We start from the raw sequence: 57,671 nt of genomic DNA on the forward strand, positions 1-57,671 counted from the left end.
TGATCTAAATCAATGAAGATAGCTTCGCCAGGTTTAACATCACGGATGATGCTAAAGCCACAACCTGTCAATGCGACTGACTCAGAGGCAACCATATATTCTGTGCCACCGTTGGCAGCTAAACGTTCACCAAAAATAAGTGGACGAATACCATTAGGGTCACGAAATGCTAATAAGCCATGACCCGTAATCATTGCTACTACGCCATAAGCACCTTCACAGCGAGCATAAACTGCTTTTACCGCTTCAAAAATATCATCAGGCGTTGGATGAGTTTTGCCTAAGTTTTGCATCTCGTGGGCAAGCACGTTTAACAATACTTCAGAATCAGAATCGGTATTTAAATGACGACGATCATCTTGATATAACGATTTAGCCAAGCTCTCTGCATTGGTCAAGTTACCATTGTGTGCCAAGGTAATCCCATAAGGAGAGTTTACGTAGAATGGCTGTGCCTCCGCACTGCTTGACGTGCCCGCAGTAGGATAGCGAACATGACCAATACCGAACTTACCAACCAGTCTGACCATATGGCGGTTCATAAAAACATCACGAACCATACCGTTTTCTTTACGCAAGTATAGGCGCCCATCCTGCAAAGTCACAATACCGGCGGCATCTTGACCACGATGTTGCAACATAGTTAAGGCATCATAAAGAATTTGGTTGACTGGCTCATGAGCTGCAACCCCAACGACTCCACACATAGTTATGTCCTATTTAAAACCATACATTAGTAACGCAATAACGGCAAACTTAGTGGCAGTGATATGTGCCAGTTAACCGATGACCTGATGATATTTATATACTGATAATTACTTCATTGACAGTAGAGTGCTACTATCTTTAAGATTCAATTGATATAAGAATAAAGATACCGTTTAATTTAAGAATATAGCTATTATAATGATGACACATAAGTGGCAATATTTAGATTATGCATTATCAACAATAGAAATTTATATTTTAAATATTGTGGATGCTAAATGATATTGAATGATAATTTATCAAGGTGTGTTATTAACGCTTATCTATCGAAGCTAACTAATTTTATCATAGCTAGGACTGATTTATCTGTTCCCAAGCACCGCCTAACACATCTGATGCTAGCGTTTTAGCCATCGGTGCGTAAGGAAGCAACTCAGGTGCTAATACAGAAGTTTGCCACTGCGGAAGCTGTACCAATAATGGTGCGCTGACACTAAGAACCACTAAAACCACAAGGACGTTTTTGGCAGCACCTAGTACACCGCCCGCCATTTTATCTACCACGCCCAAGCGTAAAGTTTTAAGCACCCCTGAAAATACAAACGCTACCAAATGCATAACAGCTAATACAACGATTACTACCAACAAAAAAGCCATTGCCATTTGTAGCACAGGATTTTGTACCACTCCTGATAACTGCGGGGCAATCGAACCTGCTAGTCGAGTAGCAACAATCAAGGCAATGAACCAACCTACTAAACCCACTGCCGTTTTAATCAGACCTACTTGAAAGCCGCGCCATAAGCCAATAAGAACAACAATGGCAATTACGATATCTAAACCACTCATATTTACCACCTTATTATCCTATCGAAACTACTTCAATTAACTCTCTTGCGCATCATAATAGCCGCCAATCGCTTGAATACAAGACTGTACTAAGCCTGGGCCACGATAAATAAGACCCGTATAAAGCTGTACCATATCGGCACCTGCTTTAATCTTTTTGACAGCTTTTTCACCACTATCAATACCACCAACACCTATGATAGCAACTTTACCATCCAACTGATCTGAGAACTGTTGCAAAATCTGAGTACTAATATGACTGACTGGACGACCAGATAAACCTCCTGCTTGGTCACCATCAATCAGATCCTCAACACCGACTCGGCTTAAGGTCGTATTGGTCGCAATCAAACCATCAATTTCAAAGTCTAATAGTTGCTGCGAGATATAATCAACTTGTAGCGGGTCTAAATCAGGGGCAACCTTTAGTACTAGAGGCACATAAAAACCATACTCCGTCGCCAGCTGGCTATGGCGGTTTTTGATTACATCTAACAGCTGAGTTAATGCCTCACCACTTTGCAAATCACGCAAATTCTTAGTATTCGGCGATGAGATATTAATCGTAATATAGGAAGCATGCGGATAGACACGCTCTAAACAATACACATAATCATCAGCAGCGTGTTCAACAGGCGTGCTGGCGTTTTTACCAATATTAATACCGATATTGCCTTTATACTTACAGCGTTTGACATTATCAATTAGATAATCAACACCCTGATTATTAAAGCCCATCCGGTTAATAATCGCATCTGCCTGTTTTATTCTAAATAACCGCGGCTTGTCATTGCCGACTTGTGGTTTGGGCGTCACCGTGCCCACTTCAATAAAGCCAAAGCCTAACTCAGCAAGCGCGTCAATATAATCACCATTTTTATCCAATCCTGCCGCTAACCCAACAGGGTTAGAGAACTGTAAACCCATGCACTCGGTTGGTTGCATGGATTGACCATATACCAAGCCCAAAGCACGTGCTTTATGAGCTTTAGCTAATAGAGACAAGGTCATATCATGAGCGTGTTCGGGGTCCATCTTAAACAAAAACGGGCGAAGTAAGGCGTAGGACATAATGACAATAAACCCTGCTTGGATGAAAATGATGAATGGAATAACATGAATGAAGCATTGAGCGTCATAAAACGCTGCGATTATATCAGCTTAACAGGAGTAAAACCAAAGTTTCATACCTAGTATTCTTAACAAAAACTTAATATTAGACTTAATTTGACAAGCATCAATGACAGCATTAATAATTAACAAACTTATGGTACAGGACGCTTGTCAGTAAGCGCAATCCAGCCTCTCACAATACGGTATAAATGCCAGATGAAAGTGAAGGTCATAAGTAACACACCAAACCCAGCTAATAAAAACGAACCAATAGCTATATTGCCGCTATCGGCTAACATGCTGACGCCAAAGCCACCTAATGCAAAGGTGATGATAATAGTACCAATAACAAAAAAGACAATACTGTACCAAAAAGTCTTAATCTGCCAGTCAAAATGTGTCGCTAGCCATGTGCCATCAGCATCACGGCGTTTGCCGTAATTCATTATAATCGGCACAACCCACAATAATCCTGCGGTAAAGTAACTGACCACGTAAAGCAAATAAGTTATATGGTTATAAGTAATTAATGAGCGCTGCTTTTCTTCAGTCAACAGCTGGCCTCGCCCATGCATAAGGCTGTGCGTCGCCTGTGACTCAATAAAAGATTCAGTCGTTTGCGTCCGAGTACCTGAATGCTCATCGAGATTATGATTAGGAGACTGGTTCATAATAAATATCCATAACTGACAGTAGCCATTAACTACTCAATTGTGGCAAATGCGACCGTTTTCAAGATGCAAGTCGTTAATGCCTGAGCTATGCTCATGAATGGTCTGATCTACGATGAGCGTTTGATATTGATGAATCTACAAGTAGTTTTTAACAAGAGCTTTCCAAAGTAGTTTTCAGAGTGGCTTTTAAAAGTATTAAGAAGTGACAGTCGCTTGCACTTGCATCTGCTTGGTAGCCAAATCCTGCTGCATCGATAGCTGAGTGAACTGCCACCCTTGCTGTTCAAGCTTACCAAGGGCGGCACTTACAATCGCTTGGCTAGGATGACTAAAGCTCAATTGCACTCCTTCGCCATTAGCAACCACTTGCGCATTATCGATACCAGAATTATTTAACGTAGCATTCACACGACTAGCTGGCGGCATTGCATCAGCGCCATCTTGACTATTGGCAGCATTTAATGCATTTGGATCAATGTTACCTGCCTGCGAACGTAGCCAAAAATAATCAGCGACTTGCTCTTGGTAATCAGCTTTACTGTCTTTAGCAGCTTGATGGACACTATAGCCACCGTAACCACCAATGAATAATAGTAGAAATAATAGCAAAACAGCTAATGCTAACTGATCACGAGGAGATAATGCCTGCCAGCGCGACCACAGGGCATTTTGGTAGTTACCGACGCGTTCTGATAACGCATTGGTGACTGGCTGATTATGGGTAGCACGGCTAGGTTTAGCACGGCGCTGTAATAGTTTCATTACCTGACCTTGATGGATGGTATAAAATTTGTCTATGAATTCGTAGTTAATAAATGAATAGTAACTGACTATTAAACACAATGGGTAGCAACCAAATTGGCGCATGACTATAACTGTCAAAAACTATGATCGTCAAACCCTCATAAATTTATCAGACTACAAAAATCTAAGATTGAGCTGAGCTGTCTGTGGCAGCAGGATCATTTTCGATATTAACAGTAATCTGGCCACTAAACTGCCCCTGCTCATTACTATTGACCCGCTCTAAACTAGCAGCGATACCTTGGCCAGTCAATGTGCTAGCAAACTGATCGAGACTACCACGATCTGGCGCTATCAATGTAAAGCTCAGCGCGGTTGGTTCCATAACCAACGCCTGTGCATGTAACGAGGATTGCTTAATAAGCGGTGATATCCGTGCCAATACTGCTAAATGTGAAGCTGATTCTTGGCTGTCGCTACGTAGTTTTGGCTGCATCTGCACTTGCAGCTTAGTACGACTGGTATTGAGCACTTCATCAGGGAACCAAGATTGATACTGAGCTGCGATTGCTGTCTGCGTGGCATCGGTTGCAATATTATAGCGATAGATTTGCAAGCCATCGGTCGCCATTTGCAAGACCAATGCTGACAGTGCGACCATCATAGCTACCCGCAAATAAGGTGATAGCTGGGTATCTGATGACTTAACAAAGAAATTAAGCGCGTGGCGCTCTGGAGTTTCAATTGGCATGGGAACAGTGGATAGCGGTGTCAATAATATCTGCTGTTCAGTCAATAAAGCAGCTGTTTCTGTCGCGATATTAGAGTCTAGTGTCGATTCTGTTGCTGGCTCTAAAACAGTCTTCTGCAAATCAACATGATTGTCCACCATATTATTAAATGCATCAGCTGGAGAGCTGACAGTTGTCTTAACAGTTGACTGTATCGAGCGTAGTAAACAGACTTCACTTAAATGCGGTAAGCGCTCAAACATTAACGGTAAATAACTGACCGCTAACCCTTGGCGCTGCGATTGTCGCAATAGAGCGGTATATTGATCTTGATATAAGACTACTTGCTGGCCTGCCCCTTCTTCAGGAATAGGCAACAGCAAAAAATCTGGTAGTAACGCATTGATACTTAAGCCAACCAAAGCGGCGCTCTGTTTCCATGCTTCTATATCACTCTCAGCCAATGCGTACAGATGGTATGCATGGGTATCGCTAATCTGGCGAACGGCTAACTGCTCAACTGGTGCTAGTGATGTCTCTTCAAATAAATACTGTTTGCCTGTGCTACCGAGCTGCTTAAGCTGGGCTGCATTAAGCTTGGTATCGACTTGTAATAAATGACTGGAAGGAAAATACAGACACAGTGATGTATGGCTACTTCTACTATTGCCGTAGATATCATACAGTTGCTGCCAGCCGCTAACAGATTGCCACTCTTTTGCATCAGCATGCCAAACTGCTAACGGACTATGTTGCGCTCTTATCCAAACATGTAACACCAAGCGTGTCCTTACTTATGAGACTAATTATTAAAATAAAACCAACCATTAATTAATACGGCTGCTGCGGCACAAAACGGTCTATTTCTGTTGCCATACCGGTCATGACAAATTCCATCTCAAAAACGCGCGCTTCAGCCAAAGCAAATGACTCAGGACTATCGCCAGTCAGTAAACTGGCAAGATAGGCGATGATAGACATATGGCAAACCACGACCAAAGATTCTGCTTCAATCTTTGCAATATCTGCTAACGCTACATGGGCATCATCAGATGGGGTAATATTATCTTGTATCGTAACTGGCACTGTAGGAGCGCGCGATTGCAACTCAGCTAACGTTTGCTGCGCTCGTTTATAAGGGCTCACTACAAAGTGGTCTGGCGCATAACGCCCAATAATATAATCAGCTGTTTGTGAAGCTTGCTGTTGTCCATAGTCGGTCAGTTGACGTGCACTGTCTGGACGAGTCTCATCTTCTGCTTGCCCATGACGCATCAATATAATTTTCATAATATTCCTTTAGCAAAGCTTCTTATGTGCTGTTTTATCGAACTCACTTTTTGTCTTTATTAACATCATCTTTGTTAGCAGTATCTTTTTTAGCAACTTTATTTTTAGCTGAATCATCATCAGTATTAGTAACGTTTTCAGAATCGTTTTCAGAGTCTTGTTCTTGGTCTTGGTCATCTGAATTCTTAGCAGCCGCTTGCATCTGGGCAGTAAGCGCAGCATTACTATAATCATGTGGCATTACAAATTCGACATCGCTACGGAACCCTGCTTCCATCAAATGCAATGCAACACCTAATGCCGCTTTATCTTCATATATGACAGCATAGAGTGCATGGGTAATCGGCATATATATGCCTTCTTTAGTCGCTTTTTCATGCACTTGCTGAATGGTATTGACCCCTTCAGCAGTTTGTCCAAGTTTCTTTACTGCCGCATCAATGCTCATTCCGCGTCCGAGCATATTACCGATTTGATAGTTACGGCTCAGCTCTGAGCTACAGGTGGCATATAAATCACCAACCCCTGATAAGCCTAAGAAAGTTAATGGATTAGCACCAGTCTCAACTCCGAAGCGACTCATTTCTGCTAACGCGCGCGTCAACAGCATAGCTTTAGTGTTCTCGCCTACATCGTATGCAGCAGCCATACCCATGGCGATCGCATAAATATTTTTGAGCGCACCGCCAAGCTCTACCCCATGAATGTCATCGCTGGCGAATACTCGAAAGAATGCACTATGCAACGCTGCTTGTACCGCATGACGCAGTGGCTCTGAATGACTAGCAATTACCGTAGCCGACGGCATATTTTTCATAATCTCAATAGCAAGGTTTGGCCCTGACATAACCCCAAAGTTTACTTCTGGCAACTCATCTTTGATGATGTCGCTCATCAGAGCAAAGGTATCTTTTTCCATACCTTTAGTTAGAGATACAATCGATTGCCCCGTAATAAATGGGGCGATATTTTTAAGAGTTTCACGGAAAGCTAAGCTCGGTACGGCAAGAAAGATAATATCTTTATCTTTAACCGTTGACTCTAAATCATGGCTATACTTAAGGCGATCATCCAACTTGTAACCTGGCAGATATTTTTTATTCATCTGCGATTTAGCCATGGCTTTAACCGTACGCTTATCGCGAACCCAAAGCGTCGCATCACAACCATTACGCGCCGCTAAGTTTGCCATTGCCGTACCAAAACTACCACCACCTAAGAATGCTAAGCGCAATTGAGCTGGATTATCACGTACCTGCTCCATATTCTTAGCGACATCTGCTTCAACGGAACTAGGGTTAAGCTTTCTACGTCCAAGCCCTGATTTGGTAGCACGCTCGATAATGCTTGCCAGCAGCCCACTAGATTTTTCAGCATTGATTTGGTCTGAATCTGTATCAGTGGCCTTTTTATTAGGAACTACTTTATCAATAGCCTCTTTCTTAGGCTTTTTATTAGAAGTATTGTTTTCAGTAGAGCTTGTCATATCTAGTTATCCGTGTTGACTGCTTATTTCATTTAGGCAGATTACACTGTCTGCTTAAAAAGGTATAGCGTTATGTGAGGCTTTGAGTTTGACACTTATGATTCGAAGCGTACTAATGGCTCGATATCAATAGATTTACGTGTAGGTTCATCCTTAGGACTGGTGCCAGTATAAACAAAAGCCGTCACATAATCATCTGGACCTACATCGAAATATGCTTTTACCGCTGGTTCGTTACATAGTAATCCAGTGCGCCACACCGTACTGAAACCTTGCGCTTTTAAAGCTAAAATTAGATTTTGCACAGCGGCGCCCGCACTTAACATTTGCTCAAAAGGAGGAACTTTTTTATGCGCCTGCATGTGGGTGACGACAGTAATGATAAGCGGTGCACGTAACGGCATCGTATGGGTCTTTTTTATGGTTTTTTCAGACAACTCTTCACCATCTTGCAGCGCTTTTGCTTGTGCAGCCTCAACAAGCGCACGACCTAACTCATGACGAGCATCACCTTCAGTCACTATAAAGCGCCATGGACGCAGCTTTTTGTGATCAGGAGCTGTTGCAGCGCACTCAATGGCAGCTTCGATCTGAGAACAAGTCGGCGCTGGAGCATCCAGATTACCCATACTGCGTCTTGAGTTAATCCAGCCTATCATCTCTTCGCTCGTGAGCGGGACGCTATCAGTCGCTATATTCTCAACAAGTATTTTTTTATCGTTTTTATCGTTTTTATCTTTATTGTCGTCAGGTTCCATTATTTATCCTTGCTTATTATTGTGAAATGCCAGCGCTATTTTATCGATTAAAGCTATTTTTTTATGAATGTAATATTGTTATAGAAATCATTTAAAATACTCACTCATAAATGCTATGAGTTGAGATTAAGACCAACAGTAAACAAAGACAGCCACCTTTAACGGCTGTCTTTCAAAGAATAGTAATTACGCAGCGTCAACATCTTCAACGCGATGCTCCATTCTTAGGTAATCTTCTGATTGCATTTCAAGCAAGCGTGAACGCGTACGTTCAATCTCAAACGCCAGCTTCTCCCCTTGATATAACTCAAGAATTGACTGCTCCGCGCGTACCAACAGCTTGACGCGGCGATCATAAAACTCATCTACAAGATAAATAAAACGGCGAGTAGGATCACGTAAGTCATCGTCTAATGCTGGTACTGCATTGACCAATACCGTATTAAATTGCTTAGCGATTTCAATAAAGTCCGAAGCGGAACGCGGCTCCATACATAGATGACGAAAGTCGCAGAACAAGATATCTTCGGTGCGGGCATTGATTTTGATTTCACGACCATTAATGATGATAGGCTCGTTACTGATTTTTTGATTATTAGATAAGCTGGCAAAACGGTTGGCTAACCAATGGTGATTGGCTTTGGTCATAGGCGACTCGTACAACTCCGCTTGCTGCAATACGCGCAAACGATAATCAATGCCAGAGTCAATATTCATTACAGTGGTATGACGCTCAACTTCAGCGATAGCGGGCATAAAACGATCACGATGCAAACCGTCTTTGTACAGTCCTGATGGTTCAATGTTTGAAGTCGCCACTAAAGTAACGCCGCGATTAAACAACATGGTAAACAAATCGCCTAAAATCATAGCATCAGAGACATTGGAGACAAAAAACTCATCGAAACAGATAATCACTGCTTCTGCATAAATAATATCAGCAACTTTTTCGAGTGGATCACTCTCGCCTTGTATCGCATTTAACTCGCGATGCACGCGCTGCATAAAGTGATGAAAATGCTGACGCATCTTGCGATCAATGGTCAATGAATCATAAAACATGTCCATCATCCAAGTTTTACCACGACCAACCCCGCCCCACATATACAGACCTTTTGGTGCGGCAGGCTTGGATTTTAGAAAGCTGAAAAAGCCTTTTTTCTGTTCTGCACTACTATTGAGCTGATGATAAAGCTCATCAAGGTAGCTCATGGCCTGATATTGCTGCTCATCTCGAGTAAACTCATCAGTATTGATAGCTTGCTCATAGCGTTGCAATGGGGATAATCTCATAATGCGACTCATCGTTAGACAAAATAATTAATTGTGTTTGGACTACTCTATACAGTTGACACAGCTTAATTTAAACCATATTTACTGACTAAAACTGTGCTGTTCAAGCAGCTTCTTCAATTCGGATAAGCGTCCATGGAAAAAATGTCCTGCGCCGTCCACGACACTGACAGCAAGCCCTAAGCGGTCAGCAAAAGCCTGCATATTCTCAGGGTCAATAACCTCATCAGCATTACCGTAAATCTCAAAAGTTTTATCAACTGGTAAGCTCAAATCGCTACTGTCGTTCTTTTCTACTGATGGCGCAATAAGGGCAACTTTTGAAATCTCAAAATCACTCAACCCCCAAATATGCGAGGCATCAAGCACCTGCTCAGCAACGCGCGCTGTGACATAACCGCCAAAAGAAAAACCACCAAGCCACAGTTTGCGGGCATTGGTTTGTTCTGCAATCCATTGTAGCACGGTCATTGCGTCCACTACTTCACCTTCAGCATAATCATGTTCACCAGTTGACTGCCCCACACCGCGGAAGTTAAAACGCACCACATGCATGCCATTATCGCGTGCAAAACGGTACATAGTCGTGACTACTTTATTATTCATCGTGCCGTCGAACAGCGGATTGGGATGACAAAGTAGTGCCACCGTATCAGTATTCGCATCATTCGGATTATCTTGTTGCCATAGTGCGTCAACTTCGAGCACGCCAGCAGGAGCAGGAATCAATTGCATAGACTTACTTACTAATTAAGAATGGATACGTTAATTATCCTAGATATGATTTATATTTCAAGTGATTTGCTGTGTACTGGTGGTGTTTGTCTTGTTTTTGCTCTATCACAATTAGCAATAATCTAAAATTATTAGCAATCTTATCGCGTTTTCAATTAATTCAACGGCAAAATGCAATATCACTGCAATATCGAACACAATAACCGCCTAGACACTTAAGAGTCGAATAGGTTAGATTTACGCTGTCTATGAATAAACTGATTAGATGACGAGATAGTTGCCTAACTCATATTTGATTTTTATACTTAAGTTTTAATGTTTGATTTTCATGTTTAATTTACAGGAACTAGGAATAACTTATGAATACTTTTAATAAAACCGCAACCTTAACGGCTACTTTAGCCGCAGCTCTCGCATTGAGCGCTTGTCAAAGTACGCCTTCATCTCCTGTTATCCAGCGTGCCAACTCTATTTATGAGACAACTGGCATTGCAGATACCAAAGTAAAAGCTCAAAAAAATGCGATAGACAGTGCGCAAAAAACTTGCCGAAGCAAACAAGTTATTATCGTCGACGACAAAGTCACCTATAACGGTATTTTAGATGAGCGTACTGGCCGTATGGTTGGACAAGCTGGTGCGGTTATCGGCTCAATCTTTGGTACTGGCTCACCGGACTTGTCACGTAGCGATGACTATGAGTATAAAATCAACTTTCGTTGTCAATAAGCCCATGTGATAAAACGATTGCTATTTAGCATTTAGCCAATAAGTCTGCGAGAATAATAATATATGAATCGCAGGCTTGTTGGCTTCTCTTTTTGTGCGTGCGCTTTTGGGGTAAACTACCCTCTCTAATGCCCATTACTACTTAATCATCTTTCGTCTCATATTATTGGTCTCATATCATGCGCAAACCCAATCTCTCAAACGTCAAACAAACTAAGGTCTTAGCGCCTGCAAAAGATTTAGCGACTCTAGAGGCCGAACTTGCTGAGCAGGAGAATAGTCTAGAACTAGAAGACACTGTCTTGCGTTTAAGTGACTACTTATCAGCGGTTGAGATGGTTATCAAGCAAACTTTTGATCACCGTGTATGGGTAAAAGCAGAAATTCGCAACCTGTCTAGCAAAGGTGGACATTATTACTTTGAATTGGCAGAAAAAGATGACGATGGTAAGGTCATTGCTAGCTGCCGTGGCAACCTCTGGCGCTTTAAAGCCGCGCGCGTCTTAGCGAAGTTTGAGCGCGCAACCGGTATGCCTCTTGACCGTGATCTAACGGTACTCCTCAAAGTATCGGCAGGTTTTCATGCGCAATACGGCTTTTCGCTCACCATTGAAGATATTGACCCCAGCTATACGCTGGGAGACTTGGCGCGTCAATATGCGGAGATGGTCGACCGTTTGACGGGTGAAGGACTATTACACCTGAACCAGCAGTTGCCTACCCCATTTGATATTGAGCATGTGCTGGTCATCGCCCCTGAAAAAGCTGCCGGATTGGGCGACTTCCAAGCCGATGCAGATCGCTTAGCCATTACAGGTGCTTGTCATTTTCATTATTATAATGCTACCTTTCAAGGCAATCATGCCCCGAGCGAAATCCGTCAAGCGATCGTCAGCGCCCAACAGCAATTCCAAGATACTTATGAGCGTTTGCCAGATTTGTTAGTGATTATTCGCGGTGGCGGTGCGGTAGGTGATTTGGCTTATCTCAATGATTATGAATTAGCTGCTTTAGTTGCCGAGCAGCCCGTTCCTGTGTGGGTTGGCATTGGTCATGAGCGGGATAAAGTAATTCTAGATGAGGTGGCGCATACTAGCTTTGATACGCCATCTAAAGTGATTGCAGCTATCATGGCGCATTTAGCCCAGCTAATCACTCAGACGCTGCAATACCAAGCACAAATCAAACAAGCTGCTCAACGGCAGTTGAATATGGCTGAGCAAAAAACATCACGCCAGTTAAGCCAAGTACAATCACAAACGATTGGCCAGCTAACCGCACTGCAAAAAGACAGTGATTATGCGTGGCGTAGCATTCAGCAAAGCGCACAGCGCCAAGTTAAGCAAGCAGTAAGACTAACAAGCGGTCTGCGCGCGCAGACCCAATCCTCTGCTTATCAGCAATTAGCAATCGCTTCTACTTATAGCCAAGACTATCAAAAAACTGTGATGCAAGGTGCTCAGCAACACGTCATACAAGCACAGCGTGACAGCGAACATCTACGTGACATTGTACTCTTGCATCGCCCTTCTCGTGTGCTCAAGCAAGGCTATACCATGCTTACTGATGCAAAAGACAAGCAAATACTGACCAGCAGTACGCAGCTTTATCCTGAGCAGACCATTCATATCGTCTTAAAAGACGGTAAAGCAAAAGCGCAGATTATTGATATTAAAGCTAATAACAAGATGACAGAATCTGCTGAGACGCCCATCGAATCATAAAATAGTTTTTAATAATTATTTACTTACTCAAACCATGTTATCTACTTAGACCATTACAAGAAATCAGGAATAACTTATGACAACCCCTACTCGCCGACGCAAAAAATCCGCCCCAAAAACCTTTAAGGCGGCTTACGATATTCTAAAAACTAATGCTGCTGAACTACAGCAGCAAGATGAGCCGGATATCGATAATTTGATGACCACGGTTGAAGAGTCGATTGCTGCTTATCGCGTTTGCGAAACCCGTATCAATGCCGTACAACAAGCACTAGATGCAGCTTTTGCAGAAGAAGTAAAATCTGAGGAAATAGATAGCTAAATTATATCTACTCTGGCTCATCAACCTCAAAGACTTGGCGCAGATAGGCAAGATAGGTATCATTATTGATCATGGTCTTGCCTGGGCTGTCAGACAATTTAGCGACTGGCTGCCCATTGCACTCAACCAGTTTGAGGACGATATTTATCGGTGTGATGCCCATATCATTGGTGAGATTGGTACCAATGCCAAAGCTGGTCTTGATTTGACCCTTAAAGTATTGATGCAACTCCCAAGCATTTTCAAGATTCAAACCGTCACTAAAGGTCAAAATCTTAGTCTTAGGATCTATCTTTAACTTTTTATAATGAGCAATTGCCTTATCACCCCAGATATATGGGTCGCCGCTATCATGACGCAAACCATCAAATAGCTTGGCAAAATACAAGTCAAAGTCACGTAAGAACGCGTCCATTCCGACAACATCTGTCAGCGCAATGCCTAAATCGCCACGATACTCATGCACCCACGCTTCAAGGGCGGCTTTTTGTGAATCACGCAAACGCACATCCAATGCCTGAAACGCCTGCATAAACTCATGCGCCATGGTACCGATGGGTGTCATTCCTAGCTTTTTTGCCAAATAAACATTTGATGTACCGCTAACGATATTTGGTTCAGCTTTGTGCAAGGTCTCAACCACATGAGCTTGCCAAACTTTACTAAAGCGTCTACGAGTACCAAAATCAGCGACGATAAATGGTGGTGTATCATGACTATACTTTGCTTGTTCCTCTGCATATTGATGCAACAACGCAACTTTTGCGTCCAGTCTACGCTGTCCTTCTTCAATGACACTAGGATCTGATAAGGCATTGAAATATAGCTCATTCACTATCGCCAAGACAAAAACCTCGAAGAACATCGCCTGAATCATAGGCCCTTCGATATCGATGCATAAACGGCCTTTGCCATCGGTACTGACAGTAATAAAACGACGCTTCAGCTTAAACAATTCCAAATAATCAACGAAGTCTGAACGAATAAAGCGCAAACCACGCAAATATTCCAATTCATCTTCTAAAAATCGTAACTCACACAAGCTATCTAGTTGATGCTCTAACGACTCTTTGATGTCGGCTAACGGATAAGCCGTGTATTTATTATTGCGGCAGCGAAAGCGATAAACGCCATGCGTCTGCGGAAACTGATGCAACATGGCTTGTAACATCGTAAATTTATACAAATCGTTATCGAGTAACGAGGTAATAATAGGTGCATAGGTAACGGTCATGCTATGGCCTTAAAAACGCAAAAATAAGAAATAAACGTCACCAATATGTAAAGCGACATAATATAAGGGCGATAAGCTTACAACGCCTACTAAGCGTGAGTTATCAGTAAAAAGTTAAGTATAACGAAGTTTGTTGTTTTTTTCAGAATTCGCTCTTGATTGCAGCAAAATTACTACGCTTGCCTATGGCGGGCTTGTCCTCAATCTGCACCTTAAGCTAGACCTCTTGCAAAAGTAGCACTTCATTGAGCTTTATGAACGAAGCTTCAAGGCTTAGCACTAATTTATGCAAGAGGTCTAATACATTAATATTTATAAACCAAACGGGAAGGTATCGAATATTCCTTCCCCTATCTCTTTCGTCAAAGCTTCAACCGCACGCGTTTTATCAAACCAGATATACTCATCAAACTGAGAGGGCAAAGAGGCATAAAAATAATGACTCTGTCGCTCAGTTTCAGGTCTATAAATGACGCCTATCGCTCGTTCTAATCGCTCTGGGAGTAATTCTTTACGGATGTCTTCATTAAGTGGATAACGCAATGGTAAAAGAAAATTATCAGTAGATACCTCATGAAAAACACGTTCATAACTGTCAATATGTGAGGGCTGTACTTGTTTTATCTCCATTGGCCCTCCCCATTCAGAAGCAGCGGCAACAGTACCGTAATCGGTGCCAAAACCTATATTGTAAGCTTTGTCACCATATTTTTGACGTGCCAATTGACCTATATTTAATTCTCCACGTGCGCTCATTTGAGTTGCCCGAGCATCACCAATATGCGAATTATGCGCCCAAACGACAGCCTTTGATTTGGAGCCTCTAAACTCAAGCACCGCCTGTAGTGTTTCAAACATATGTTGATCACGCTGGTTCCATGAGTTGCTCTCAGCATAATATAGAGTACGGTAATAACGTTCGGCATTGACTATCAGCTTGGCATTTTGTTCAGCGTCAAAAAATTGTTCTCTATTGGCTATAGAATATTCTAAATATTTCTTGAGTAAACCCTGTAGATTTCTGAGCACTTCTATCTCACAGCCCTCATGTTGCTTGTTTGCAATAGCCTGACTGTACAAAGCAGGGTCATCTGCCCAAGGCATCAGACAGCCATAACGCTCGCGGGCAATTTTTGCAGTCTTAGGATCTACTTGCTGTAAATAGTCCAATACCGCTTCAATAGAACTGTATAAGCTGTATAAATCCAGACCATAAAATCCTACTTTTTCTTCTGAAGATTCTGTTTTATCATTGTATGCATGAAGCCAATGGGTAAATTCAAGCATGGATTGATTGGCCCACATCCAAGTAGGAAATCTGGAAAAAGGCTTATTTTGAAGCAAAGCATCCTGTTCTCTGCCATGAATATAACGATGGATATGCGCGGCATCTGGCCAGTCAGCTTCAGCAGTGATAATAGTAAAACCTTTCTTTTCTATGAGTTCTTTAGTTATACGTGCCCGCATTTCATAAAATTCAGCCGTTCCATGTGATGCCTCGCCAAGCAACACAACACGGCTGTCTCCAATACGCTCCATGAGATTATCTAGATTGACGTCATCAATATTTGCAAAATGTTCACTTGATTGATCAATTAATTCAGGCAAAGTCCTATAATTTTTCATTACTTTACTCTCCCCAACCTGCTGCACCAATCAGAGGTACAAAACGAACGCCTCCCAAATCTTCTGTCTTATATTCATCTTTACTGATACGCCGAATACGTACAAGTTTTTGTGACTTCAAGGACTTACCAACGGGAATGACCATGCGTCCGCCAATGACTAATTGTTCTTTAAGTGTTTGCGGTACTTCAGGCCCTCCTGCTGCCACTATGATGGCATCAAAAGGTGATTTTTCAGGCCATCCAAGGGTACCATCGCCATGCTTGACCTGAACATTGATATAGCCCGTTTCTTTAAGTTTTACCTGAGCAGTATCTGCCAAAGCTTTGTGGCGCTCAATCGTATAGACAGTCTTACAGATCTCCCCAAGCACGGCTGCGGCATATCCCGACCCTGTACCGACTTCAAGTACGCGGTCATCTGACTTCAACTCAAGTGCCGCAGTCATCAATGCAACAATATAAGGCTGTGAAATGGTCTGATTTTCCTCAATAGGTAAAGGTGAATCTCTGTAAGCAGATTCGATGAGATTTGTAGGCGTAAACGCTTCACGCGGTACAGCGTTTAGCGCATTAAGTACCGTTTGATCATGAAGACCGCGTGCCACGAGTTGGTCATTTACCATTCGCTGTCTTAATTTTTTAAAATTACTCATTATGGTCTCCTTAATTTTCATTTTAGAAGATTCAGTATCACATACAGACACTCCTAAATAAAAAAGGTATAACAATGTGTAACTGAGAAAAAATTATTCGCTGGCTGTACGTCGTCCCAAAGCCTTTAAGTCGTACCAAAGATTGTCAGTTGTACCAAAGATTACATAAAAGAGCTTCTTGTGATTCAAAATTTTTAACGGTTATAAATATTTAACTCACTCTAGGCTTTAGCACTCATAAATTGCGCCACATAATCATCAGCCGGATTATGGCGTAACTCATTAGGTGTACCCGTTTGCACTAAACGCCCACCATTCAAGATACTGATACGCTGACCGACTTTTACCGCTTCATCGATATCATGGGTGATAAAGACAATAGTCTTATTCAGCCGTTCTTGTAGCTCAAGCAATTGATCTTGCAGCTGGGCACGAATGAGCGGATCAAGCGCGGAGAACGCCTCATCCATCAGCAAGATTGGATTGTCCGTTGCTAGCGCGCGTGCCAGCCCGACACGCTGCTGCATGCCACCTGACAGCTCATCAGGATAGCTGTGCTCTAAGTTTGGCAATCCAACTTCGTTAAGCCAATGTCTTGCAACTTCATGGCGTTCGCTCACACTCATCTTACGCACACGCAGACCATAAGCGACGTTTTGCATGACGGTCATATGTGGCACTAGGCCAAAATGCTGAAACACCATGCTGACCGTTTGCTGGCGATAGTGCTGCAACTCTTTGTCATCAAGCTCCAAAACATTAATCGCAGAAGGTGACTTTTCGTTTCCCACTGGATCTTTATTGATATCGGTAGTCGTTGTAGTTGACTGAATGTCAGTGTTAGGTTTTTTCATATTGGCAGGATTTTTTGTATTAGTAGGACTTTTTGCATTGATAGAGGTATCCACCCATATTTTGCCGCTGGTTGGATCGATTAAGCGGTTAATATGACGTATCAATGTTGATTTTCCAGAGCCTGACAACCCCATAATACAATGTAGTTCACCCGCTTTAATATTTAGATTAATATCATATAGCCCAACCGAATAGCCAGTTTGCTCTTTTACCTTAATGCTGTCCATACCCTCAGCCAATAATGCCAACGCCGACTGTGCTTGCGAGCTATTGGCATTATAAATCTTACTGATGTTTTCTAATTGGATATGATTCATCATTGTTCTCGCTGTTTATATTTTTTTATTTTCGTTATTGTGGTTTTCGCTGTTTGTTACGCTCACTTTTAACTGGTCATGCTCACTCTTAACATTAAGCAAACGACTAACCAATCGGGCGTTTACCTGCGTCAATGGTTTTTTGACGCGCACGCTTGCCCTGACCAAATGCTTGCGTGATACGGTCAATAATAATAGCGACAATGACGATAGCAGTACCTGCTTGTAAACCCTGACCGATATTGAGCGTTTGGATAGATTGCAATACATCTTCACCAAGACCAGGTGCACCAATCATGGAGGCAAGTACTACCATAGCAAGCGACATCATTACTGCTTGATTAATCCCTGCCATGATACTAGGCAGTGCTTGCGGTAACTTAATCCAGATGAGTAGCTGCAGATGCGTACTACCGAACGAGCGTCCCGCCTCGACCATTTCATGGTTGACTTGAGTGATACCCAAAGTCGTCAGACGAATCAGTGGCGGCAGTGCATAAATGACCGTAGCGAATAGCGCTGGCACTTTACCAATACCAAACAGCATAAGCACCGGAATGAGATAAACAAAGCTTGGCATGGTCTGCATAACATCTAGTACCGGAGTTACAACTTTTCGCAGAATTTTACTGCCTGACATCGCAATGCCAATTGGAATACCAACCACTACCGTAACTAACACCGATACGATGAGCAGCGCAAAGGTATCAATCAACGCGCCCCATAGTCCAAACGCGCCAATGAGAAATAACCCTGCTCCGCATGCTAGCGCAAACCATATCTTGCGCACACCAAACCATGCCAATACCGTCACAAGCGCAATAATCAGCCAAGGTGGCATAATGGTTAATAGACGCTCAATGGGTAACAGTAAATAGGTTAATGCCATCCTGCTAATGGTACGAAACACATCACCGTAATTTTGGACAACGTTTGCTAATGTGTTATTAAGCGGAGTCTCAAGTGACCATGAAGGGAAGCTTGATGATAAGCCAAATCGATTATCACCGGCTGCACTTTTATTAACAATACCAGTATTAGCAACAGCAGTACCTGTTAGGCTAATACCTAACTTAGCAGCAAGACTTGTGGCCGCTTCCTCAGACAACCACTGTTGCCAAACGTTGGGGTTATCACGCAAAAACGCTAATGCTTGCTCATCCCCACTACGTTTGCTTTCGCTCATCTCCAAAATAGCACCATTGAGCTCATCAGAGGTGAACTGTATGTTTTTGAAGACATCGGCCAGCTCAGGATTAGACTCAATAAATGGTGTAGATACGGCGATACCCAAAGGTGATACAGGGAATCCAGAGACACAGTCGGCTGTGCCATCAGCTCGTAGCAAATCTTGCCAACAGACGTCATTATGGGCAGGGAATTCTAATGATGCAAAGTCATACTTTGCCATCAAGCCCGTAGGCTGCCAGTAGTAGAATAATAGCGGTTTATGCTGTTCAAAAGCGGAGGCAATCTCGGCATCGAGAGCAGCACCCGTTCCAGGATGGGCGTTGTTAAAAACACTATCCAAACCAGTATTCTTAAGCAAACGAGTGTTAAAAATCTCACACGTCCAACCAGACGGACAATTCATAAAGCGTGACTTACCGGGTTCTTCGGGGTCTTTAAATAGCTCAGCATACTTAGGCAAATCTTGATAACTGCGTAGACCTGGGTTTTCTTCTAGTACATATTTAGGAACATACCAACCTTGAGTTGCGCCGCCCTTGAGCGTATCGCCAATGACCGCCACTTTATTTTGTTCAATGGCTTGTTCCATGATTGGTGAGCGTCCAACCCATTGCTCCCCAATTACTTGGATGTCGTTTTGAGACAATGCAGTTTCAAGCGCAGGACCAGCACCCGGCACCTCTTCGATCGTACAATCATAGCCATCTTCAGCGATGTACTTGAGCACTCCAGAGATGAATTGACCGCTCTCCCATGTCAGTGCGCCAAATTTGATTGGTGATTCGCAAGCTGCTGACGCCGACACCGGCAATAACAACGCGCTCATACACAGTAAACTTAACGCAATCCATTGGCGCATGTTATGTCCTATTTGTCGTTATTTTAGCTGGTCATTATTATTGAAGTTTGTTTCTAATCAGAAATATAAATTTACCACAACTACCGTCTAGTAATATTACGAAGTGTAGCGATTTATAGTATTGATGACAAATGCTTATTTATCAATCACTAACGCTAATCCTTAGACCGTTGTGCATATGGAGTCTCAAATACTACTAAGATGAATAACATCGCAAAATCGATACAGCAATCCACGATAAAACAAATACAGTGCTGCTTAAATGAATTTTGCGCAGTCTCTGTCTGGCATAGCGCACAGCAAGCAAGGTAAATTTATACCAATAGCACGTTCTAATGGCTATAGCTTTTTCTTGAATACTGACTGTATTTCAAACAAAAAAATAGCGCCTATGTTAATAGACGCTATGATACTTTGAATGGCAAAACTCAAATATTGGTTACTTTAACAGCAGAGCCATACCCTTTCTAAACAGCTCGCCATAAGGCGGTAACAGCAAGTTCATACCATTAATTTTAGATTGTACGAAGACAGGCTTCATATGACTTAAGCGCTCAAACCCTGCTTTGCCATGATACGCGCCGACACCTGAATGTCCTACTCCGCCAAACGGCAAATCATGCTGGGTCACATGCAAGATGACCTCATTAATACAGACTCCGCCCGACACCGTATGCGTACGCACCTTGTCGATATCGCGATCATTGTTACCAAACACATATAGCGCCAATGGACGTGGACGCGCATTGATAAAATGAATCGCATCATCAAGCGTCTCATAATGCATCAGTGGCAAAATCGGTGCGAAAATCTCATTTTGCATTACTTCACTATCCGCCTCAGGATCAGCAACGACAACTGGTGGCATTAAGCGCGTCTCAGAGCTTGCCTCAACATCAGTAAGCGGCTGCACACTATCAGCTGGCAACTTTTGCAGATAACCTGCTACACGCTTAAACTGCTCATCATTGATAATGTGGCTATAGTCTTGGTTATTGTCGATATTGGGATAGTGTTTTTGCATCCACTCTTTTGCTAGGCTAATAAAGCGTTCGTGATGTTGACGTTGAATCAATACATAATCAGGCGCGATACAAGTCTGACCCGCATTAAGGGTTTTACCCATCATTACCCGATTAACCGCATTTTCAAGATTCACATCATCAAGCACGATGACCGGTGATTTACCACCAAGCTCAAGAGTCACTGGCGTTAAATTCGGTGCCGCAGCCGCCATGACTTTTTTGCCCACTGCAGTAGAGCCAGTATAGAGTAGATGATCAAAAGGTAACTTACTAAAAGCCTCGGCAATATCGACTTCTCCCAGTACCACACAGACCATATCTGGTGAAAAATAATGCGCGACTGCTTTAGCAAAAGCTTCGGCAAATTTGGGCGCGGCCTCACTCATCTTAACCATTACCCGATTACCAGCGGTGAGCGCATCAATCATCGGTCCTATTGCCAAAAATAGCGGATAATTCCATGGCACCATAATGCCAACCACTCCTAATGGCTGCGGCTGAATCTCATTGTGCGCGGGCATATATAATGCTGAAATAGAAACGCGGCGGGTTTTCATCCATGCCTTGCCATGTTTTTTGGCATGACTGATACCAGTAAAGCTAGGGAATAGCTCCGCAAACTGAGTTTCTGACTCGCTACGATAGCCAAAATCTGCACTGATAGCCTTGGCCAAGTTTTTTTGATTATCGCTAAGTAGAGCTTCTAGATTGTCTAACTGAGCCTCACGAGTTGCCCAATCAGTAATAGGATGGGTGCGACTTAGGGTTTGCAGGTGTGAAAATTTCGCCTGTAATTGTTCTATAGTAGTAATAGTGCTCAGCGAGGTATCAGAGCTGCTTGTCATTTGAGTATTTATAGCTTGGTCGTTTATAGTTTGGTCATGATCTGTCATGTGTCGTCCTTGTCGTACACGCTAAAGTGAAAGCACCCTAGCCAGTTGCTATTTAATGTAGCGCATTGATCAATGAATGAAAAGGTCGATTCACATACTGGTAGGTTTGCATAAATTATTTTTTGAAGCAGCATCTGTACTATCTAAGAAGGAAGCATTCGCCTATTTAAGGTTGGGTGATAATAGCAAAAACTGCTAAACTCGTTATTATCATTAATTATTTAATATTATTACCTATTTAGTATCATTATCTATCTTACCTAAAGCAAATTGCTCATACAACAATAAGATGCTGACCGTTATGCAAAAACCCATACCAGAAACGATGCAAATAACATCATCAGAAACGTCGCAACAAACCTCACAACAAATAAGCGATATGCTCGTCAGAAAATCGTTGTCATCTGCTGACTACAATCCTACTCATGACGCGATGCTAGAGCGCACACTGGAACGTATCGCCTTAAAGAAAGAACAAAGCTTGCGTACGCCTGACGAGTTATGGGTAATTGATCATAACGATGTCTATACCCTTGGGCAGGCAGGTAAAGAAGAACATATTTTGCAGCATACAGACACACCCATCATTAAGACCGATCGCGGTGGACAGGTGACGTGGCATGGACATGGACAACTGGTCGTCTACTGGCTATTTGACCTACATAGTCTCGGCTGGAGCGTCCGCAATCTCGTGTCACATGCCGAGCAAGCGATAGAAGATGTAGTCAACGACTGTTTAAAAAGTCTGGCATCATCTGACATTAATAATGACAATATTAATGGCAATATCAGCGCTCATTCGCGTCGCGATGCGCCAGGTGTCTATTTATATGCCAACATGTCTCATACGCAAAATGGCGATGCTGACGTTGATATTGATAGAAATGGTGACAACCAGTCTGTCTCGCCAGCAGAAGACGCCATTATGTTAGGTAAAATCGCTTCACTAGGTTTTAAGATTAAGCATGGCTTTAGCTATCATGGCATTGCGTTAAATCTAAATTGTGATTTATCAGCATTTAATGCGATTAACCCTTGCGGTTATGCTGGCATGCAGATGTTGCGATTGGCTGACTTTGTGGCGATGAGTGAGAAACAGAATAAGCAAACAAACGAAGCATTAAGTTATGAGCAAATTACCCAAAAGCTCATCGATAACATTGCCAAACGTCATGCAGGCCTGATTGAATTACGTCCAATCGCCTCCTATAAATAGCAGCTGGACTTAACGTCTTGAGTTAATCGTCTCGTGTCAATTTGCGTTATTGAGTCTTATTTTGCATAATATCGTGCCTTCTTGGACTTAAGCTTAATGAGAAAATTTAAGCCAAACTTGTTATACTCGCAGGCGGCACAGATTAGGCATAGCGATAAACATACTACGCCAATATATGACCCTTTAATTATTTTCCGCTAACCAAGCATTTATAACAAAAGCAAATAGGAGCATTCTATGGCAGACTTCAATAAAATCTTAGACGCAGGCGACGTTGATGGCGGCATTATTAATGTCGTAATCGAAATCCCAACTGGTAGCAGTCACAAAATCGAATGGAATCGCGAGTTAGCCGTATTTGAGCTTGACCGTATTGACCCACAGATTTTCGCCAAACCTTGCAACTATGGTTTTATCCCACAAACGCTTGATGAAGATGGTGATGAGCTTGATGCGCTAATTCTTACTGAGCAGCCTTTAACGACTGGTATTTTCTTAAAAGCCAAAGTTATCGGTGTGATGAAGTTCGTTGATGATGGTGAAGTTGATGACAAAATCGTCGTTGTACCAGCTGATGATCGCAACAATGGTAATGCCTATAACAGCTTAGCAGACCTACCTGAGCAAATCATCAAACAGTTAGAGTTCCATTTTAGTCACTATAAAGACCTTAAAAAACCAGGTACTACTGTGGTTGAATCATGGGGTGATGTCGCAGAAGCGAAAGAAGTGATTAAAGAGTCTATCCAACGCTGGAAAGATATGTAAATTATCGCTTTAGGTGATAAGTAAGCATTATTTAAAATACCGCAATCATCGTTATGACGGCGGTATTTTTTTGTGTAAATTTAGGTCGTATTGAAAAACTATCAAGTTATAAAGGTTTTACCTTATAGTCAGGTCAATATAAAAGAGATTCAGTGAGACTGGGACAAATTTTGCGCAGCCTTTGTCAGCGTAGACACAGCACGCAAGAAAAATTTTTCCCAGTCTCGCGTCATAAGCTAGTGTATCCATTTAATCTAGTATCAACTGTACCATCCAACAATAATTTTATAGAGATAACATTGCTATAATGGTCATCATTCTTTACCAGCGCTTTAACGTCATTAAATAGCAAGGACTACCATGTTTAACTCCGACCCAAACTTAAAACCTATCAGTGCAAAGCTGCCAAAAGCTATCATTATGATGGTCGAAAAAGGCAATTTAGTCATGGCGATTAAGTCTTTAGCGGAAGATGAGAATATCAGTATGGACGAAGCAAAGTTGCGTATCGATGCTTATGAGACCGAGCTTAAGAACAAACAACAGCAAAACCTTACCACTATTGCCAATAAACAAGGCATTCCAAACGAAGCTCTCAGCTTTGATAGAGAGCCAGAAGTAGAAACCATGCCTGAATCATTAATCAAGCATCGCGTCAAAACAACGAAATCTGAACAAGGATTTAAAAGCTTACAAAAAGGCGTTGATAGTAAATTAAATGATATAGGCTATAAAAAACCGCTCCTCCCTTATTGGGCTAAGCGGCTGATAGTCATTGCGGCCATTATGGCAGGATTGTTTTGGATACTATGGCGCGTATTTGGCTAACACTTCAAACTATTAACATAACAATTTAAGTTAAGCGAATATCTGGATTGTAGAGTATTACTTATATTCAAACCAATTAACCCTAATTCAAACCAATTAACCCCGCTTAATGATGAGGATGAATATTTTGATAGAAATGTTAGCCCATTACATTGATGTGATTGCCAAGATAGTCGAAGTCATTGGTGTACTTATTATGTTCTTTGGACTATTTTTTGCTTTTTATCGAGGCATTCGTTTAACTGGCGGTTTCAATCATGATACCTACGTCGAGATTAGGCAGACCGTTGGCAAGTCTATTTTGCTAGGTTTAGAAGTACTCATCGCTGCCGACATTATGGCAACTGTCGTTACAGAACCTACGTTACGCAGCGTTCTAGTATTAGGCTTTATCGTACTTATTCGAACTTTTTTGAGCTTGTCACTACAAGTCGAGCTAGAAGGACGCTTTCCTTGGCAAAAAGAAAAATCACCACAGGGGTCACAGCGTGTGAATCAAAAACTTCACAATGAAACCTTTGATAACTCAAATCCAGATTTAGACCCTTGACCTCAAACTCAAAAGACGCATTGTAGATAATGACATTTATTTAAGTCATTCGTGCGCTTGCAAAAAAGCCTCGACCACGCGAAACTGTCCAGCGGTGCTCTCCTCACCATACATCGCTTGGCGAAAAGCATTAGAATTAGGAATGCCCGTAGTGTACCAAGCAATATGTTTGCGGGCGATACGGCAACCAGAGTATTCACCGTAAAAGCCATATAGCTCTTGCAGATGTGCCAGTACAATCTCTTTGATTTCGCTAACACTTGGCGCAGATAGACTCTCACCAGTACGCAAAAAATGCTCGATATCTCGAAATATCCATGGTTGTCCTTGAGCAGCACGGCCAATCATCACCGCATCGCAGCCTGTTAACTCGTAAACACGCTGAGCCTTTTGTGCGCTATCAATATCACCATTGGCGATAACAGGAATACTGATGCTTTCTTTGACCTCACGTATTAGCTCATAACGCGCTTCACCTGTATACATATCCTCACGAGTGCGCCCATGAATAGCAATGGCAGCAATGCCTGCTTGCTCTGCTCGCTTCGCCACGCGCAAAATATTCTCGCGTCCATTTTCAAAACCCAAGCGCGTTTTTAATGTCACAGGTGCATTTACGCTATTTACCGCAGCATCTAACAAACGCGCGACCAAATCTTCGTCTTGCAACAATGCAGAACCCGCTAGCTTGCGACAGACTTTTTTGGCGGGACAGCCCATATTGATATCGATAATCTGCGCACCATTATCAATCTGATAACGTGCCGCCTCAGCAAGCTTATCCGGCTCAGCCCCAGCTATTTGGGCAGAAATTGGCGCGATTTCGTTATCAAAATTGGCACGATAGAGAGATTTTTTGCGAGCATAAAGCGCCGTATCAGCGATTATCATCTCGCTGACTGCGTGACCGGCACCAAATGATTTGCATAATCTGCGAAAGGGATTGTCTGTCACACCTGCCATCGGCGCCACCATCAGGCGATTTTCAATCGTCAGACCACCGATAGTTAACGGTTGTAACAACGGATGATCATTGGCGATTTGTGCTGACGACTCAGAAGAAACTGGATTATTTATAGGCATAAAAAACGGCTTGATTCATGGTGAAAACAAGCCGTTATTCTAAGGGTTCTTGACTTTATTGCAAGCCATTCAGATGAATAACTTGCAACAATAAATACTCAGTTTTAATAATTAAACCAACTATTTATCAAACGCACTACTTATCAAACACACTACCCTGCTCTAAAGTGATATCTTCATCATGCTCTTGCATGCGCCACGGTAAACTATCTGGCGAGACATTTAAGAAGTGTAGGTATTTTTCAAACTGATCAATAATATCATTGATCACCGATTCTGATTGATAACCATATAAATCATAGGTTTGACCGCCACGGCGCAGATATACCTCAGCACGATGATGGTGCTCTTGCGGTAATTCATTGGCCATATCCTCAGTATAATAGTCAGGAATCTCATGCTCTGACAAACGAACTTCGTACCAGAATTCAACGTTATCACCACGTCTTAACTCCAATACAGCACGATCATTAACCTCATCATAGTTAACATCAGGTAACCAACCTGTTTCGGCAAACTTCTCTGCAACTTCACGCATTGACGATAGAACCGTGCCTTTTATATAACCAAGCACTTTATCACGCGTTGGCTGATTGGTTATATAATCAATACGGTCACGCCATGCGTCGAGTTTGAGTAGATGTGGCGGAAGATGATTGTCATTGGCTAGACTCTGATTGCGATGTCCTTCAATACGTAGCGCACGCCACATACCAAATGTCGAAATCAATATAATGACTGCAAAGGGTAAGGCGCTGACGATAGCGGCTGTTTGCAAAGCGCTTAGACCACCAGCGATGAGTAGAGCTGCGGCGACTGCCCCTTCAGTTATCACCCAAAACGAGCGCTGCCACCATGGCGTATCACTACGCCCACCCGCAGCAAGCGAGTCAATAACCAATGACCCTGAATCCGATGAAGTCACAAAAAAGGTAATAATTAATATTACTGTCAATGATGACACTATCTGGGTGAATGGCAAATTCTCTAACAATTTAAATAACGCTATCGCTTGGTTATTCTGCACTTCACTAATCAAGGCGTCGTAACCATCAACCATAATCATATGTAGCGCGGTATCGCCAAATACCGAGAACCAAAAGAAAGTAAATAGCGTTGGCACCAACATTACGCCTAATACAAACTCACGAATGGTGCGACCACGACTAATCTTAGCAATAAATAAACCGACAAAAGGCGCCCATGCAATCGTCCATGCAAAGATAAATAGTGTCCAGCTACCAATCCAATCACTCGATTGATAAGCTTGCAAGCTAAAGGTACGCTCAACGATATTACCCAAATAGCTGCCTGTATTTTCCATAAAAGCATTTAGAAGAAAAACAGTAGGGCCAACGATAAATACAAATAGCATCAGTGCCGTTGCTAGCAACATGTTTAAGATAGACAACCGCTTTACGCCTTTATCCATACCTGCTAACACAGATACCAAGGCAGCAGCTGTCACTAAGGCAATGATAATAACCTGCACAGTCGTATTAACTGGAACCATATTTGGTAGCAAATAATTTAGCCCAGCATTAATTTGCGCCACCGATAGACCTAGACTGGTGGCGATACCGAACATGGTACCCACAATTGCAAACACATCAACAGTATGCCCAATAGGGCCATAGATCTTGTCACCAATTAATGGATATAAGGTTGAGCGCACTGACAATGGCAAGCCATGACGAAAGGAAAAATACGCCAGTGATAAACCTACCACGCCATAAATAGCCCAAATATGAAAACCCCAGTGAAAATAAGCAATTTGCATGGCTTCTTTGGCCGCAGCTATGGTTTGAGGCTCTGACAATGGCGGCGTTGCAAAATGTAGCACAGGTTCGGCGACACCATAGAATAGCAAGGCAATACCGTAGCCTGCCGAAAACAACATGGCAAACCATTCAAGAAACTTATACTCAGCCTCTGCATGGTCAGGACCCAGCTTAATACTGCCATAAGATGAAAATGCTAAGGCAACAATAAACACTAAGAATATAGCGACTGCTAACATATAAAACCAACCGAAAGTATCGGTGGTAAAAGCCAGTACTGTACTAAATAACTCGCCAGCAGCTACTGGATTAATCGCTGTGCCAATCACCAGCAACAGCATGATGGCAGCTGCTGGTAAAAATACTGGCAGCAAAATGGTAGAGCGAGGTAATTTACTCATAAAAAATAATGTCCTCAAATTAATGCAGCGTTATTGAATAAAAAGGTCATTCGTAGAAGCAATGTAGAACCGATGCGCCCAACAAAATATAGTTTGTACCATACTCTTTGTCTGAACCCCAGATGTAGCACTGACTTGTAACACTACTTTAACGATTGTTACATGACTATTACCAAGCAATAAAAAAGGCAGCTTGCTAGCTGCCTAGTTATACTTATTGAGAAAATCTTAATATATAACGATCAAACTGGCTTTACCAGATTAAAAAACAGTGTTTTTATTTTATGAATCGGAAATTATCGCTGCAAGTTGTTTGGCAGTTTCAGCAAGTTTTTCACTATCTGCCTGCTTAACTGCATGGCGACCTAGCTCATGGATGCTTGATGGAATCAGATGTACATGGTAATGAAATACCGTCTGCCCAGCTTGCGATCCATTCAATTGCATTTGAATAATACCTTCACGCTCAAATACCTGACGTTGCGCTTGCATGACCTTTTTAGACGTCATCAAAACAGCTACGGCATATTCTGGTTCAAGATCCACTAAATCAACGGCTTTTTGCTTAGGTATTACCAGTACATGACCCTCTGCTTGCGGCATAATATCCATAAAGGCGAGGGTTTTATCATCTTCATAAACCTTGTGATATGGAATATCACCGTTTAGCATTTTGGCAAAAATATTGTTTTCATCGTATTTGGTTTTCTGATTAGCTTGTGTCATTATTTTTTCCTTAAATATTTATTAATGGTTAATGCATCATCGTATCTGGTTACATATTACCTGCCATATATAGTGGACGAAATATAGTCTGAGTACAAGACACATCTAAAACTGTTAACGTGCAGGCAAGTCGCTACTTGATAGCTATCTTCTAACAATATTAGCAATCTAAACACTCTATTTTATTGGCGTGCAAGCCCTATTCAATGCTATATTAAGTCCTCACTTTGTTAATGTTAGGTTTATGAATTTGACTACCTTACCTACTCAGTCATCATCTAATTCTGATTCTGATACACCATTATCTGCAGTGTCAGATCATGTAGAATCACTGGAAAATAGCGCCAGTCCAAAAACTATCGCCCCAAACACCATTATCCTAGCTGAAGCACTAACCGATACGACTATCAGTTGGCAAATTCACAACTGCAAAATCAGTGAAAAAACGGTTACACAAGATGTTCCAATGCAGTTCTTGTATCATTACGATAGTTTAGATGATAATGTCAAACAGACCCATCCGTTGACACCTGCTCTGCTTGCACAATTTAATACGCCTATGACTGCCGATGCTGCTGCCAAGCTTATTGGGATTGCAGATGGTTTATTAGCAAGCCCTTGGCACGTCAAGGTAATCGGCTCGCTGGTTGTCTTTAGTGAAGCCCTGCAATTAGCCGTACGCCTACATTGGACGAATACAGGCAAAGCGACGCAGCAGGTATACACCAAGGACGCGGATGATGCTATGACAGCTGCTTTTAAAGATTGGCAATTTTTTGGCCGTGTAGATGTTCTTTATAAAAATGCTAAGCAAACCCTAGTCAGTATTGATGAGCAGAGTACAAGCGATGAGCCGCTACTCACTATTGATGCTAGTACTGATTATCAACAGCTATTAGCCCCTCACGCTTTAGCAATTATTACCAAATTAGAAGCCGACAAAACAGAATTACCTTGGTTTGAAACGGCAATTTTAGAACGGGTTGGGTAGCACCTTACCTTCAGGCTCCTTATTATGATATTACAATCGAAGTATCATTATCGACGAATTGTTTTTAGTTACTCATATCTAATGGTATGGTAACGGCCTAGTATTATTCACTAGTACTCAGAGGCTATAAAAAGCAGACTTTAAAAAAGCATACTATCAACATCAAAGCTGAGGCTAAATTTTTCAATAAACCTCGCCTATTTGTAAGGAATATCAAATGGATTATCGCTCAAAAACCTCTACCGGTGGTCGTAATATGGCAGGTGCACGCGCACTATGGCGTGCAACTGGCATGACTGATGGCGACTTTGGCAAGCCTATTATTGCCATTGCCAACTCATTCACCCAGTTTGTACCCGGTCACGTGCATTTAAAAGACCTTGGACAACTGGTCGCACGCGAGATTGAAAAAGCTGGCGGTGTCGCAAAAGAGTTTAATACTATTGCGGTCGATGATGGTATTGCGATGGGTCATAGCGGTATGTTGTATTCACTGCCAAGTCGCGACTTGATTGCCGACTCTGTCGAATACATGGTCAATGCTCATTGCGCTGATGCGTTAGTTTGTATTTCCAACTGCGATAAAATCACTCCTGGTATGTTAATGGCTGCAATGCGTCTAAATATTCCAGTAGTGTTTATTTCAGGTGGGCCGATGGAAGCGGGCAAAATTCTAGCCAGTACGGTCGGTAAGAGTCACAATAATGAAGACAGTAACGGCAGTGCGGTTCGTAAACTTGACCTTGTTGATGCGATGATGGACGCCGCTGATGACAGCATTAGCGATGAAGATGTCGCTGCTATTGAAGCCTCAGCCTGCCCTACTTGCGGTTCGTGCTCTGGTATGTTTACTGCCAACTCGATGAACTGCTTGACCGAAGCCTTAGGATTGGCCTTACCGGGTAATGGCTCGCTGTTGGCGACTCATTCGCTGCGTCGCGAGCTGTTTTTAGAAGCTGGGCGTACCATTGTCTCGCTTGCCAAACGTCGTTATGAGCAAGATGATGATTCGGTATTACCGCGCTCAATCGCCAGCAAGGCGGCTTTTGAAAATGCGATGACATTAGATATCGCGATGGGTGGCTCGACCAATACTATTTTGCATTTATTGGCAGCAGCTAACGAAGCAGAAGTCGATTTTAAAATGTCAGATATCGATCGCCTAAGTCGCGGTGTGCCTTGCCTTGCAAAAGTTGCGCCTGCCTCACAAAAATACCATATGGAAGATGTGCATCGTGCCGGCGGTGTCTTTGCATTATTGGCCGAGCTTGATCGTGCAGGATTACTGAAGACTGACGTGCCGACCATTCATAGTGCGACGATGAAAGAAGCTATCGATAAGTGGGATATTATGAATCCTGATAATTCTGAAGCGCGTGCACGATATATCGCTGCCCCTGGTGGCGTACGTACAACCGAAGCGTTCTCTCAGTCAAAAGAATGGTCAAATCTAGACGTTAACCGTGAGTCAGGCTGTATTCGTAGTGCTAAGCATGCCTATTCAGAAGATGGTGGCCTTGCAGTGTTGTATGGCAATATCGCTGAGCGTGGCTGCGTGGTCAAAACCGCAGGCGTCGATGAGAGCATCTTAACCTTTACCGGGCGCGCTCGCTTATTTGAATCGCAAGATGATGCCGTCGCCGCCGTATTGGCTGACAACATCGTAGCAGGTGACGTCGTTATCATCCGCTATGAAGGACCAAAAGGCGGCCCCGGCATGCAAGAGATGCTGTATCCAACGACTTACCTTAAGTCTAAAGGTCTGGGCAAAGAATGCGCCCTACTGACAGATGGTCGTTTCTCTGGTGGCACATCAGGTTTATCAATTGGTCATGCCAGCCCTGAAGCGGCTGAAGGCGGTGCGATTGGTCTGGTTGAAGAAGGCGATACTATTCATATCGACATCCCGAACCGTACCATCAATATGCAGGTCAGCGATGCAGATTTGGCCACTCGCCGCGAAGCCATGGAAGCTCGCGGTCGCGATGCTTGGAAGCCAGTAAGTCGTGAACGTCATGTCTCTCCTGCCCTACGTGCTTATGCTGCCATGACTACCAGCGCTGATACTGGCGCGGTACGTGATGTGAGTCAAGTCGAGCGTTAATTGCAGACAAACAATTTAATTTTTTAAATCAAGCCTGCGCTATGCAGGCTTTTTTTTCACCAAAAAACAACGCAGCTATCGTTTTGATAACGATTTTTTGCGGAACTAATTCTATTTTCCAGTCATGATAGATTTTTTCAGCCGCCTTATTAGCCGTGTTGGAAATCTTATAACTTTCTACTTTCACCGATAACTATCATTAACCTTCCATTGAAAAACGAAATAATGTTTTAGATGGTTCTAGGGGCATACACAAACCTAATGATTGAAAATTATAATTTATTCTTATTGGTCTGCGGTATCGCTTTTTTATTTGGGGCATTGTTCCCAATTATGTTTAAGCGCCTACCCATATCTCTACCTATGCTTCAAGTAAGCTTTGGCATCATAGTCGGTTATTTATGGCTCTCATTGTCATTTCTGGATCCTATGGAGAATGGCGTCGTTATTGAGAAAATCACTGAGATTGTAGTGCTCGTATCGCTCGTTGGCGCTGGTATCAAGATTGATACACCATTATCATGGCGCTTGTGGCGCCCTACTATACGTTTACTGCTGATTACTATGCCTATTGGTATTTTTGCAATGGCTTTTTTGGGCTATTATGCGTTTGGTCTAAGCATGGGTGCAGCGATTTTGTTGGGAGCAGTACTTGCGCCTACCGATCCCGTATTAGCGTCAAGCATTCAGGTAGGCCCGCCGAACACGGGCGGTGAAGATACGCCGCGCTTTACCTTAACGTCAGAAGCAGGTTTGAACGATGGACTGGCTTTTCCATTCGTTTATTTGGCAATTAAAATAGCAGAGGCGTTTAGCGAAGATAAACGCTTTACCAGCGAGATGCTGTGGTCATGGTTTACACATGACGTGTTATGGAAGATTGGTGCCGGTCTAGTAGTCGGTATTGTCGTTGGAAAAGTCTTGGCGAAACTGGTGTTTTCAAAGCATACTCGTGAGACTACTATCTCTCAAGGCTATGTGGTCATTGCATTGACATTACTGGCTTATGGCTTAGCTGAGTATGTGCACAGTTATGGCTTTATTGCTGTATTTGTCGCTGCATTTGCGTTTCGTCGCTCAGAGCATAAGCATAGCTATCATGAAAAATTACATGATTTTGCTGAACAGTCAGAAGGTCTGTTAATGTCTTTAGTACTGGTAGCTTTTGGCATGCTAATTGGTCAAGGTTTGCAGTCAGGTGTTGAGTTGACATGGCGAGTCTATATAGTTAGCTTTACCTTTTTGCTATTGATACGTCCGATTGGCGGCATTATTGCGTTATCAGGATTAAACCTACCCCGAACAGAAAAATATGCGATATCCGCTCTCGGTATTCGGGGTATTGGTACCCTGTATTATTTATCGTATGCGCTTAATCAGGGGTTTTTTGGTGAAGAAGACGCTCTAAAACTTTGGGTTGTATGCTCTATCGTTATCTTAGCGTCTATTTTTATGCATGGGTTAAGTGCTCCAAAATTATTACAGATGACATCAACTAAACCACATGCGTAAAATATATTTAAGCTATATTTTTATCAACTAGATTTAATATAGCTTCTGTTAGCGCAAACTGACGGATATCATTTAACATAGTCACATCAAAATTATGTACAAAGGCAAAAGACAGTTGTCGTGTAGGATCACACCATGCGACCGAACCGTTATAGCCCATGTGCCCAAAACCCGATTCAGTATCAGCGCAAACGCTAAATAATCGATGATATCCCAAGCGCCAATTCATATGCGCTGGCATTACCGCATCCATTCCCATGACTTGCGGAGTAGATAGCTGTTCGAATGTTGCCGCGTCGATTAAGGTCTGTCCTTGCCATGTACCGCCATTGGCTAGCATGGCATAGATAGTCGCTAATGCATTTGCTGAAGCCACACCGTTAGCCGCTGGAATGACTGCTTGCAGTGTCTGTCGATTATAGTAATCAATAGGTTGTTTGTTGGCAGGTATGAGTGCTGACTTATAATTTTTTAAATTTAGCTGGCTGGTATTGAGATACAAGCGATTAATCTGTGCCGTATCTAATATAGGTAATTCATCTATATTTTTGTCATTATTACTCTCTACAACTGCATGAGGTGTTGCAGCATGCTGCTCCCAGCAACGATAGTTTGGTAGACTTGCATAAATACGCAATGTATTTTCAGAATCAGCTTTCAATACTGGCTTGTTCCGACGAGAACGAAGTTGAGGTTGTTCTTCCGTATGACCTTGCTGTGATATGTCGAAATTCTTTACTAATCGGGCAACTCTATCTACTTTGTCGCCTGGAACGCCAAAATAGCAACTGTCTGCAATATCTAAGGGCTCAGTTAAATAATAGCGCAGCGCCCCAGCTAGAGACATGTCAGTGACCGACTCTATTACGCCTCCTAACACCCAGCCATAAACTAAAGCACTGTAAGCACTGCTATACAATGATGAGTCTTCAGGTAAGGTTGTGGGCATCGCAGCAATCTTATCTAGCATGGTATCCCAATCAAGCAAAACCTCGCTATCAGCATCAATACTGGTAATCGAAAACAAATTGGCTTGATGGGACATTAGCGTGCGTAGCGTGATATTTGCTTTACCATTAGAGGAAAATTCAGGCCAATAACTAGCAATCGGCTTATTATAATCCAGCAGCTGCTGCGAAACCAACACATGAATCAGTGTTGCCAATACTCCCTTACCTGTTGAAAAATTCAAAGATAAAGTTTCCGGCTGCCATGGTATGTTAGCCTGCGCCATACCAACATTTGCTTGCACAATACACCTGCCAGCTTGATAGACGACTAATGAGCCACCTGCTGGCGCATCATCTAATTGTAAATCTGTCAATAATTGTTGTAGGCGCTGTTGAAACTCACTATTGATATGTTTATCAAGATTCTGATTGTTTTTTTTATTATTGACGATCATGGTTGTCCTGCTCCGTTCTTTTTAGAATCCCTAAAGGTTATAAAACTTTTTAGCATTGAATGCTGATGATTCATATCATAAATACAAATATATTATTTGCTAATAAAAAAGGCCACCTATTGGTCGCCTTTTCGTTACTCAGTCATATTCTAACGCGGTACTAACAGACGCTTATAAACTTCGTCTTCCAGCTTCGTCAACCCATGACTGCGACCACGTTCCATAGCAGTATCCATCTTACGCCCACGTAGCCAACCTGCACGCAGAGCAATCGCTGCTCCTGCTCTGTTACCAGAACCACAGTGCATGGCTATTTTTTTACCATGATGCTGACGCAAAATATTGTCAAATGCCAATATCTTAAGCTGCTTTAAATCTGCAACACCGCTGATAGGCAGCTGCTCATAAAACATACCTGCCCGCTCAACCGCTGCTGATTCATCAAAGCTCAACTCGTCATCAGGCTGCAAATTAATGATTAGCTCAACCCCTGCATCTGCTAGAGCTTTCACTTTGGCTTCATCAAGTGCTCCGCAAACGATCGTCTGTTCATCAGGGCGAAAATAAGGCTCAAGTATTGTAGCGAGATTAATACCATTGTCAGCTATCGAAGCTTGATTATCATCTGCATCAGTAAGGGGTTGGGCATTTGAATTTAGAGTCATAGTCGTATATATGTTAGTTAGATATTAGGATTAAAGTTAAGCTTATACTGATTAATCTTCTGCGATTAATTTAACAACACCAGCAAGATGCGGCTTATCATTTTTGGCACTATATAACCCAAAATTACAGGTGTTATCACTGCTTTCAAGTTTTGCTACCGATTCAGCAATCAACTCGACCTCAGATGGCAAAAATATAGGGAGCTTGAATGATACCTCAGCAGTATACGCATCAGGTAATTCACCCATCATTGCTAAACACTTAGCCTTAGACCACATACCATGAGCGATTGCTTTAGGAAAACCAAAAGCACGTGCGGATAATGGATGTAAATGGATAAGATTAAAATCCCCAGATATAAAGGCATAACGACGGCCAATATCTTCTGGCACTTCAAAGATAGCATGTGTGCCTTCTTCATCAATCATAGGCTTGACAGTCAACGGACGTGGTTTGCTTTTACTACTGGCGTTACTATCAGGCTTTTTACCACGAGCCAAATAGGTTGAAATCCCTTCCCAAATAACATTTTCTTGCGATTTAACAGTAGTGACAAAGTCGAACTGTTGACCTTGGGCATGATCGCGCAAGTTATCGAACGCCACGGACATAGCAACTGTCTCACGTTCGCCAATAGGACGATACTGCGTGACACTATTATCTACATGCACTAGCCCCAACATCGCAAAAGGAAATGGCTCTTTGACCATCATATTCATCTGTAGCGCTTGTGATAGCACCGAAAAGTAAGTAATCGGAATTTTACCATCATCAGCGAAACCGCAAATCTTACGGTAATCTTTTAAGTTACCCTGATCAATGTGCAGATCGTCCACATAGTAAGTCGCTTGTGGCAACTCATCTTTGCCGACTTTCGCATTATCACCGATAGGTAATAGGCTTTTGATAATATTGGCGTAAGTGGTATGCGCTTTTGGCAACGCATCATAGTGTTTATCTGACATAAATCTATCCTGATTGGGGCTTAAGCAAATTTTCTTAGCACATCCATTGGCTACTGAGTCGCCTATTTTGCAGCATCTTGCCCCAAAAATACAGGACAAAAAAGTTACTAAATAAACATATATATAAGTAATGGTTAAACAACAAATCTTTCTGCTTATTTTATTTGTCTTGTGGTTTTATCATAAAAAAGCCACCCATAGGCAGCTTTATTACAATAAATCAGCAAATTTTTCGTAAGCACTTATTATAATTACAACAAATCAATAGTGATATCAATGATTTATAATCTGACTAACGTCACCATTGTTTTGATACAGTACGAAAATATTATGCACCGAGCAAGCTTTGACCACAGACACGTACCGTGTTGCCATTGAGACCAGCAGACGCAGGAGACGCTAGCCATGCGATGGTTTCAGCAACATCGACTGGTAGTCCACCTTGACTCATTGAGTTCATGCGACGACCAGCTTCACGAATCGCAAATGGAATGGCTTCAGTCATTTGAGTCTCGATAAAACCAGGAGCCACTGCATTGATCGTCATACCTTTGTCATTGGCTACTAGCTGTTTAGCAGTCGCATCGACCAATCCAATTACCCCAGCTTTAGAAGTAGCATAGTTGGTCTGACCAAGATTGCCTGCGATACCCGAGATTGAAGACACACAAACGATGCGCGCATCATCTTTTAATACATCATTTTCAAGTAAGTAACGATTAAGCTTGGCAATACTGGCAAGATTAATATTAATTACCATATCCCATTTTTGCTCATCCATTTTGGCAAGCGTTTTATCACGAGTCACGCCAGCATTGTGAATGATAGAATCCAGACCACCACGCTTTTCAGCAGCTTCTGCGATCTGTACGCCTGCCTCATCGCTAGTGATATCAACCATTAAAGTAGATCCGCTAATCTCGCTTGCAACTTTTTGTAAGTCGGCTTGTTGTTGCGGTACATCTAAACAGATAACATGCGCGCCTTCACGAGCCAGAACGCGAGCAATCGCTTCGCCGATACCACGGCTTGCGCCAGTGACTAGCATGGTTTTGCCGCCTAAAGGCTGCGTCCAGTCGACTTCAACTACACTACCCTTGCCAACACGTACTACTTGTCCTGATACATAAGCTGAACGTGCTGAGGTAAAGAAGCGCAATGTTGAATCAAGATTGCTTTCTGAGCCTTCAGCGACATAGATTAGCTGCGCGGTAATACCACGTTTAAACTCTTTGCCGACAGACTTCACAAAGCCTTCAAGTGCACGTTGAGCTAGTGCTGTCTCTACATCAGTAATCTCTTCAGGTGGACGACCAACGATAATGACGCGACCTGACTTCTCTACGCGGCGTGCGACAAAATGAAAGAACTCGTATACTTGCTTTAGCTCATCTGCATTACTGATATTGCTAGCATCAAACAACAATACCTTAAACTTATCTTCGCTACCTGTATTGGCTTTTGCTTCAACATTGGCATCGGCAAGCGTATCTTTAATACTATCGCTGCTATTAACAAAGACTTCAGCATGCAGCTCAGACAAAATACGGGCAATAGATTCGCTAACGCGGTTATCATTGCCGGTAGCTGAACCTACCAATACACTACCTCGTACAAGGCGCTGACCACTCTCAAAACGATCGAGACTTACTGGTAGCGGTAAACCTAAATTTTTAGCGACTTTTTTACCAATAGAAGATTGAACAAAATCACCATAACGGTCTGACATAAAATACTCCTGTATTTGAAAATTTAAACAATCAATAACGAATAGAAAAAAGAATGTGTTTAATGAATGCGCTTGGTATAAATAAACATACCTATTATGAATACACTTATTATAAAGGCTCACTGCTATCATAATAATGAATAATTATTAGTCTTTAGTAAGTGAGCTTTAACCTGCCACAACTATACACGCCTAGGGTAAACAAGTCCAAAAGTCAACGATATAAACAAGGATTAACGAGCTTACTTACAAACGCAGCAGTTACTTTCTCTATATTTAAAAAACAAATGTATATGTTAAAATAAAATCTAGAAGTTATAGCTTAATTGAATACCGATAACAATATATTATCAAATAACTATCTAGGCAATACTAATAAGTAATACTGTCCAGTCTACATGTTCATTGTTTACTCAAACCTGAACACCTGTTACCTGACTTGCCAAAGGCATACAATAACATGGTAAAAATTACGACGATAAACCGCTAACATCTTATATATTGGTGATCTAACTTATTTATCACAATATTTTATTGCCTTATCATTTACTACATTCACTCGTTTTAAGGATAATTCCATGAGTAACAAAAAAAATAGCCCTGTTATCGAAAGTACTGTCGTTAAGGGCAACGGCACAGCAACTGATAATACCCAAAAAAACACTCAAACCAAAAATAATGACAAAGATAGTAATGCTCATTATGATTCAATTGCTGAGCTTAAAAAAGCAACTGCTATCGTTGATGCCGATGGCAACCCAGTCGATGACGACTCTAAAAACGCTCAGAATGACGCGCAAGCTCAGAAAAAAGCGAAAATCAAAGAAGATTTAATTGACGAATCTAATATGAGCGAGTCAGAAGATCTTAATGTGTTTGATACTACAGCTGAATCTAATACAGCGGAAAAGTCGACTAAGAGCAGCAAAAAAGACAGCAGTCAAGATGACAAGAAAGCTGATGAAGCAGCGGCTAAGTCTAAAAAACCAAGCGCAGCGCCCAAAAAGAGCAGTGCTACTACATTAAGCTCAGGCCAGCATCGCGTTGCTATCTTAGGTGGTAACCGTATTCCATTCGCACGCTCAAACGGTCCTTATGCGGATGCTAGCAATATTGATATGTTGACTGCCGCCCTTAATGGCCTAATCGAACGCTACAACTTGCAAGATGAGCGTATGGGCGAAGTGGTTGCTGGCGCAGTATTAAAGCTTAGCCGCGATTTAAACCTGACCCGTGAAGCAGCATTAAATACTGCCTTAGACCCGCACACACCTACTTATGATGTCTCTCAAGCTTGCGGTACTGGCTTACAGTCTACTTTTGCTGCTGCAAACAAAATTGCCTTAGGCGTGATCGACTCAGCTATTACTGGTGGTGTCGATACGACTTCAGACGCCCCTCTCGCCGTTGGTGATGGCCTTCGCAAAGTGATTTTAAAGTTAGGTGCTGCGAAAAATAACAAGCAACGCTTGCAAGCATTAATGGGTTTAAATCCAAAAGACTTAATCGAATCACCACAAAACGGCGAGCCGCGCACTGGTCTATCTATGGGTGATCATCAAGCAATCACTGCTCTTGAGTGGAATATCAGCCGTGAAGCACAAGATGAATTGGCTTTTAATAGTCATAAAAACTTGGCGCGCGCCTATGATGAAGGCTTCTTTGATGACCTCATCACTCCATATAAAGGTTTGACTCGCGACAACAATCTGCGCCCAGATTCTACTCTTGAAAAAATGGGTAAGCTTAAGCCAGCATTTGGCAAAAAGAACGCTAATCCAACCATGACTGCCGCTAATTCTACCCCATTAACTGATGGTGCCTCTTGTGTACTATTAGCAAATGATGAATGGGCAGAAGCACGTGGACTTAAGCCATTAGCGTACATCGTTCATCAGGAAACTGCCGCTGTTGATTTCATTGGTAAATCTGGCAACAAAGAAGGTCTGTTAATGGCGCCAGCCTATGCGGTACCACGTATGCTTGAGCGTGCTGGTCTTACTCTACAAGACTTTGACTTTTACGAGATTCATGAAGCATTTGCCTCACAAGTGCTTTCAACCCTTGCTGCTTGGGAAGATGAGACATTCTGCCAAGAGCGCCTAGGCCTTGATGCGCCATTAGGCTCTATTGACCGCAGTAAGTTGAACGTTAATGGCTCATCACTTGCCGCTGGACACCCATTTGCCGCAACTGGTGGACGTATTTTAGCGACAGCAGCTAAATTGCTAGATCAAAAAGGTTCAGGTCGCGTGCTTATCTCTATCTGCGCAGCGGGTGGCCAAGGTGTGACTTGTATCTTAGAAAAATAAGTTATAGATTAAGTTGTCCTAGCTACATTAATAGGTTAACCGTTAATTAGCGATAAACACCCTTTAATTTTTTGATTAGAGGGTGTTTTTTTGTCCATTTTTTATTAGTTATTAACTGTTATTATTATGCTAAAAATTGGATGTAATAAGGCTTTAAAGCGTTTAACCTATTAATGAAACGGTATATTAATATGATAAAGTAGAGGCTTAGAAGAACTAAAAATTAATGTGAATGACCATACGTAAATGAAAAGGAGTTTGGCATGGCAAAGATACCTTCGGCAATTGATCCAAAATCCTTAACACCGCAAGAACATCATGAACTAACTAAGCCTGAACAAGGAAACTTCATTGGACGCATGGATAAAGAAGTCTTCAATGATGAGCTACGCCGCAAGATGCATCAAGACTTAATCGATGCTTATGATGAAGAGCTTGAAAATGAAATAGACGATTATGTACGTGATTTTCGTTTTGATGGGCTTGAGATGACGGAGCAAGAGAAGCTTGATCGTCGTACCTACTTTCAAGAACTGGTGCGCCTGCAGCGTGAGCTAATTAAACTACAAGATTGGGTAGTCGATCGCGGTGAGCGCATTGTAGTTATATTTGAAGGGCGCGACTCAGCAGGCAAAGGCGGTGCGATCAAACGCATCACTCAACGTCTCAATCCACGCGTTTGTAGAGTGGCTGCTCTGCCCGCACCAACTGAGCGCGAACAGTCACAATGGTACTTTCAGCGCTATGTGGCACACTTGCCAGCGGCTGGTGAGATTGTATTATTTGATCGAAGTTGGTACAACCGTGTCGGTGTCGAGCGTGTAATGGGATTTTGTACCGATGCACAATACGAGGAGTTTTTTCAATCCGTCCCAGAGTTTGAGCGTATGTTAGTACGTTCCGGTATTAGGTTAGTTAAATATTGGTTTTCTATCACTGATGACGAACAGCACTCGCGCTTTATGAGCCGGATTCATGACCCGCTTAAACAATGGAAGCTGTCGCCAATGGACTTACAATCACGGCGTCGCTGGGAAGACTACACCAAAGCCAAAGAGACTATGTTTGAGCGCACTCATATCCCAGAAGCGCCTTGGTGGGTAGTTGAAGGTAATAATAAAAAGCGTGCGCGCCTCAATTGTATCGCTCATCTGCTTGAGCAGATACCATATAAAGAAGTACCGCGTGAAGAAGTAGAATTACCTGAGCGTAAGCGCGACGATGAGTATTATCGTGAACCTATTCCAGACGATATGTACGTGCCGCCACGTTACTAGATTATTAGAATATAGCAGCTACTAAACCAATAATAAGTTTACATGGTATAAGTCGCTTGCTGGCTATCAATTTTACCTGCTAGCAAGCGCTCTACTTCATGTTTTATTTTTTGACCAGCCGCATCGGTACCAATCTGCACTGCGAAGCCTGCAGGACGATTAGCTTGGGCTTTATGATTAATCCAAACCACTTTACCATTCATCGGTAAGCGTTCGCTAGAATTAGGTAAAGTAATCGCAATAAAGACCTCGTCACCCATTTCCTGTACACGACTGGTAGGCACGAACAGTGCGCCATTATCTACGAAAGATAAATAGCTAGCATATAACTTTTCGACATCTTCAATATGACAGGTAATAATACCGCCACGTCCTGGCATTGCCATAATCAAATCCTTAGTTCAAATATACGGTTAGATAGCGGTTGGTGGTCTTTATATTTTTAATATAGCGTGTCTGTAAGCTTTAGCTTAAAGATACGCTAAGTCTTGCATCAGCTTATCATAGGCGAATTTTTCTTGCACATTCTGTTGCAGCACCGTTTTTGTTTGCTGCAATTGGCTTACCAATGCTTCTAATGCGCTATCTGTCGGCTGATATTTTTCTAAAGCCGCTGATAAAGCAATATCTTTTTGGCTACTATCAAGACCGAGACAGACGCGCCGGATATCGATTAGCATCAGCTCAGTGAGCTTGAGAAAATCTGGAAGACTAAGCTCAGCTTGCCAATAGTCGCTGGCCGCTGTACTGCTACGCTTGCCGCTACGTAGAGCCTGCCACGTAGTCAACCATAATGAGCGCTTGCTATACCATGCAGCCCGTGCCAAATCTATTGCGGCAAGCGGCGCACCGTTTGCTAATTGTAGTAATTGCGCAATTTGTATCGGACTCACCACTTCACGATTAATCGTACTGCCAAGCTTATGTGCAACATAGTCATTTGCCATAGAGGACACAATAGTTTGTAGCGGTAACTGCTGCACACGACTTTTAATCGTTGGCAACAGCTTTGCTGGCATGTCACTAATCAAAAATAAATGGACTTGTGCTTGCGGCTCCTCTAGCGTTTTTAAGAGCGCATTAGCCGCTGCAATGGTCATTTTTTCAGCATGATCTAATACGCAAATACGCATCCCCTGCCCACCTTGATAGATGAATGGTTGTAATGCGCGGATATCATCCACTTTTATTGTCAGCGCAGCATTGCTGGTTGCTTTTGCAGATTTAGTATCAGCTTTCGTCTTTTTAGCGGTACTACTTGAGGCCTCATTAATCTCTCGACTCTCGGCACTGACAGGCATGCTAGTAATAGGCAATACTTGTAAGCTTGGATGCGTACCAGATCTAAGCCACTGGCAACTCTGACAACCACCACATGCGCCAAGCGGATGCTGATCGTGCTCACGGCACAACAGCCAAGCAACCAAACGCCAAACGAAGGCACGCTTGCCCATCCCTTGCATACCAGCAGCGAGTAATGCATGCGGCAGATTGTGTGGCGGTGATAGCACACGACTAGTGAGCTGCGTCCACAGCGCTTGCTGCCATGGTAATAGCGGCGCAAAGTAAATACTGTCTGTCATATGTTTCACGCTTATTGCCTACTGTTTTTTAGAATTTATTGAGCTTAACACTTATCTTGTAGGTAACTTTTAAACGTTAACCTTTAAATGCTAACTTTTAAACTATTGCTTAGGCTATTTATTATATATCACTTTTAAATTCGTTAATGCTCATCGCATTTAAGCGATCCAAATCTTCTTGCGTATCCACGCCAGCAGGTAGCTGAACTTCTGCTGCTGCGATAGCAATATTGCCACCGTTTTCTAAGACGCGCAGTTGTTCTAAGCTCTCAAGCGTTTCGAGCGGTGTTTGTGGCCAATGGACGAATTGCTGTAGTAAGCTTACCCGATAAGCATACAGTCCTAAATGTCGGTAAGCATCTTTTGGTGCAAGTAGTTCAGTTGTGTCTAGATTACCAGCTTCTACTGCTAGCGCCACATCACGATCACAAGGAATCGGCGCACGACTAAAATATAGCGCGCGCTGTCTATCATTAACCGTTGCACTCACGACCTTGACTACTGATGGTCTTGTAAAGGTATGATAGTCTTCAATAGGTTCGTACAATGTTGCCATAACGCTATCACTATCTTGTACTAACAAATTTTTAACTTGTTCTAATAATAAAGGCGGTACCAGTGGCTCATCGCCTTGCATATTGATAATAATATCATGCTCTGCCCAACCCTTAATCGCTGCGACTTCAGCTAAGCGATCCGTCCCTGATGCGTGATCAGCGCTCGTCATCACTACCTCATACCCTGCATCCAGACAAACCTTGGCAATACGTTCGTCATCAGTAGCGATACACATATCATCAGCGAAGTGCGCCGCCTGAGCCTTTTCAGCGACCCAAAGTATCATAGGTTTACCATGAATGTTTAATAATGGTTTACCTGGCAGACGAGTGCTTTTAAAGCGTGCAGGGATAACAATATGAGTTTTGGCAGGCACAGGTGTAGTCGACATAGATGATTCCTATAACAGGCAATATATAAGCTTAAAAGCGAGATTGAATAATAGCTGAAAAAATGAGGTTTATTTTACTTATCTCTAAAACCTGACGTAGGCATATCAATACCAAATGCTTCTAATTGCTGTTGTAATTTTTGATAGCAAGCATTAGAGAGTTCTGCGGTTACGGGTAGTACCCATAGTCTATTCACTAAGGCTTTAATATCATCATTAATTAATTCATCAGGTTTTATAGAATTAATTTTGTTGAGTTCTGCTAATAGTAACGTACGGATTTTTACAGCATCTTTAGTCGTCACAATAATAGGATGCTCGGTGTATTTCCGCAACTCAAGCAGACTAAAGTCGTAATGATCAGGATAAGGGTGTTCTATCACATCAAAACCAAGCGTCCTGAGCGTTGCAAAAAAACGCTGCGGATAGCCGATTCCACTAACTGCATGCACGCTACCCTGCATTGGCACTACCGCATCTGATGAAGAGGTAAGTATGTCTAAATCATGTATGTCATCGTCAGATAATAAAGGATATAAGCTACTTGGCTGTAACTGCATGGTCAAATGCTGAGCTAGATTTTCATTATTATTAAGAGCGGATACTACCTCTGGTTTTTCATGATAAATGACGATTGCATCTGTTAATCGTGCCATCGGCTCACGTAAAAACCCAGTCGGTAGGAGCTGCTGATTACCAAATCCGCGCGCCACATCGACCACAATCCATTCAATATCTCGCTGTAGGGCATAATGCTGCAAACCGTCATCGGCAATAATGAGTTGCAAGTCAGGATACGCGTTTAGCAAGGTAGTGATCGCTTGTTCTCGGTTCGGGCACACTGCCATCGGTACGGCCGTCACATTGACAATTAAACAAGGCTCATCGCCTACCGTACTTGGCAAACTATCTTTGGTTACCAATGCTGGCATCTGACTACTATCACCGCCATAACCGCGACTTATAACACCAACCTTTATACCCTGTTGCTGCAAATAACTAACGAGAGTTATAATCAACGGCGTTTTGCCACTACCACCAACCGTAATATTACCTATGACCATAATGGGTACAGGCGCACGATAACTTGCAAATAGCCCTGCTTTATAAGCCTGACGACGCAATAAAGTAAGCAAACCATATAGCCAGCTGATAGGCAGTAATAACCATAACCAAGCTGCTTTTCGTTGCCAAGCACGAGTAATCGCGGTCTCAATACTCATTATTTAGCATCCATCCAATTTTGCCAATGATTTGTTGCTTAATATAGTGCGTTGTTGAATAGTATAAAAGTAAAAGACTTGATGATATCAACATCGAAGCCTTTTAAACAGAAACTCAAAGCTCATCTCGCCTTCATGATTCAAAATCGCGCGCATACATTTGGGCATAATGGCCTTGCTTTTGCATGAGCTCAGTATGAGTACCAATCTCAACGATTTGCCCACCATCTAGGACTGCAATGCGGTCAGCAGATTCAATCGTCGTCAAGCGATGCGCAATGACTAAGGTGGTACGGTCTTTCATTACATTGTCGAGTGCTTGCTGAATATAATACTCTGACTCATTATCAAGAGCACTGGTCGCTTCATCCAATATCAAAATTGGTGCGTCTTTTAATAGTGCGCGTGCTATCGATAAACGCTGACGTTGACCACCAGATAACTGTAAGCCTTCTGCCCCAATCTGACTTTGATAGCCTTGTGGCATTTTCATAATAAAATCATGAGCAAAGGCATCTTTAGCAGCAGCTTCGACCTCAGCTTGTGACTTGCCTGCCAAACTACCATAGGCGATATTATTAAAGACCGTAGTGTTAAACAGCACGACTTGTTGATTAACCATCGCAATCTGTGCGCGTAGACTCTCTAAAGTAATATCTTCGATGGGCATACCATCCATCGTAATTTGCCCTGAGGTCGTGGTTAAGGTACGCGTTAACAGATTAACCAGTGATGATTTACCAGCGCCACTACGCCCAACTAAGGCTACTGTCTCGCCTGCACGTACATCTAAGCTAAAGTCATGTAACGCCACAGTTGAATCGGGATAGACCAAGCTAACCTTATCCAATTGAATCTCACCTGACAACGACGGGCTGAGCGTACCAGTATCTTTCTCTTCAGGCTCATCAAGCAATGCAAATATAGACTCACCCGCCGCAATACCTTTTTGCAGTTTTTGATTGATATCGGTTAATGAGCGCACAGGTTTACTGAGTAGCCCTGCTGCTGCAATATAAGAGATAAACTCACCTGCCGAGATATTATCAATCACCGATGGACGTAAAGCGAGCCATACTACCACTGACATCGCCATTGCCATCAATAGCTGTACAGCGGGTGTATTAATACTATTGGTAACTACCACTTTCATACCTTGGCGCAAGTTCTTTTTTGAAGTAGCGTTAAAGCGCTGAGCTTCATACGCTTGGCCGCCGTAATTTTTGACCACTTGGTAGCCGCCGATTACCTCATTGGTAATATGGCTGACATCGCCCATGGTTTCTTGAATACCTTTGGATAGCTTTAAATAACGCTTAGAGGCAAAACGAATCAGCCACAAGATCGGTGGCAGTACTAAAAACAAAATCAAGGTTAAACGCCAGTTGCTATAAAGTAAAAAACCAAGCAAAGCGACAACTGTTAAGCCATCACGCAACAAGGTCTTCATGGAATCGGTACTAGCAGCCGTCACTTGCTCTACATCGAAAATCAGCTTGGATGAGATAGTTCCAGCAGGATTAGCTAAATAGAACGAGCTTGGTAGACGTAACAGCTTGTTAAATACCTGCACTCTCAACTCATACACCAAATTTCGTGAGACTAAAGCAGAGTAATAGTTACCCAAAAAGCTACCAACACCGCGTATAAAGAACAACGCGATAATCAAGACTGGAAACAGGTTTTGTTTCGCTTGATCATTTTGATTAATAGCGTCGGTGATATATTGTAATAATTTGGCAATCCAGATCTCTGTTGCTGCATTAATAGCAAACCCTACTACTGTTAGCAGTAGCGCCCACCAATAAGGCTTCAAATAGCTCAAAAGACGCAATAGCGTCTTACTCTTAGGCGGACTTGACGGTGGCACAAGCTTAGTGTTAATAGGAGTTTGAGTTGTATCAGATTGGCTCATAAAAGCCTCAGGTCAAGTATTAATAGATGAATTTATTAAACAGGCAGCGCCACTGCATAAAGAAGAGGTATAACGGCGAGATAGAACCCAGTAGTTAGTTTAACTGTCTACTACCTAGTGCGGTAGTGCTTGTCCGAGTGGCATTACAGTGCTGATATTTAAATTTAAAAAGCCCAGTTTGCCAGCGATGTCCATTACCTGTACCACAGATTGATGGGTAGCATTAGCATCAGCAGCAATTACAAATAGGATGTCACGCTCACTGCCCGCTTCTTGCTGTAGCATGTTGGTCAGCTCAGCCTCACTGTTGTTAGCAAGGCTAATACCATTAACCATGTAACTGCCATCTTCTTGTACTGCCACCTCAATACTGTTCTTCTGCTCGACAAGTGCAACGCCTTCCGCTTCAGGCAAAACAATATTTAAACGGCTAAAATGATTAAATGACGTCGCTAATAGCAAAAACACAATCAAAAACAGTAAGCAATCAATCATTGGCGTTAAATTGATTTCTAGCGGTTCAACGGTAGGCTTTCTAAAACGCATAGCTATTTCTCTGATGGCCTAAGGCTGGAAGATAAAAATATTAGGTTTCTCTATGCAGGTTGATGCTTGGTTTCAGAGTCAAACCCTAACGTATCACTCAACTGCTCATCACTTGTCTCTGCGCTTTGCACTGTCGTAGTAGGCAAATTAGTCAGTGGTAGATGAGCATCTGCTAGTAGCTGATAATCGTAAAGCTCTTGAATCATAAGCCCAGCTTCAGTCTCAAATCTGGCATTAACATCTACAACTCGGCGCTGAAAATAACGGTAAGCTACTAGTGCTGGTATCGCAACAACCATACCTGCGGCAGTTGTAATCAATGCTTGCGAGACTCCTGCGGCAAGCAAGGTAGGATCTTGCATTGCACCATCTGTAATGGCTAAAAATGAAGATATAATGCCCAATACAGTACCTAATAGGCCAAGTAGTGGGGCAATTGCTCCTATCGTACCTAGCATATTGATATTTTTTTCCAATTGATGGATCTGTACGCTCGCTCTATTTTGCATATGCATAGTCATAGAGTCTAGACCATACTGACGATACATCAATCCCGTCGCTAAGATGTCACCTAATGGCGTTTTCTCTTTGACATTCATCAACTGGGTACGACCGATGTCACCGTTTTCACGTAGGCGGGTTATGAGCTGTTCACGTAGTCTACCAGGTACGATTTTGTTAAACTGTAGCGTACTACTGCGCTCAATAATAATGATAAGCGCGACTATCGAACATACGACGATTGGCATCATTAACCAACCACCTGCTTTTACCAATTCCCACATAATGACTCTCTTGTGTATCGTTTGAAACGCTCAAAATCTTGCGACTATTACATAATGAAAGCCACGCATAATATAACGCGCATAATAGCAAAAGGCTTTTAGACTTAATAAGTATGTTATTCAAGCACGTTATTTAAGTACGTTGGTCTAATGAGTGTATTAACGTTGCGCTTCTAGATGTTTTATTAACGCTGATAACTCATCTTGGTTGTGAAAAAATATCTCCACACTACCCTGACCATCTTTTTTATGTTTAAGCTTTACTTCTGCTCCCAACATATCTGTCAGGCGCTGTGTTAAACGTTCAGCATCATGAGACTGTGATTGTTCAGTACGATCAGCTTTAGGTGCAGGATTTAAGATTGACTTAACCAGCTTCTCAGCCTCCCGTACAGTCATCCCCCCATCAATTATTTTCTGTGCAATGATAGGCTGCTGTTCAGAAGATAAGGCAAGCAGTGTACGCGCATGACCCATATCTAAAGCACTGTTCGCTAAATGGTCTTTTACCGTATCGTGCAGCTGATTGAGACGCAGTAAGTTCGAAACTGTCGTTCGTGCTTTACCGACTACATCTGCAATCATTGCATGACTCATGCCAAATTCAGTATGAAAGCGCTGCAATGCCGCAGCTTGCTCAATCACTGACAAATCTTCGCGTTGAATATTTTCAATCAGCGCTAATGCAATAGCTAGTTCGTCCGATAATGCGCGTTCAATTGCTGGAATAACCGATTTACCTGCCATTTTTGCGGCACGCCAGCGTCGCTCACCAGCGATAATTTCATGAGTGACATCTGCTGTACTTTTATCTTCGTTTGCCAATAGTGGCCGAATAACAATAGGCTGCATGATTCCATGCTGCTCAATAGAAGATGCTAGCTCTGCTAGTGCTGTTTCGCTCATATCGCGGCGCGGTTGATATTTACCAGCTTGCAATTGTGTCACCGCGATTTGCACCAAACTTATCTGATCTTCAGACGTATTACTATCGATACTCTCATTAGCTGTTCTAGTACTATTTTTAGCATGGTGGCGGATTTTTGTGCTGTTGCGGATAGTACGTGGTGCACGACTACTTGCACCAGTAACGGCTTTTGCACTGGTTTTCGCAGGATCATTATTGACCTGTGTAGCAGATAAGTCTGGTATTTGAGCAATAGACTTAGCATCAACCGTTGCGTCGATATCACGCACAACGGTATCGTCTTGCAAAGCAGAGGCGGTAATTTGCTTTTCTTTTTTGATTGATCCTAATAAGGCATCTAAACCTCGATTGGAAGCCAATCCTCGTTTTTTCGCCATGATTACCTATCCTCTAACGCTAAAATAAAAGCCAAATGGTTGTTAATAAGTACTTACTGATAAATATGGTATCTAATGCTTTATTGGCTAGCTAGTGTCTATTCACTTGCTAGCTTTTACGACAGTGACTGGCGTCTGTTAGCAGCTCTGTTTGATAACTTCAGCTGCTAATTTTTGATACGCGCGCGCACCTTTTGACCACCTCTCATACGCAATTACTGGTAGACCGTGCGCGGGCGCTTCTGCCAAGCGAATGTTTCTTGGAATGTGGGTTTTATACATAATATCGCCAAAGTGAGCCTCAAGTTCAGCGGATACATCGCGGGCTAGCGTGTTACGTGCATCGAACAATGTTCTTACCACACCACGAATATACAGCTTAGGATTAAGCTCAGTTAAGCGCTCAATTGTCTGTGATAAATCGGCTAGACCTTCCAATGCATAATATTCACACTGCATAGGAATAATGACGCTATCAGTTGCCACCAAAGCATTGATCGTTAGTAAGTTTAAACTGGGTGCACAATCCATAACGATATAGTCGTAATGCCCCTCTTTGGAGCTAACTTGCGCATCGACTAAATGAGTCATTGCTTTCTTTAATAGCTCATGACTATTGGTTTGACCCATTAAGGTAATGTCCATACCTGCCAGCTCACGATTGGCTCCGATAACATCGAAACCTGCCGGGCTCATAACAGTAGCATCCTGCAGTGAAACGCCATCAAGTAACACATCTGCTATTGTCAGCTCTAAATCGTTTTTATCTAGACCAGTGCCACTAGTAGCATTACCTTGTGGGTCTAAGTCAATCAACAGTACGCGTTTACGCTTTGCAGCTAAGCTAGCAGTCAAATTTACTGCCGTCGTCGTTTTTCCAACGCCGCCTTTTTGATTCGCAATTGCTATGATTTCCATACACTTACTCAATTTGATTAGGGTCTATTACTGATTTCCACTCTGACAGTCTTTAACTCTAAATTTTTATTATCATGTTTCACAAAAAATCTGATAGTCATTTTAATATATTATAGATGCGATAACGAATGAAAACCTTGCGAACACTAGACTAATTATTTCATGCATTATTTCTAATTTGAGTCCAATTAGCTACGTTAATTGTTTCATAGCTACTCAGGTGCTCATAGCTTAGACATTTTTGGAAGATAATTCAATTAAATGACGACTATCATATAAACGTGGCACTTTAAGCTCAATCGTTTTAATTTGCCATTCCTGATTTAGCGCCTGTAGCTCTTCATCGGTTGGCGCTTTACCTTTCATCGCACATAGTCGACCACCATTTGCCAGACGTGGCTGTGCAACTTCGACAAAATCTATAAGGCTTGCAAACGCTCTAGAGGTGACCACTTCATAGCTAGTCTCATGCGCTTCAATGCGTGAAGCAATAGGTTGCAAATTGCTCAAACCAAGCTCACTACTAATTTGCTTAATAAAGCGGATTTTTTTCTGATTGCTATCAAGCGCAGTACACGAGCGTTCAGGCTGACAAATCGCGATGATAACCGCAGGCAACCCTGCTCCTGTACCGATATCTAGCAGTGACCCTTGCGGCAAATGCGGTATAATAGCCAAACAATCGATGACGTGTTTGATCAAGGCCTCTACCGGATCAGTAATGGCGGTCAGATTATACGCTTTATTCCATAATAAAAGCTGGTCTAAGTATAATAATAACGTGCGCTGCTGCATGCCACTTAGTGATAAACCGAGCTCTTGCGTTGCTTGTGCTAGTATGTTCGCAAGCGTTGGCAACTGCGACCCAAGCTTTGTAAAGCCAGTCGGATCAACATTGATATTATCCGTGCTAGTAGAAGGTGAAGAAGTTTTAGCAGAAGCTGACATACGACGAATCATCCAGTTTTGGCATGTGAACCTTTTATTTTATCATGCAGGCTGCATATTGAATAGTTGCAGATTGCGCTAATGTCCGTCATCTTATACTATCTGCGCTAGCATTGAGGTTTTATTCTTCCTTTCTACCATTAAATATGGCTTTGGATATAAGCGCAGTTTTATCATTGTTGGTTTAAAGATTCATATCTACATGATACAAAACTGCGTCTAATGACTGATTAAAAATGTTAAGACATCTTGTAAGATGTATTTATTAAATTCTTCACTTTCTTCAACTTCTATAAGATGACTTACCATACGCCTATGACCGAACAGCCCATTGCTCCTAACATGCAAACTTCAGAAGATACCGACTTAATGATTGCGACTACTATTGTGACAGACAAGGTATCAGTAAAAACAGATACTGCAGAAGACAAACAGGATATCTCATCACCCCATCCAATATTTGAAGCGGTTAATGAGCGCTGCCTTATCACCGCTAAGCAGCTAAAGCGTTATAGTGCTGTTAGTAACTTGCCTACTGATACACGTACTGCACCAGATTTAGATATTAGCTTTGGGCAGCAGCGTGCGCTCAAAGCCTTGCACACTGCACTTGATATCAAAGCTAGCGGCTATCATGTCTTTGCAGCTGGTGAAAACGGGCTTGGTAAACGCACAGTTATTAGTCGTCTATTACAGCGTATTGCTATGGATGCACCAACGCCAAATGATTGGGTTTATGTACACAATTTTACTGACCCTCGTACGCCTTTAGCAATGCACTTACCTGCTGGACAAGCGGTAGTGTTACAGCAGCAAATTAATGATTTATGGTTACAGGCAAAAAAACGTTTGAGCCAACGTTTTCGTAGTGATCAGTATCAAAGCAAAATCGAAGCGATCAAAAACGATACTCATCAAAAAGAAAGCCTTGCTTATGATGCCCTAAACGCTGAAGGTAAACAGTATGATTTGGCGCTGACGTTTCGCTCGTTCGATAATAAAGCGATGTTTGTACATCCAAGCCAACTGCCAGTAGATGAAAATAATAAAACAACATTTGCCACTTCTATATCTGCGTCCACTAATATACCTGAAAATAATGAGGCCATAGATGGGGCTACAATAAATCATGATTCAATAGAAAACAGCCCTGACACTACCAATCTAACAGACACTAACACGCAGAGTGACTATGAGTCTGAGCTGAGTAATTTTACGCAAAAAAACCACATGCAAAAGCGACTTAGTCAACTGACCATTGCCTTAGAACAACTAGAAGATGAGGCCAATGACGCCATAGAAGATCTACATCGCAATATTGCCCGCCGAGCCCTACAACCTTTATTTACACCTATACGTGAGCAGTTTGCCGAACTCCCAGCTATCGTTACTTATCTTGATGCGATATTTGCTGACATGGTTACCCATGTAGAGCGTATCGTTAATGGTGATGATGAAGAGTTTGTCACTGCCGTACTGGCAACAACTCCTAGCCGATATGCAGTCAATGTCATGGTTAGTCATGAGCCTGAAAGCGGCGCACCTGTCATATTTGAAGACTTGCCGACTCACCTTAATTTGTTAGGACATGTCGAGCAAATTACTCAGTTAGGTACCGTGACAACTGATGTCAGTATGATACGTGCCGGCGCACTACACCGAGCAAATGGCGGCTATCTATTGTTAGAAGCCAGCCATGTACTTGAGCACCCTTACGCTTGGCAAGGTCTAAAACGTGCCCTACAATCACGTAAAATTAAGCTATCTAGCCTTGAGCAAATGTTGACGTTAACAGGCAGCTTGTCATTAGCACCTGCTCCAATTGACCTTGATATTAAAGTAGTTTTGCTCGGAGAAGCAGATTTATATTATGAGCTATTAGAGCTAGAACCAGAGTTTGATGCGGTATTCAAAGTTCGTGCCGACTTCCATGATGATGTCACTCGCACACCTGATCATGAGCTGGCCCTCGTTGCCAAAATGGCAGATATTATTGATTATGCAGACCTTTATCCTTTTGATAATAGTGCGCAAGCGGCACTTCTTGAACATTTAAGCTTACAGGCTGAAGACCAAGACCGTCTAAGCTTGCACAGTGACCGTCTCATTAAGCTCTTGCATGAGTCCAATCGCCACGCACGTCTTAGTGGAAACAACATCGTCGATGCGAGTCATGTCGCTCAAGCTATCAGCGATATGGATGAACGTTCAGGCTACTTGCGCGATTTGTATTGGGATGAGCTCAAAAACGGTCAACAGCTGATCAATACTCAAGGTGAGGCCGTCGGACAGGTCAACGCCTTGACTGTCGTTAGCTATGCTGATAGTGAATTTGGCATGCCAGCACGTCTTACTGCTGTGATTCAGCCTAATATTGGTGCTGGTGAGATTCTCGATATTGAACGTGATGTCGATTTGGGCGGCAGTTTACATGCAAAAGGCATGTTAATTATGACCAGCTACTTGCGTGCTCTATTTAGCCAACATCATGCACTGAATTTTAGTGCCTCTCTAGCCTTTGAACAAAGCTATGCTCATATTGATGGCGATAGCGCGACAGTTAGTGAAGCTTGTGCGCTCCTCTCGGCCTTAGCCAACGCGCCTATTAATCAGTCCTTCGCTATCACTGGCTCAATGAATCAGCTGGGAGAAGTACAAGCAGTCGGTGGTATTAACGCTAAGATTGCTGGTTTCTTCGATGCTTGTCGCGAGCAAGGTATGACGGAGCAACAAGGCGTCGTTATCCCAATGGCCAACGTCAAACAGTTAATGCTGCGTGACGACATTATCGCAGCAGTCGAAGCAGGTAGCTTTCATATTTATGGTGTGAACACGATTAATGAGGCCTTGACACTGATGACAGGCCTACCCATTGATACGATGAATAAAAAAGGTCGTTATCGTAAGGACACTCTATTTGGCAAAGTCTTGCAGCGTTTGATGTTGTGGGATGAAAATCAAGATACAGATGATGTTATTGACGATAAGAAGTCAAAAAAGAAAGCCAAAAAGAAGCGAAAAGCCAAACGTCAAACGTCAAACGTCAAACGTCAAACGTCAAACAAAAGATGATAAGAAGAAAGATCAGTATAAAAAAGACAATAGCAAAGAAAGCATAATTCGTGATGGAATTGAACAGTAGTGATTGGGATTCAATATCGTTCTTCTAAAGAACACTCTTTGCTCATATTTTCAGATAAAACTTTTAGAAAATTGCCAGATGATTGAACCCTAAAAGCTGCATCTAAACTTCCTAGACGCTACGGCTATTTTCTGCGATGATAAATGTCTTCGATGCTGAGCAAGCAAGATATGCTTTAATATGATACTGTTTTTAGTATGACACCCTGTAATCGATAATATTGATTCAACATTATGACAGACTCTATATAGGTTATCTCTTAATGACTGTGCAAAACGCTAACGCAACAGACGGATCTACCTCCAATGCTCAGGATATACAGGAAGATAAGCCTTCCGTATCATCTACTGAGGAGGCTGACAATGTGGCTGCCGATACAGCTAGCCGTCATGGGGCAGCGACTACTGCGCGTCAATGGCAAGTACTCTCACAGCTTCAGCGTAACCGTTGGGTTGGTACGACGCATATCTATGAACAGCTTAAGCTTGCAGGATTTGATATTAGCTTACGTACGGTACAAAGAGACTTAAATGCTTTGGCTAAACGCTTCCCAATTGAGAAAAATAATGCCAACCCGCAAGGCTGGCGCTGGAAAGATGACGCGCCACTACAAAGCCTGCCACATATGAATCTATCGCAAGCGGTCGCCTTTAATATGGTCGAGGCCAATCTCACTCAGCTACTTCCTCCTGCTATTTTAGATGAGTTATTTCCATGGTTTGACTTGGCACGGCGACAGCTTAAAAATAGTAAAGTCACGCATTCTTGGATTGATCGTGTACGCATTGAGACTGCAACTCAGCCGTTGATTGCCCCGCATATTGATTTGGACAGTAAAGATAATATTTATCATGCTCTGTTTTATCAATTACAAATCAAAGCCTGTTATACACGCAGTAATAAGTCAGAGGCTAGCGAATATATATTAAACCCTATTGCTATCATTCAGCGTGGCGTAATTATTTATTTGCTAGCGACTCGTACTGATGATCCAGAAGCTATTATCCGCACTTTTGCCCTGCATCGATTTGCTAGTGTGGAGATACTTAAAAGCACAGCACTAACACCAGAGAACTTCCATTTGGATAGCTATTTGGACGCTGGTAGCATGGGCTTTACTCATCCATTATTGAGCCAATTGCCTGATCACGGTAAAAATACCGCGATTGAGCTAAAATTTACTACGAGAGCTGGTAAAAGCCTGACTGAAAGCAAGCTTAGTGATGATCAGACAGTAATGTTCAACGACGATGACACCTTAACTATCCATGCGACAGTTAATCTAACGTCACAATTGGTCTGGTGGCTACGTGGTTTTGGCAAAGGTTTATTGGATGCCAAGCCGCAACTTCTTCATCAAGTAGTGTTGGATAAACAACTAGATGATGAGCAATAGTCAAATTAACTAATAAGAAACTTAAGCATCAACAAGGAATACCATGCCATCCACTGCCTCATTACCCCTACTTTCAGAAAACTTAAGCGCCTTAGGCTTAACGGCCGATATGTTGTTTTTTTCGCTAAATTATGAGTTTACTAAAACCGAACCTAAAGGCATGATGAAGCGCTTTAAAAAAAACCAAAGTGCGATTGATATCGATATTGCTTGCGTACTATACGATGATAATTGTACGATTAACGATATTGTATGGTTTAAACAACTGCGTGATAAAGCTGAGTCTGTCTGTCATCAAGGCGATAGTCTTAATGGAAAAGATCGTGGCGAGCAAGCCTTATATGATGCACCAGTAGATCAGGAGCAAATTCGTCTTTATCTAGACAAGATTCCTGCTCATATTAGCCATATTGGTCTGCTTGCTAGCTCATACTATGGACAGCCATTAGGCAAAGTAAAAGCAGGTGAAGTACATCTTAGCGATGACGAAGGTAACCGTGCTTTTGAGGTTAATTTAAAGCAAATTCCGCGCAACTGTAGTGCGATTTGGATTGCTAGTTTGCGCCGCCAAATAGATGATTGGCATCTCACTCTACAAAACTTACCGCTTTCTGAAAATGACTTACAAAAAGCAGCTCAACAAGTCGCGCATGAACTAGCGCGTGCTTTACCTATTTTATCACCGCAAATTGTGCGCACTTAGCTGAGAATTATAGATAAAAAAGCTGGCGATTTTGTAGGTCGCCAGCTTTTTTAGTTTTCGATAGTTGTCGTTGTACCGTATAACTTTACGTCAATTTCTTTCCATTCTACTCTAGCGCCTCACCGCAATGGGGA

At 42.4% G+C, this 57,671-nt stretch carries 50 protein-coding genes (2 of these 50 cut by a window edge); 15 read left to right on the top strand and 35 right to left on the bottom strand.

Going from position 1 to position 57,671, the window contains the following annotated elements:
- The 11 genes from purF to AK825_RS07980 form a co-directional block, all read right to left on the bottom strand.
- A protein-coding gene (gene purF, locus AK825_RS07930; protein ID WP_068036077.1) for an amidophosphoribosyltransferase crosses the window boundary here: on the bottom strand, nucleotides 1-707 show its 5' end (the start). It extends 829 nt beyond the left edge of the window; only the first 707 of its 1,536 coding nucleotides appear in the window; the start codon lies at nucleotides 705-707; its stop codon lies off the left edge, out of view.
- A 352-nt stretch (nucleotides 708-1,059) separates the two neighbouring features.
- Nucleotides 1,060-1,557, bottom strand: coding sequence for a CvpA family protein (locus tag AK825_RS07935; protein WP_068036079.1), 498 nt, complete (start codon nucleotides 1,555-1,557; stop codon nucleotides 1,060-1,062).
- 36 nt (nucleotides 1,558-1,593) lie between these two features.
- Nucleotides 1,594-2,628: a quinone-dependent dihydroorotate dehydrogenase gene (locus AK825_RS07940; RefSeq protein ID WP_068036081.1), complete on the bottom strand. Its 1,035-nt coding sequence runs from the start codon at nucleotides 2,626-2,628 to the stop codon at nucleotides 1,594-1,596.
- A 194-nt stretch (nucleotides 2,629-2,822) separates the two neighbouring features.
- A complete protein-coding gene (locus tag AK825_RS07945) occupies nucleotides 2,823-3,341 on the bottom strand; it encodes a hypothetical protein (RefSeq protein ID WP_227514038.1) in 519 nt (172 codons plus the stop codon).
- 198 nt (nucleotides 3,342-3,539) lie between these two features.
- The gene (gspM, locus tag AK825_RS07950; RefSeq protein ID WP_068036083.1) at nucleotides 3,540-4,106 is read right to left on the bottom strand and encodes a type II secretion system protein GspM; all 567 of its coding nucleotides are present in this window, start codon (nucleotides 4,104-4,106) and stop codon (nucleotides 3,540-3,542) included.
- A gap of 166 nt (nucleotides 4,107-4,272) precedes the next feature.
- Nucleotides 4,273-5,598: a type II secretion system protein GspL gene (gspL, locus tag AK825_RS07955; protein WP_068036085.1), complete on the bottom strand. Its 1,326-nt coding sequence runs from the start codon at nucleotides 5,596-5,598 to the stop codon at nucleotides 4,273-4,275.
- A gap of 52 nt (nucleotides 5,599-5,650) precedes the next feature.
- A complete protein-coding gene (gene sixA, locus AK825_RS07960; RefSeq protein ID WP_068036087.1) occupies nucleotides 5,651-6,109 on the bottom strand; it encodes a phosphohistidine phosphatase SixA in 459 nt (152 codons plus the stop codon).
- A gap of 43 nt (nucleotides 6,110-6,152) precedes the next feature.
- Nucleotides 6,153-7,595 carry an NAD(P)H-dependent glycerol-3-phosphate dehydrogenase gene (locus tag AK825_RS07965; RefSeq protein ID WP_082787207.1) on the bottom strand — a complete coding sequence of 481 codons (1,443 nt, stop codon included), beginning with the start codon at nucleotides 7,593-7,595 and terminating at the stop codon, nucleotides 6,153-6,155.
- Between the two features lie 95 nt (nucleotides 7,596-7,690).
- Entirely contained in the window at nucleotides 7,691-8,353 is a 663-nt protein-coding gene (locus tag AK825_RS07970; protein WP_082787208.1) for a nitroreductase family protein, read from the bottom strand.
- A 186-nt stretch (nucleotides 8,354-8,539) separates the two neighbouring features.
- The gene (gene zapE / locus AK825_RS07975) at nucleotides 8,540-9,646 is read right to left on the bottom strand and encodes a cell division protein ZapE (RefSeq protein ID WP_068036089.1); all 1,107 of its coding nucleotides are present in this window, start codon (nucleotides 9,644-9,646) and stop codon (nucleotides 8,540-8,542) included.
- An 81-nt stretch (nucleotides 9,647-9,727) separates the two neighbouring features.
- Entirely contained in the window at nucleotides 9,728-10,381 is a 654-nt protein-coding gene (locus AK825_RS07980; protein ID WP_068036091.1) for an alpha/beta fold hydrolase, read from the bottom strand.
- A gap of 359 nt (nucleotides 10,382-10,740) precedes the next feature.
- Between AK825_RS07980 and AK825_RS07985 the strand changes: the two genes are divergently transcribed.
- The 3 genes from AK825_RS07985 to xseB all read left to right on the top strand — a co-directional run bounded on the left by AK825_RS07985 (nucleotide 10,741) and on the right by xseB (nucleotide 13,155).
- Nucleotides 10,741-11,109, top strand: a complete 369-nt coding sequence (locus AK825_RS07985) for a hypothetical protein (protein WP_068036093.1) — start codon at nucleotides 10,741-10,743, stop codon at nucleotides 11,107-11,109.
- Nucleotides 11,110-11,288: 179 nt separating this feature from the next.
- Nucleotides 11,289-12,833 (top strand): exodeoxyribonuclease VII large subunit, encoded by a 1,545-nt coding sequence (gene xseA, locus AK825_RS07990; RefSeq protein WP_068036095.1) that lies wholly within the window; start codon nucleotides 11,289-11,291, stop codon nucleotides 12,831-12,833.
- Nucleotides 12,834-12,909: 76 nt separating this feature from the next.
- A complete protein-coding gene (gene xseB / locus AK825_RS07995; protein WP_068036097.1) occupies nucleotides 12,910-13,155 on the top strand; it encodes an exodeoxyribonuclease VII small subunit in 246 nt (81 codons plus the stop codon).
- Between the two features lie 7 nt (nucleotides 13,156-13,162).
- On the opposite strand, the gene pncB is transcribed toward xseB, so the two are convergent.
- From pncB to AK825_RS08025, 6 genes are all read right to left on the bottom strand, one after another.
- Nucleotides 13,163-14,389 (bottom strand): nicotinate phosphoribosyltransferase, encoded by a 1,227-nt coding sequence (gene pncB, locus AK825_RS08000; protein ID WP_068036099.1) that lies wholly within the window; start codon nucleotides 14,387-14,389, stop codon nucleotides 13,163-13,165.
- Between the two features lie 312 nt (nucleotides 14,390-14,701).
- Nucleotides 14,702-16,015 carry an erythromycin esterase family protein gene (locus AK825_RS08005; RefSeq protein WP_068036100.1) on the bottom strand — a complete coding sequence of 438 codons (1,314 nt, stop codon included), beginning with the start codon at nucleotides 16,013-16,015 and terminating at the stop codon, nucleotides 14,702-14,704.
- 4 nt (nucleotides 16,016-16,019) lie between these two features.
- Nucleotides 16,020-16,670 (bottom strand): protein-L-isoaspartate(D-aspartate) O-methyltransferase, encoded by a 651-nt coding sequence (locus AK825_RS14980; RefSeq protein ID WP_203226465.1) that lies wholly within the window; start codon nucleotides 16,668-16,670, stop codon nucleotides 16,020-16,022.
- A gap of 221 nt (nucleotides 16,671-16,891) precedes the next feature.
- On the bottom strand, nucleotides 16,892-17,842 hold the full coding sequence (locus tag AK825_RS08015) for an ATP-binding cassette domain-containing protein (protein WP_068036105.1): 951 nt from the start codon (nucleotides 17,840-17,842) through the stop codon (nucleotides 16,892-16,894).
- Nucleotides 17,843-17,948: 106 nt separating this feature from the next.
- The gene (locus AK825_RS08020; protein WP_082787209.1) at nucleotides 17,949-19,892 is read right to left on the bottom strand and encodes a glycine betaine ABC transporter substrate-binding protein; all 1,944 of its coding nucleotides are present in this window, start codon (nucleotides 19,890-19,892) and stop codon (nucleotides 17,949-17,951) included.
- 439 nt (nucleotides 19,893-20,331) lie between these two features.
- Nucleotides 20,332-21,810: a coniferyl aldehyde dehydrogenase gene (locus AK825_RS08025; RefSeq protein ID WP_068036106.1), complete on the bottom strand. Its 1,479-nt coding sequence runs from the start codon at nucleotides 21,808-21,810 to the stop codon at nucleotides 20,332-20,334.
- Nucleotides 21,811-22,135: 325 nt separating this feature from the next.
- Between AK825_RS08025 and AK825_RS08030 the strand changes: the two genes are divergently transcribed.
- The 4 genes from AK825_RS08030 to AK825_RS08045 all read left to right on the top strand — a co-directional run bounded on the left by AK825_RS08030 (nucleotide 22,136) and on the right by AK825_RS08045 (nucleotide 25,172).
- Nucleotides 22,136-23,026 (top strand): octanoyltransferase, encoded by an 891-nt coding sequence (locus AK825_RS08030; protein ID WP_068039211.1) that lies wholly within the window; start codon nucleotides 22,136-22,138, stop codon nucleotides 23,024-23,026.
- 237 nt (nucleotides 23,027-23,263) lie between these two features.
- Nucleotides 23,264-23,794 (top strand): inorganic diphosphatase, encoded by a 531-nt coding sequence (locus tag AK825_RS08035; RefSeq protein WP_068036108.1) that lies wholly within the window; start codon nucleotides 23,264-23,266, stop codon nucleotides 23,792-23,794.
- Between the two features lie 360 nt (nucleotides 23,795-24,154).
- Entirely contained in the window at nucleotides 24,155-24,622 is a 468-nt protein-coding gene (locus AK825_RS08040) for a hypothetical protein (RefSeq protein WP_068036110.1), read from the top strand.
- A gap of 136 nt (nucleotides 24,623-24,758) precedes the next feature.
- Nucleotides 24,759-25,172 (top strand): DUF1622 domain-containing protein, encoded by a 414-nt coding sequence (locus AK825_RS08045; RefSeq protein WP_068039214.1) that lies wholly within the window; start codon nucleotides 24,759-24,761, stop codon nucleotides 25,170-25,172.
- A gap of 45 nt (nucleotides 25,173-25,217) precedes the next feature.
- On the opposite strand, the gene dusB is transcribed toward AK825_RS08045, so the two are convergent.
- The 3 genes from dusB to AK825_RS08060 form a co-directional block, all read right to left on the bottom strand.
- Nucleotides 25,218-26,255 (bottom strand): tRNA dihydrouridine synthase DusB, encoded by a 1,038-nt coding sequence (gene dusB, locus AK825_RS08050; RefSeq protein ID WP_082787211.1) that lies wholly within the window; start codon nucleotides 26,253-26,255, stop codon nucleotides 25,218-25,220.
- Between the two features lie 136 nt (nucleotides 26,256-26,391).
- On the bottom strand, nucleotides 26,392-28,437 hold the full coding sequence (locus tag AK825_RS08055) for a BCCT family transporter (protein ID WP_068036112.1): 2,046 nt from the start codon (nucleotides 28,435-28,437) through the stop codon (nucleotides 26,392-26,394).
- Between the two features lie 282 nt (nucleotides 28,438-28,719).
- Nucleotides 28,720-29,163, bottom strand: a complete 444-nt coding sequence (locus AK825_RS08060; RefSeq protein ID WP_068036113.1) for an HIT domain-containing protein — start codon at nucleotides 29,161-29,163, stop codon at nucleotides 28,720-28,722.
- 244 nt (nucleotides 29,164-29,407) lie between these two features.
- On the opposite strand from AK825_RS08060, the gene AK825_RS08065 reads away from it, so the two are divergent.
- From AK825_RS08065 to AK825_RS08075, 3 genes are all read left to right on the top strand, one after another.
- Complete coding sequence (locus tag AK825_RS08065) at nucleotides 29,408-30,154, top strand: hypothetical protein (RefSeq protein WP_068036116.1); 747 nt, start codon at nucleotides 29,408-29,410, stop codon at nucleotides 30,152-30,154.
- 217 nt (nucleotides 30,155-30,371) lie between these two features.
- Nucleotides 30,372-32,258 (top strand): dihydroxy-acid dehydratase, encoded by a 1,887-nt coding sequence (gene ilvD, locus AK825_RS08070; RefSeq protein WP_068036118.1) that lies wholly within the window; start codon nucleotides 30,372-30,374, stop codon nucleotides 32,256-32,258.
- A gap of 261 nt (nucleotides 32,259-32,519) precedes the next feature.
- Nucleotides 32,520-33,770, top strand: a complete 1,251-nt coding sequence (locus AK825_RS08075) for a cation:proton antiporter (RefSeq protein ID WP_068036120.1) — start codon at nucleotides 32,520-32,522, stop codon at nucleotides 33,768-33,770.
- Between the two features lie 7 nt (nucleotides 33,771-33,777).
- Here the strand turns inward: AK825_RS08075 and AK825_RS08080 are convergent, their stop codons facing one another.
- The 4 genes from AK825_RS08080 to AK825_RS08095 form a co-directional block, all read right to left on the bottom strand.
- Nucleotides 33,778-35,175 carry a serine hydrolase domain-containing protein gene (locus AK825_RS08080; RefSeq protein WP_068036122.1) on the bottom strand — a complete coding sequence of 466 codons (1,398 nt, stop codon included), beginning with the start codon at nucleotides 35,173-35,175 and terminating at the stop codon, nucleotides 33,778-33,780.
- Nucleotides 35,176-35,324: 149 nt separating this feature from the next.
- A complete protein-coding gene (locus tag AK825_RS08085) occupies nucleotides 35,325-35,840 on the bottom strand; it encodes a sulfur transferase domain-containing protein (protein ID WP_068036124.1) in 516 nt (171 codons plus the stop codon).
- A gap of 51 nt (nucleotides 35,841-35,891) precedes the next feature.
- Nucleotides 35,892-36,806, bottom strand: a complete 915-nt coding sequence (locus AK825_RS08090) for a MaoC/PaaZ C-terminal domain-containing protein (protein WP_068036126.1) — start codon at nucleotides 36,804-36,806, stop codon at nucleotides 35,892-35,894.
- 328 nt (nucleotides 36,807-37,134) lie between these two features.
- Nucleotides 37,135-38,535: a 3-oxoacyl-ACP reductase gene (locus AK825_RS08095; protein ID WP_068036128.1), complete on the bottom strand. Its 1,401-nt coding sequence runs from the start codon at nucleotides 38,533-38,535 to the stop codon at nucleotides 37,135-37,137.
- 848 nt (nucleotides 38,536-39,383) lie between these two features.
- Here AK825_RS08095 and AK825_RS08100 point away from each other — a divergent pair.
- Both AK825_RS08100 and ppk2 read left to right on the top strand, forming a co-directional pair.
- Nucleotides 39,384-40,847, top strand: coding sequence for an acetyl-CoA C-acetyltransferase (locus AK825_RS08100; protein WP_149038795.1), 1,464 nt, complete (start codon nucleotides 39,384-39,386; stop codon nucleotides 40,845-40,847).
- A gap of 263 nt (nucleotides 40,848-41,110) precedes the next feature.
- Entirely contained in the window at nucleotides 41,111-42,124 is a 1,014-nt protein-coding gene (gene ppk2, locus AK825_RS08105) for a polyphosphate kinase 2 (protein ID WP_264753619.1), read from the top strand.
- Between the two features lie 38 nt (nucleotides 42,125-42,162).
- On the opposite strand, the gene AK825_RS08110 is transcribed toward ppk2, so the two are convergent.
- The 10 genes from AK825_RS08110 to rsmG form a co-directional block, all read right to left on the bottom strand.
- Nucleotides 42,163-42,510 carry a PilZ domain-containing protein gene (locus tag AK825_RS08110; protein ID WP_068036132.1) on the bottom strand — a complete coding sequence of 116 codons (348 nt, stop codon included), beginning with the start codon at nucleotides 42,508-42,510 and terminating at the stop codon, nucleotides 42,163-42,165.
- Nucleotides 42,511-42,594: 84 nt separating this feature from the next.
- Nucleotides 42,595-43,707: a DNA polymerase III subunit delta' gene (locus AK825_RS08115; protein WP_068039223.1), complete on the bottom strand. Its 1,113-nt coding sequence runs from the start codon at nucleotides 43,705-43,707 to the stop codon at nucleotides 42,595-42,597.
- A 121-nt stretch (nucleotides 43,708-43,828) separates the two neighbouring features.
- Complete coding sequence (kdsB, locus tag AK825_RS08120; RefSeq protein ID WP_068036135.1) at nucleotides 43,829-44,656, bottom strand: 3-deoxy-manno-octulosonate cytidylyltransferase; 828 nt, start codon at nucleotides 44,654-44,656, stop codon at nucleotides 43,829-43,831.
- A 74-nt stretch (nucleotides 44,657-44,730) separates the two neighbouring features.
- Nucleotides 44,731-45,879, bottom strand: a complete 1,149-nt coding sequence (gene lpxK, locus AK825_RS08125; RefSeq protein WP_068036137.1) for a tetraacyldisaccharide 4'-kinase — start codon at nucleotides 45,877-45,879, stop codon at nucleotides 44,731-44,733.
- A 133-nt stretch (nucleotides 45,880-46,012) separates the two neighbouring features.
- Nucleotides 46,013-47,794 carry a lipid A export permease/ATP-binding protein MsbA gene (gene msbA / locus AK825_RS08130; RefSeq protein WP_068036139.1) on the bottom strand — a complete coding sequence of 594 codons (1,782 nt, stop codon included), beginning with the start codon at nucleotides 47,792-47,794 and terminating at the stop codon, nucleotides 46,013-46,015.
- A 114-nt stretch (nucleotides 47,795-47,908) separates the two neighbouring features.
- On the bottom strand, nucleotides 47,909-48,340 hold the full coding sequence (locus AK825_RS08135; protein ID WP_068036141.1) for a biopolymer transporter ExbD: 432 nt from the start codon (nucleotides 48,338-48,340) through the stop codon (nucleotides 47,909-47,911).
- 50 nt (nucleotides 48,341-48,390) lie between these two features.
- Nucleotides 48,391-49,125, bottom strand: a complete 735-nt coding sequence (locus AK825_RS08140; RefSeq protein ID WP_068036143.1) for a MotA/TolQ/ExbB proton channel family protein — start codon at nucleotides 49,123-49,125, stop codon at nucleotides 48,391-48,393.
- 159 nt (nucleotides 49,126-49,284) lie between these two features.
- Entirely contained in the window at nucleotides 49,285-50,430 is a 1,146-nt protein-coding gene (locus AK825_RS08145) for a ParB/RepB/Spo0J family partition protein (RefSeq protein WP_068036144.1), read from the bottom strand.
- 138 nt (nucleotides 50,431-50,568) lie between these two features.
- A complete protein-coding gene (locus tag AK825_RS08150; protein ID WP_068036147.1) occupies nucleotides 50,569-51,348 on the bottom strand; it encodes a ParA family protein in 780 nt (259 codons plus the stop codon).
- Nucleotides 51,349-51,579: 231 nt separating this feature from the next.
- On the bottom strand, nucleotides 51,580-52,296 hold the full coding sequence (gene rsmG / locus AK825_RS08155; protein ID WP_068039226.1) for a 16S rRNA (guanine(527)-N(7))-methyltransferase RsmG: 717 nt from the start codon (nucleotides 52,294-52,296) through the stop codon (nucleotides 51,580-51,582).
- 315 nt (nucleotides 52,297-52,611) lie between these two features.
- On the opposite strand from rsmG, the gene AK825_RS08160 reads away from it, so the two are divergent.
- The 3 genes from AK825_RS08160 (at nucleotide 52,612) to AK825_RS08170 (ending at nucleotide 57,537) form a co-directional block, all read left to right on the top strand.
- Nucleotides 52,612-55,368, top strand: a complete 2,757-nt coding sequence (locus tag AK825_RS08160) for an ATP-binding protein (protein ID WP_227514039.1) — start codon at nucleotides 52,612-52,614, stop codon at nucleotides 55,366-55,368.
- A gap of 332 nt (nucleotides 55,369-55,700) precedes the next feature.
- Complete coding sequence (locus AK825_RS08165) at nucleotides 55,701-56,834, top strand: WYL domain-containing protein (protein WP_082787213.1); 1,134 nt, start codon at nucleotides 55,701-55,703, stop codon at nucleotides 56,832-56,834.
- 43 nt (nucleotides 56,835-56,877) lie between these two features.
- Nucleotides 56,878-57,537, top strand: a complete 660-nt coding sequence (locus AK825_RS08170) for a TerD family protein (RefSeq protein ID WP_068036149.1) — start codon at nucleotides 56,878-56,880, stop codon at nucleotides 57,535-57,537.
- A 106-nt stretch (nucleotides 57,538-57,643) separates the two neighbouring features.
- On the opposite strand, the gene AK825_RS08175 is transcribed toward AK825_RS08170, so the two are convergent.
- Nucleotides 57,644-57,671: the 3' portion of an ion transporter gene (locus tag AK825_RS08175; protein WP_068036150.1), read on the bottom strand. 953 nt of this gene lie beyond the right edge of the window; the window shows 28 of its 981 coding nt (coding positions 954-981); its start codon lies off the right edge, out of view; it ends in the stop codon at nucleotides 57,644-57,646.

The organism is Psychrobacter sp. P11G5 (genome assembly GCF_001593305.1).
GTDB lineage: Bacteria > Pseudomonadota > Gammaproteobacteria > Pseudomonadales > Moraxellaceae > Psychrobacter.

What these genes read in the sequence shown, in the direction of transcription:
- AK825_RS08025 (WP_068036106.1), bottom strand. Translation starts at nt 21,810, where the DNA reads ATGACAGATCATGACCAAACTATAAACGACCAAGCTATAAATACTCAA.
- AK825_RS07940 (WP_068036081.1), bottom strand. Translation starts at nt 2,628, where the DNA reads ATGTCCTACGCCTTACTTCGCCCGTTTTTGTTTAAGATGGACCCCGAA.
- AK825_RS07985 (WP_068036093.1), top strand. Translation starts at nt 10,741, where the DNA reads ATGAATACTTTTAATAAAACCGCAACCTTAACGGCTACTTTAGCCGCA.
- lpxK (WP_068036137.1), bottom strand. Translation starts at nt 45,879, where the DNA reads ATGAGTATTGAGACCGCGATTACTCGTGCTTGGCAACGAAAAGCAGCT.
- gspM (WP_068036083.1), bottom strand. Translation starts at nt 4,106, where the DNA reads ATGAAACTATTACAGCGCCGTGCTAAACCTAGCCGTGCTACCCATAAT.
- AK825_RS08145 (WP_068036144.1), bottom strand. Translation starts at nt 50,430, where the DNA reads ATGGCGAAAAAACGAGGATTGGCTTCCAATCGAGGTTTAGATGCCTTA.
- AK825_RS08035 (WP_068036108.1), top strand. Translation starts at nt 23,264, where the DNA reads ATGGCAGACTTCAATAAAATCTTAGACGCAGGCGACGTTGATGGCGGC.
- AK825_RS08160 (WP_227514039.1), top strand. Translation starts at nt 52,612, where the DNA reads ATGACCGAACAGCCCATTGCTCCTAACATGCAAACTTCAGAAGATACC.
- AK825_RS07965 (WP_082787207.1), bottom strand. Translation starts at nt 7,595, where the DNA reads ATGACAAGCTCTACTGAAAACAATACTTCTAATAAAAAGCCTAAGAAA.
- sixA (WP_068036087.1), bottom strand. Translation starts at nt 6,109, where the DNA reads ATGAAAATTATATTGATGCGTCATGGGCAAGCAGAAGATGAGACTCGT.
- AK825_RS08020 (WP_082787209.1), bottom strand. Translation starts at nt 19,892, where the DNA reads ATGCGCCAATGGATTGCGTTAAGTTTACTGTGTATGAGCGCGTTGTTA.
- xseA (WP_068036095.1), top strand. Translation starts at nt 11,289, where the DNA reads ATGCGCAAACCCAATCTCTCAAACGTCAAACAAACTAAGGTCTTAGCG.
- AK825_RS08005 (WP_068036100.1), bottom strand. Translation starts at nt 16,015, where the DNA reads ATGAAAAATTATAGGACTTTGCCTGAATTAATTGATCAATCAAGTGAA.
- AK825_RS08115 (WP_068039223.1), bottom strand. Translation starts at nt 43,707, where the DNA reads ATGACAGACAGTATTTACTTTGCGCCGCTATTACCATGGCAGCAAGCG.
- xseB (WP_068036097.1), top strand. Translation starts at nt 12,910, where the DNA reads ATGACAACCCCTACTCGCCGACGCAAAAAATCCGCCCCAAAAACCTTT.
- AK825_RS08060 (WP_068036113.1), bottom strand. Translation starts at nt 29,163, where the DNA reads ATGACACAAGCTAATCAGAAAACCAAATACGATGAAAACAATATTTTT.
- AK825_RS08165 (WP_082787213.1), top strand. Translation starts at nt 55,701, where the DNA reads ATGACTGTGCAAAACGCTAACGCAACAGACGGATCTACCTCCAATGCT.
- msbA (WP_068036139.1), bottom strand. Translation starts at nt 47,794, where the DNA reads ATGAGCCAATCTGATACAACTCAAACTCCTATTAACACTAAGCTTGTG.
- rsmG (WP_068039226.1), bottom strand. Translation starts at nt 52,296, where the DNA reads ATGTCAGCTTCTGCTAAAACTTCTTCACCTTCTACTAGCACGGATAAT.
- AK825_RS08100 (WP_149038795.1), top strand. Translation starts at nt 39,384, where the DNA reads ATGAGCGAGTCAGAAGATCTTAATGTGTTTGATACTACAGCTGAATCT.
- ppk2 (WP_264753619.1), top strand. Translation starts at nt 41,111, where the DNA reads ATGGCAAAGATACCTTCGGCAATTGATCCAAAATCCTTAACACCGCAA.
- AK825_RS08140 (WP_068036143.1), bottom strand. Translation starts at nt 49,125, where the DNA reads ATGTGGGAATTGGTAAAAGCAGGTGGTTGGTTAATGATGCCAATCGTC.
- AK825_RS08135 (WP_068036141.1), bottom strand. Translation starts at nt 48,340, where the DNA reads ATGCGTTTTAGAAAGCCTACCGTTGAACCGCTAGAAATCAATTTAACG.
- AK825_RS07945 (WP_227514038.1), bottom strand. Translation starts at nt 3,341, where the DNA reads ATGAACCAGTCTCCTAATCATAATCTCGATGAGCATTCAGGTACTCGG.
- AK825_RS08090 (WP_068036126.1), bottom strand. Translation starts at nt 36,806, where the DNA reads ATGTCAGATAAACACTATGATGCGTTGCCAAAAGCGCATACCACTTAC.
- zapE (WP_068036089.1), bottom strand. Translation starts at nt 9,646, where the DNA reads ATGAGATTATCCCCATTGCAACGCTATGAGCAAGCTATCAATACTGAT.
- AK825_RS08095 (WP_068036128.1), bottom strand. Translation starts at nt 38,535, where the DNA reads ATGTCAGACCGTTATGGTGATTTTGTTCAATCTTCTATTGGTAAAAAA.
- AK825_RS08150 (WP_068036147.1), bottom strand. Translation starts at nt 51,348, where the DNA reads ATGGAAATCATAGCAATTGCGAATCAAAAAGGCGGCGTTGGAAAAACG.
- AK825_RS07935 (WP_068036079.1), bottom strand. Translation starts at nt 1,557, where the DNA reads ATGAGTGGTTTAGATATCGTAATTGCCATTGTTGTTCTTATTGGCTTA.
- AK825_RS08085 (WP_068036124.1), bottom strand. Translation starts at nt 35,840, where the DNA reads ATGACTCTAAATTCAAATGCCCAACCCCTTACTGATGCAGATGATAAT.
- ilvD (WP_068036118.1), top strand. Translation starts at nt 30,372, where the DNA reads ATGGATTATCGCTCAAAAACCTCTACCGGTGGTCGTAATATGGCAGGT.
- AK825_RS08055 (WP_068036112.1), bottom strand. Translation starts at nt 28,437, where the DNA reads ATGAGTAAATTACCTCGCTCTACCATTTTGCTGCCAGTATTTTTACCA.
- kdsB (WP_068036135.1), bottom strand. Translation starts at nt 44,656, where the DNA reads ATGTCGACTACACCTGTGCCTGCCAAAACTCATATTGTTATCCCTGCA.
- AK825_RS08170 (WP_068036149.1), top strand. Translation starts at nt 56,878, where the DNA reads ATGCCATCCACTGCCTCATTACCCCTACTTTCAGAAAACTTAAGCGCC.
- AK825_RS08030 (WP_068039211.1), top strand. Translation starts at nt 22,136, where the DNA reads ATGCAAATAACATCATCAGAAACGTCGCAACAAACCTCACAACAAATA.
- AK825_RS08065 (WP_068036116.1), top strand. Translation starts at nt 29,408, where the DNA reads ATGAATTTGACTACCTTACCTACTCAGTCATCATCTAATTCTGATTCT.
- AK825_RS08080 (WP_068036122.1), bottom strand. Translation starts at nt 35,175, where the DNA reads ATGATCGTCAATAATAAAAAAAACAATCAGAATCTTGATAAACATATC.
- AK825_RS07970 (WP_082787208.1), bottom strand. Translation starts at nt 8,353, where the DNA reads ATGGAACCTGACGACAATAAAGATAAAAACGATAAAAACGATAAAAAA.
- pncB (WP_068036099.1), bottom strand. Translation starts at nt 14,389, where the DNA reads ATGACCGTTACCTATGCACCTATTATTACCTCGTTACTCGATAACGAT.
- AK825_RS08110 (WP_068036132.1), bottom strand. Translation starts at nt 42,510, where the DNA reads ATGGCAATGCCAGGACGTGGCGGTATTATTACCTGTCATATTGAAGAT.
- AK825_RS08015 (WP_068036105.1), bottom strand. Translation starts at nt 17,842, where the DNA reads ATGAATCATATCCAATTAGAAAACATCAGTAAGATTTATAATGCCAAT.
- AK825_RS14980 (WP_203226465.1), bottom strand. Translation starts at nt 16,670, where the DNA reads ATGAGTAATTTTAAAAAATTAAGACAGCGAATGGTAAATGACCAACTC.
- AK825_RS08045 (WP_068039214.1), top strand. Translation starts at nt 24,759, where the DNA reads ATGTTAGCCCATTACATTGATGTGATTGCCAAGATAGTCGAAGTCATT.
- AK825_RS07980 (WP_068036091.1), bottom strand. Translation starts at nt 10,381, where the DNA reads ATGCAATTGATTCCTGCTCCTGCTGGCGTGCTCGAAGTTGACGCACTA.
- AK825_RS08040 (WP_068036110.1), top strand. Translation starts at nt 24,155, where the DNA reads ATGTTTAACTCCGACCCAAACTTAAAACCTATCAGTGCAAAGCTGCCA.
- AK825_RS08075 (WP_068036120.1), top strand. Translation starts at nt 32,520, where the DNA reads ATGATTGAAAATTATAATTTATTCTTATTGGTCTGCGGTATCGCTTTT.
- dusB (WP_082787211.1), bottom strand. Translation starts at nt 26,255, where the DNA reads ATGCCTATAAATAATCCAGTTTCTTCTGAGTCGTCAGCACAAATCGCC.